Source organism: Mycobacterium sp. C31M, from assembly GCF_053345865.1.
In genome coordinates, this window is the sequence record NZ_JBKFAX010000011.1 from 57,498 (window position 1) to 112,763 (window position 55,266).

The following is a 55,266-nucleotide window of genomic DNA, read 5'->3' on the forward strand; positions in this document are numbered from 1 at the left end:
ACAGTCGCCCCAGACTGAACGCCAGATAGGTGACCAGGAATGCGCTGAGCACCGGCAGCAACTGGCGCAGCGCGGCATTGTTGCGGGCCACCAACTCCAACAGGCCGACGAGCAGGCCGAAACCGGTCGCGGCGATCAGCGACACCACGGTCGGCTGCAGGATCAGCGCGTACGCGGCGCTCTGCAACCCGTAGCCGATGACGGCGACCCAACCCGGATAGCGCCGCGGCAACTGGTGGATCCGGTCCAGCTCGGCCAGCCCCTCGGCAGGATCCATCCACTGGCTTTCGGCACGGCCGATCAGCTCACCCAACGGGAAGGTCTGGTCGTAGCGCAGCGGGTCGCCACGGACAACGGTGGTGTGGTGTCGGTCGCCGGCCTGGATGAAGTTGGGCAGCACCAGTACCGGGCATTCGATGCCCTGTCGGTCGGCGACCTTCTCCAACGCGTGCCGCACCACCGGCACCGCGTAATCCGCGCCCAGCATCGCCGACCCGAGTCGGGCGATGAACTCGACGGCGGTGGACTCATCACGCATGGGTGGCCTTTGCGGTCGGGCGGATCAGGATCAGTGTCAGCACGATCGCGGCCACCGGCACCACGGTCAGCATCGCGCCAAGCGTATGGATCGCCTCCAGCATGCTCGTGTGCACCCCGTCGACGACGGCCCGAGCCTGCTGGGGATCGAGCACATTGCTGCCCGCGGCGGACCCGGCACCACCGTGGGCCACCCGCAGCGCCTCGCGCGCCTGTCCCTCGTCGATTCCGGCCGAATGCAGGAACACCGTGGTACCCACGAGTGCGAACACCGCCGGCCCCATCGAGTAGGCCGCCTGTCCGACAGCACTTTTCACCGCAGCGACGGCACCGCTGAGCTGCACGGGCGCGGTCTGCAGCATCACGGTGGCCTCGATGGTCTCGACGACGGCGGACCCGACGGCGTTGAACGCGACCGCCGCGAACAGCACCCACAGTGAGCTGTGCTCGCCGAGCTTGGTGAGGACCAGTAGGCCGGCGATCAACAGCAGCAGGCCGCCGATCAGCACGGCCCGCTGTCCCAGCCGTATCGCGGCCCGGCCCGCGATCCCAGCCGCCAGCGCAGACAGCAGGGCCGCCGGCGCCATCAGAAGACCCAGCGCCGTAGGTGATTCCCCGCGGATGGTGACCAGGTAGAAGGCCAACAGCACGGTTACCCCGCCGCTGAGGAAGTTGAACGTGATGCCGGCGAAGACGGCCGCGTCGAAGGCACCGGACCGGAAGATCCGTAGATCCAGGGCGGGGCTCGGGGTGCGCAGTTCGAACATCACGAAGGCCACCGCGGCGATCACGCCGAGCACCAGCGAACCGATCACGACGGCACTCATACCGCTCTGCAGCCGGGACAGCCCGAATACGGTGCCCAGCAACGCGACCGCCACCAACAGCAGACCGATCGTGTCGAGCCGACGGTCGCCGCGCGGTGTCTCCGGTACGTAGCGGCGCACCAGAACCAGACAGACCGCGGCCAGGACCGGTGCGACCAGAAAGCAGGTGCGCCAACCGATGTGTTCGACGAGCAGGGTGCCGAGCGCGGGCATCGGGACCGCGACGGCGAAGCTGGCGCCCAGATGCAGCGAGATCGCGGCGGCGCGGCGCTCCGGCGGGAAGACCACGTTGACGATGGCCAGCGACAAGCCCAGTTGCAGCGCAAAGGCCAGCCCCACCCCGGCGCGCGCCACCAACAGCACGCCCGCGTTGGGCGCCAGCGCGGCCAGCAGCCCGAAGCAGATAGTGCCCAGCAGGCCGACGGTGTACGTGCGTTTCATCCCGTACTTGTCCCCGAGCGCGCCCGCACCGAGCACTCCGGCGGCCAGCGCCAGGGTCGCCATCCCGGCGACGAAGCTCGCGGTGCCCGAGGACATCTGCAGGCCGGCGCGGACGGCGGAGATGTTCGCCGACAGGATGACCGGGTCCGATGCGGTGATGCTGGCGCCCAGACCGGTGGCGACGATCGTCATGGTCGCGGCGGTGCCGGACACCGACTGCGGTGGGGTCACGCCAGCAAACTACTACTTGAGAAGGCGGGACATCCGTCGGTCGGCGAGGACTTTTCCGCCCGTCTGACAGGTCGGGCAGTACTGGAAGGATTTGTCGGCGAAGGACACCTCGGCCACGGTGTCCCCGCACACCGGGCAGGGCAGGCCCGTGCGCGCGTGTACGCGCAGCCCGGATCGTTTCTCGCCTTTGAGCGTCGCGGCCTGTTGGCCCACCGACCGGGTCACCGCATCGGTGAGAACCGAGGTCATGGCGTCGTGCAAGTCTGCCAACTGTGATTCGGTGAGCTTGGCCGCCGTCGCGAACGGCGACAGCTTGGCCACATGCAGGATCTCGTCGCTGTAGGCGTTGCCGATGCCCGAGATCACCTTCTGGTCGGTGATGACGGTCTTGATGCGGCCGCCCTGGCCGGCCAGCACCTGTTTGAGATCGGCGGGCCCCAGAGCCAGTGCGTCGGGACCGAGGGCGGCGATCTGCGGGACGTCCATCGGGTCACGAACCACCCAGACCGCCAACCGTTTCTGGGTGCCCGCCTCGGTGAGGTCGAAGCCGACTCCCCCGTCGAGGTGCACACGCAGCGCGATCGGGCCCTTGCCCGGTTTCAGCGGGGTCGGAGCCAGTTTGTCCGACCAGCGCAGCCAACCGGCCCGCGACAGGTGGGTGATCAGCCACAGGTCGCCGATGCCGAGCCCCAGGTACTTCCCCCACCGGGCGGCCCCGGTGACCTCGATGCCGTGCAGTGCGGTCACCGGCGGGTCGAACGTCTTGAGCACCGACAGCGCAGAGATATCGACGCGGGTGACGACCCGTCCGACGGCATGCCGGCGCAGATGATCGGCGAGCGCCTCGACTTCGGGCAGTTCGGGCATGCCCCCAGTGTTACTCGAGGACACGGATATCGTCTCGGAGTGTGCTGACCGCGATCCGTCGATCCTTCGTGATCAACCCGGCCCCGGGCCGGTGGAAGTTCGCGCTCCGTGCGGGTATCTGCATGGCGGTGCCCGTGCTGGTGGGCTGGTCACTCGGCGACACCGCCGCCGGACTGATCGCGATCATCGGTGGCTTCACCTCGCTGTACGGCAGCGGTCGCCCGTACCGGAATCGGGCCGGTTATCTGGCGGTGATCGCGCTGTCGTTCGGCGCCGCTGTGGCCCTTGGCGATTGGGCGGCCGCGCTACCGTGGCTGGGACTGGTGACCATCACCGTCATCGCGATGGTGGCCGTGCTGGTGTGCCATGCGCTCCATGTCGGCCCACCCGGTGCGTTCATGTTCGTGCTCGGCTGCGCTGCGGGCACCGCCGTCGGCGCCACGCAGCTACCGCCCTGGCATATCGGGCTGCTGGTGCTGGCCGGCGGGGCGTTCTCCTGGTTGGTACACATGGTCGGCGCGCTGTGGGAACCTCGCGGACCGGAAACACGAGCGGTGGCAGCTGCCCGGGTCGCAGTGGCCCGGTATCTGGATTCCCGGGACACCGCCGACCGCCACCTGGCCGCCCGCGCACTGCATCAGGCCTGGAACACGTTGGTCAACTTCCAGCCGGCGCGGGTCGACCCGGATCCCGAGCTCGACGGGTTGCGGGCCGAGAACCTGCACCTGCACCGGGTATTCGGTGCGGCGGTCGCCGGCGGGTCGGATGTCGATATCGTGCGCCGCACCGAGTTGGGGCCCGGCTTCCGGCTGCCGCTGGGCCGGCCGAACAACGCGACGTTGTTGCGGCGGGCGCTGACACCGGGTTCGGAGTCGATGCGTTTGGCGGGGCGGGTGGGCGTCGCGGTGTGTCTGTCCGGGCTGGCCGCGCTCGCGGTGTCCGATGACCATTCGTACTGGGCGATGGCCGTTGCGGTGCTGGTGTTGTATCAGGGCTTCGACTGGTCGCGCACGGTGCAGCGGGGCGCCGAGCGGCTGGTGGGGACGTTGCTCGGGTTGGGTCTGGCCACCGCGATCCTGAGCTGGCAACCGCAGGGTTGGTGGCTGGTGATCGTCATCGCCGCATTGCAGTTCGCCATCGAGATGTTCGTGGTGCGGAATTACACGATCGCCGTGGTCTTCATCACCCCGTTGGCGCTGACGATCGCCTCCGGTGGGCACCAAGTGGCCGATCTGCGACATTTCCTGCTGACCCGCGGACTCGACACCGTGATCGGTTGCACAGTAGCACTTTTGGTCTACTGGGCGGCAATGCGGCGGCGCGGACCGGCACCCTTGCCCGAGGCGGTGCGCGCGACGCGGGCGGCCATCGACATCACCGATGTGCACCTGCGCGCGGGCGCGGTGTCCAGTGCGCCCGCCCGCGCGGCACGCCGGGATCTACAACTCAGTGCGATGACGCTGCTGGAGGCGTATCAGGGCGCCATCGGCGGTTCGGCCGAGCACCGGGCCGAGGCCGAACGGTTATGGCCGACGATCGCCGACACCGAACACCTGGCCTATCAGACGTTGGCCGCTTGCTGGGAGGTCGAACACCGCTAAACCGTTAGGATGTGCTCTTTTTCACGTCTCCGGTTACCAGCGACAGCAGCCAGCTGACGATCGACAGGACGATGGCCGCCCAGATGGCGGTCCACCAGAAGTCGTCGATCTGCAGGCCCCAGTGTGTGGCGGTCTCGGTGATCCACGAGGTGATCCACAGCATCCACGCGTTGATCACGATGTGGATGAGGCCGAGGGTGAGAATGTAGAGCGGTATCGAAATGAACTGCACGATGGGCTTGATCACCGCGTTGACGAGTCCGAACACCACCGCGACGACGAAGATGATGCCGACCCGCTGCAAGGTGGAATCGCCACCGACGATGGTGATACCGGGCACCAGCAGCGTCACCACCCACAGTGCGACTCCGGTCAATGCGGCGCGCAGCAGAAAGTTCATGACGCTCAGTCTGCCGCCCGCAGCAGGTAGATGTCCATGATCCAACCGTGTCGTTCCCTTGCCGCGGCGCGTGTTTCGAAGATCTGTTCGCTCACCTCGCCGAGGGCTCCGGTGATCAGCAGCTCGTCCGGTGTGCCGAGATAGGCACCCCACCAGATCCGGGTGTCGGGTGCGAGTCCGCGAAATGAACACTCCCCGTCGAGCATCACGACGGCAGCCCCGGCCAGCCCGTCGGCCCGCAACCGCCGACCGGTGGTGATGAGCACCGGATCGCCAATATCGTTGAGCGGGATGCGATGCCGCGCGGTCAGCGCCTGGATCGCGGTGATCCCGGGGATGACGTCGAAGTCGAAGGCGACATGTTCGGCGACCCGGTCCAGGATGCGCAGCGTGCTGTCGTAGAGCGATGGATCGCCCCAGGCGAGAAAGGCTCCGACACCGTCGGGTCCGAGTTCGGCCTCGATGGCACGGGCCCACAGTCGCGCGCGGGCGGCATGCCAGTCGTCGACGGCCTGTTCGTAGGGGACGTCGGTGGCGCGTTTCGGGTCGGGCAGTGCGACGAACCGGTAGTCGTGTGTCTCGATGAACCGGTCACAGATGTGGCGGCGCAATGCGACCAGATCGTCCTTGATGTCGCCCTTGTCCATGGCGAAGAAGACGTCGGTGTCGTTGAGCGCGGAAACCGCCTGCGCCGTCACATAGTCGGGGTCTCCTGCACCGATGCCGATCACGTGGATTGTGCGCACCGAGAAAGATTAGTCGATCCGATTTACCTAGTACCGCGGGTATTGACTACCGCTGGTATCGGGCTTACCGTCGGAAGATGACAGCCTCGGTGCGGCCTCAGACCACGCGTGCGGAGTTCGCCGAGCGCCTCCTCAAGGGGTCGGTGCGCAAGTCCTACGCGCCGATCGTGGACATCGACTGGGATGCCCCGCTGGACCCGGACAAGTTCTTCCTGCCGCCGAAAGTCGTGTCGCTGTATGGCACTCCGATATGGGAGGCGATGAGCCGCGCCGAGCAGATCGAGCTGTCCCGACATGAGTTGGTCAACACCCTGTCGGCGGGCATCTGGTTCGAGAACATCCTCAACCAGGCCTTGCTGCGCAAGATGATGCACCAGGATCCGACCGCCGCGACCACCCACTACGAGCTGACCGAACTCGGGGACGAGACCCGACACATGGTGATGTTCGGCAAGGCGATCGCGAAGGTCGGCACCGAGCCCGTGCGGCCGCGGCTGTATCAGCGCATTGTCATCAACGCGCTGCCATTCGCCTTTCGCGGGTCGGTGTTGTGGGTGGCCGCCCTGATCGGTGAGGAGATCTTCGATTCGCTACAACGCCAGATGATGGACGATGACGAACTGCAGCCGATGGTGCAGCGGTTGATGCGCATCCACGTCACCGAGGAGGCCCGCCACATCCAATTCGCCCGCGACGGGCTACGCAAACGGACACCGTCGATGTCGCGGTGGAAGCGGTTCTGGGTGGGCAACCTCAACGGGGTCGGCGGACCGTTCTTCCGGTTCCTCTTCACCAACAAGGTGCAGTACCGTCGGGCCGGCCTGGACGCCCCGACCGCGCGTCGGATGGCGCGACGTTCCCCGCACCGCCACCGGGTGCAGATCGCCGGGTTCGCCCCGCTGGCATCGTTCCTCGAAGAGATCGGGTTGATGGGCCCGATCGCGCGCCGGATGTGGCGACGCAGTGGGTTCCTGCCGACCGGGGCGCTGGTGCCGACGGGCCGGGTGGAGATCGCCGGCGAGGAGGATATATACGTCGGCGCTGCGACCGTCGACGGACGGGAGGTGCGGGTGCGACTGGCCGGGCACCTCCACCCGATCGACGGGCAGTACCACTGGCAGGGCACGGTGTTGGACGACCGCACGCCATCACGGACCCTGACGGTGACGATCGGTGAGCGCACGGCTGAGGCCAAGTTCACCGAACGCAGCCAGCAAGGTGGCTATGCGATCGCCGGTGTCGGGGTGCCGCCGTTCCCCCGGTAGTTCATTCCGCAACGGCAAATTAGAACGTGTTCTAGTATCGGTTCCATGCGGTTCACTTATGCGGAAGCCATGACCGATCCCAAGTACTACATCCCGCTGGCGAAAGCCGCTGACGAGGCCGGATACCACGGGATGACGATCGCGGACAGCGTCGCCTACCCCGAGGTGTCGGACTCGAAATACCCCTACACCGAGGACGGCAACCGGGAGTTTCTCGACGGTAAGTCGTTCATCGAGACGTTCGGCCTCATCGGTGCACTGTCGGCCGTCACGAGCCGCCTGCAGTTCAACGTCTTCGTCCTGAAACTGCCGATCCGCCCGCCCGCCCTGGTGGCCAAGCAGGCCGGTTCGCTGGCCGCGATGTTCGACAACCGCCTCAACCTCGGCGTCGGCACCAGCCCGTGGCCCGAGGACTACGAGATCATGGGCGTCCCGTTCGCGAGGCGCGGTAAGCGGATGGACGAGTGCATCGACATCGTCCGGGGCCTGACCTCCGGGGATTACTTCGAGTACCACGGCGAGTTCTACGACTTCCCGCGCTTCAAGATGACGCCGGCCCCGACCAAGCCCATCCCCATCCTGATCGGCGGGCATGCGGATGCCGCCCTGCGCCGCGCCGCCCGCAACGACGGCTGGATGCACGGCGGCGGCAACCCGGCCGAACTCGACCCGCTGCTGGCCAAGCTCGCCAAGTTCCGCGAGGAGGAGGAACGCATCGGCAAGGCCGAGGAGTTCCAGATCCACGTCATCTCGATCGACGGGTTCACCCTCGACGGTGTCAAGCGCCTGGAGGACAAGGGCGTCACCGATGTCATCGTCGGCTTCCGGATTCCCTACATCATGGGCCAGGACACCGAGCCGCTCGAGGACAAGATCCGCAACCTGGAATGGTTCGCCGAGAACGTGATCGCCAAGGCCTGATTGCCCTTCGCCTCAGCGGCCTCGTCCCTCAGCCGCATCGTTGTCGGGCGCAGCAAACGGCTAGCCCAGCACACCGTCCACCGCGGCGGCGCTGAGGACCTCTTCGAGCACGATCGTGGCACTGCCGACGGTGGCCGATCGGTCACCGTGGGCGGCCGCAACGACCTCGAGATCCTTGGTGGCCACCGCGGTCGCGTTGCCGTACAAGGCTTCTCGCAGCCCGGCGACATAGATGTCGTAGGCACCCGCCATATCGCCCGCGACCACCAGCACGGCCGGATTGATCAGGTTGACCGCCGGCGCGAGGCCCTCGCCGACATGACGGCCGCTGTCCCGGATCATCCGGCGGGCCTCCGGGTCACCGTCGTTGGCCAGTTCGGCGACATCGCGCAGGTGGCGCACCGGGCGGCCCTGCCGTTGCAGTTCCCGCACGATCGCCCAGCCGCCGGCGATCGCCTCCAGGCAGCCGGTATCCCCGCATCGACACGGATGCCCCAGTGCGGCAGCGATTTTGTTGTGCCCGAACTCCCCCGCCGCCTGCCCGGCACCGCGCAGCAGCACGCCACCCGCGACGATCCCGGCCCCGAGGCCGCTGGAGGCCTTCAGCACCAGCACATCGTCACGGTCACCGCGTTCGGCGAGCGCGATGGCGTTGGCGTCGTTGTCGAGTACCACCGGGACGGTCCCGAGGCTGCTGAAATACGGCCGCAACTCCACACCGTCCCAGCCGCGCAGGATCGGTGATCCGCAACTGCAGCCGCGGACCCGGTCCACGGTGCCCGGCAGGCTCAGGCCGACGCCGTACACCGCGGCATCGGGGAAATCCGCCAGCAGCACATCGAGGCCCTTGACCACATCGGGCATCAGATCGTCGGGGCCGAGCGCGACCTCCTGGTCGATATCGGAGAGCGCCAGCACGTCGCCGGCCAGATTGCAGATCGCGAGCCGGGTGCGACTGATCCCGATGGCCGCCGACAGCACCACCCCGGCGTCGGCGTTGAAGCTGAGCTGGGTCGCCGGCCGGCCTCCGGTCGAAGCGGCCGGCTGGCATTCCACGACGAGTTCGGAGTCGAGCAGCAGGGCAAGCCGGGCGCCGACGGCGGTGCGGGACAGACCGGTCAGCGTCGCGATTTCCGTGCGGGTGATCTCGCCATGCCGTCTGATCAGGGCGAACATCTCACCGACGGTGGTCACGCTTCCGATTTCACCACAGAATGCGTAAGCTTCGCCACTTTGACCTGGAAAATACAAAACTAAGTTGAGTTGCAGACGTAAGCGGTCTTACGCTTGACCGGTGACACCCAGCATCGATCGCCCCAGCCGCCCGCAGTCTGTCGTCGCCGCCGACCCCACGGTCCGCGCGCTGGCAGTGTTTGCGCTGGCCCTGGGCGGTTTCGGCATCGGCACCACCGAGTTCGTCGCGATGGGTCTGCTGCCCGATATCGCCGCGAGCTTCGGTATCACCGAGCCCACCGCGGGCCACGTCATCTCCGCCTACGCGCTCGGTGTGGTGGTCGGTGCGCCGACCATCGCCGCGCTGACCGCCCGAGTTCCGCGTCGGGCCCTGCTGCTGGGGCTGATGGCCGTCTTCACCCTGGGCAACCTGGCCAGCATGTTCGCACCGACCTACCCGACGCTGGTGGCCGCCCGGTTCATCGCCGGATTGCCGCACGGCGCCTTCTTCGGGATCGCCGCCCTGGCCGCCGCTCATCTGATGGGACCGCGCAACCGGGCCAAGGCCGTGGCCTATGTGCTGTCCGGGTTGACGGTGGCCACCGTGCTCGGCGTCCCCGCCGCGTCCTGGCTGGGCCAGGCACTGGGCTGGCGCAGCGCTTTCGGTCTGGTCGTGGTGATCGGGATGATCACGCTGGCCGCGCTGTGGTTCTGGCTGCCCGGGCAACTGCGCACGATGCATGTGACCAGCCCGCTGACCGAGTTGGGTGCACTGCGCCGGCCGCAGGTGTGGCTGGCCGTGCTGGTCGGCATGATCGGCTTCGGCGGCATGTTCGCCGTGTACACCTACATCAGCACCACCATGACCGACGTCGCCGGTCTGCCCCGGACGCTGGTTCCGTTGGCACTCATGGTGTTCGGTCTCGGCATGGTGGTCGGCAACCTGCTCGGCGGCAAGCTGGCCGACACGTCGGTGGTGCGCGCGCTGTACCTGTCGATGGGCGCGCTGAGCGTCGTACTGCTGGTGTTCGTGGCGGCCGCACACAACCCGTGGACGGCGCTGCTGGTGCTGTTCGGAATCGGCACGGCGGGTTCGGCCGTCGGGCCGGCCCTGCAGACCCGGCTGATGGATGTCGCCCAGGACGCGCAGACACTGGCCGCGGCACTGAACCACTCCGCACTCAACATCGGCAATGCGGCCGGCGCCTGGGTGGGCGGGCTGGTGATCGCCGCCGGTTACGGCTACACGGCGCCGGCTGCTGCCGGGTCCGCGCTGGCGATCTGCGGCCTGCTGGTACTCACGGTGTCGGTGCTGCTGGGGCGCACTACTCGTCGATGATGTGGACGGCGGCCTCTTCGGCCGAGGCCGCCCCGCCGTCGATACCGACATCGCTACCCAGCAGGTCCGATTCGGTGTCCGCGCCGGAACCCGCGTCGGGTGCGACCAGCCGGCCCGAGCGGCGGGCCCCGACCTCGTCCTCGCCCCACTGTTCGTCCAGGTTGTCGGCACCGTCGGAGATCTCGGGCTGCTCATCGGCCAGGCGCTCGTCGAGGCTCTCGTGCTCGCGCGCCTCCTGCCAGCGCTCAGGCGGTGAATAACCCTCGTCCAGCAGGTCGTCCACACCGCGATCGAGCAGGGTGTCCTCCGCTGTCAGCTGGTCGTCGTTGTCAACGCTGTAGTCACCTTGTGGACCGCTCATGACACCAGCTTGCCTCATCTGAGCTGATCCTCACAGGACGAACTGAGCCCGGAGAAGTGCACCGCGGGTGCGCCGTCGACAAGGACAAAATCGGTTCCCGGGGTACCACTCGGTGCCGGGCTGGATCCACGGCGGCACAGTGTGCGGATAGGCGATCGTCACATCCGCATAGAACCGGGCGTTGGCCGGACAGCTCGGGCTGCTCGAAGGCTGCGGATTCCAGGCATGGACCACAACGGGATTGGTGAGCCGCGCGCCCTCGGCGCAGTTGGGTTGACATTCCACGGAGATGTCGGTGCCGAATCCGCTGGCGCCCTGGTCATCCCAGGTCGACCAGACCATATCGTGCAGTACGCCGGTGTCATCGCAGTTGTAGTCGAACACCGCGGGTCGCTGCGGCAGCGGGTTCGCCGGGTCGAAGCACATGCCGATGGCGTAGACGGCGTCGGTGGGCTCCGGCTCCGCGTGGGCGACGGCGGACGTCGACAACAATACGGCCGCAGCGACCGGGACAGCGGCGGGCGCAGCGAGCAGGCGGATCACCCCGGGAGACTAACAACGATGGCGGGTTGCGGCATGTCCGCCGGCGGAATATTTGGACCCCGTCCCTGGTTGAAGCCGATATCGCTTATGGAACGTTGTTCTATAAGATGGTCACACGAGATGGGAACAGTTATGACCGACATCGTCTTCATCCACGGACTATGGGTCGCGGCCGGCGCATGGCAGCCGTGGATCGAGCACTTCGAAGCCCACGGCCATCGGGCCTTCGCCCCCACCTGGCCCGGCGAACACCCCACCCCGGCGGAAACTCGACACGCCGCCGCCGATCAGGCCGGCCACGGTATCGACGCACTGACCGACCACTTCGCCGGCTACCTCGAACAGTTCGACACCCCACCGGTGGTCATCGGGCACTCGTTCGGTGGGCTCATCGCGCAGAAACTGTTGGGCCAGAACAAGGTCGCTGCGGCCATCGCGATCGACCCCGCCCCCATCAAGGGAGTCAAGCCCCTGCCGCCGGCGCAGCTGCGGTCGGCGTTTCCGGTCTTGGGCAATCCGCTCAACCGGGGGCGCGCCAAGGGGTTGACCGAGGCGCAGTGGCGTTACGGGTTCGGTAATGCGTTGTCCCAAGAGGAATCCGACGCGCTCTGGCAACAATGGGCCATCCCGTCGCCGGGCAAGCCGCTGTTCGAGGCTGCCGTCGCGAACTTCGCGCCCAACTCACCGGCGAAGGTCGACACCGCCAATTCGAGTCGGGGTCCACTGCTGATCACCGGCGGCGCTGCCGACCACACCGTGCCGCTGGTGAGCGCCAAGGCCGCTCATCGGCTGTACGAGAAGTCGGGTGCCATCACCGATTTCTACGAATTCGAGGGACGCGGCCACTCGCTGACCATCGATCAGGGGTGGCGTGACGTCGCCGATGTGTCGCTGCAGTGGCTGGCTGACCGCAACGTCACGAAGGCCGCATGACGGTCCGCCGTCGCACTGCCAGCGCTGCGGTCTCGGTCGCGTTGCTCAACGCGGCCGAGACCGTGCTGGACCGCGACGGCACCGACGGGGTCACCGTTCGTGCCGTCGCCCACGAGGCCGGCGTCTCGCCCATGAGCGTCTACAACCGATTCGAGAACAAAGACGGGCTCGTCATCGCCCTGGCCACCCGTGCACTCGACGAACTTGCCGTGGCCATCGATACGCCTGACCCGATGGATCCGATCGAACGACTCCGTACGGCATGCCGCAGCTACCGCGGCTTCGCGCGGCAGCACCCGGCGCGCTACTCCTTGATCTTCGGTGCCGGCAGCCCCCTGGAGGATCAGAGCTCCGGTGTCGCCGCGACCGGTCGAGCCGTGTTCGACATCCTGATCGAGTTGATCGACGGTGTGCGGCCCGGCAACAGCCGAGCAGACGCTGCCGAGTCGGCTCAGATCGTCTGGGGTGCCATCCACGGCGCCGTGACCATCGAACATGCGGGTATCGGCCAGACTCCCGACGCAGATACCACTTTCGAGAATCTGCTCGACCTGCTCGTGAAGGCTCTGGCGTCACCGCACCGGATGTGATATCCGTCGCCCGGCCCCCTCACCGCTTTGCGACCGGCTGCCACCGGTGTCAATCTGAGAAGCGATGTTTGCGCACAAGCATGAAAGCAGCCAGCCCAAGCCTGTAACCGGCGTCACGCTGTTTGCTGCCCGACTGCGTTGGTACCTACGGGCACTCGGCGGTCGACACCCCTTGGTCCGCACCGTGGACAGGCTGGAAGCCTGCACCGTCCTCGGTGTCGTCGTCGCTGCCCTCATCGCGATCCCGATGGCGATGTCGGCGGGATCGCTCATCCACGAGTCCGCGCTGCAGACCGCCCGCGATCAGGCCGCCAGCCGCCACTCGGTGCAGGCGGTCGTGGTGGCCGGCATCGGCGTACCCACCGACCTCGACACGCCTGCCTACGTCCGCGCGCAGTGGCGCGAGGGCGCTGCGGAACGCACCGAATCGGTGGTCAGTTATGCGACCACCAAGCCCGGCGACCACATGACGGTGTGGCTGGACAACACCGGGAAGGTCGTCAACGCACCGCTGCAGGCCGGCGACGCCGAACTGCAATCCGTCGTCGCCGCGGGCGCAGTGTGGACGACCGTGGTGATGATCGCCGTACTGGGCGCCTTCCTGATCCGGCGTGGGCTCGACCGCGCGCGGGACCGGGCGTGGGAACGCGAGATCGCCCTGCTGTCCCACAATGACGACGGCTGGGCCAACCGGCACACCTAAGCCGCGTGGTGATGCCGATTGCCGCCGGCCCGTTTGGCCGCATACATCGCCTCATCCGCGGCCACCACCAACCGGTCGACGCTGGAGCGCAGATGCGCCGGGGTACGGCGCAGATTCCCGATCGGCGTGCAGGCCGTCCCGACGCTCGCGGTGATCGCCATCGGCAGCTCGGCAATGCCGGCGCAGACCCGATGCGCCAGCGGGCTCGGGTCACCGGTCGCATACGCGGCCGCGACGACGAATTCCTCACCGCCACTGCGTGCGACGACGGCGACGGTATCGGCGACAGCCTGCCCGAGCGCCCGTCCCACCGCCACCAAGGCGTCATCGCCGGCCTGATGGCCGCGGGTGTCGTTGAGCCGCTTGAAATTGTCCAGGTCGACCATCACCACGACCAGATGCGCATCCGGATCGATATCGACCTCGTCGAGCATCTTCGCCGTGTAACGCTGGAATGACCTCCGATCCAGCAGCCCGGTCAACGGGTCCCGCCCGGCACGCTCCAGATCCGCGCCGAGTGAGCGGATCAGCAGGTGGATGGCCACCGGCGTCACGATGTTGATCTGGGTGACCAGGAACAGGTCGACGGCGGCGAGGGCGACGTGCCCGGACTGCGCGACCCGCACGGCCACGATCACGGCGACGGCCGCAGCCACCACGAAGTTGTAGACCACCAGCGCGGTGGAGTGGAAGAACGCGAAGTAGGCGGCGGTGGTCGCGAAGGCGATACAGCCGAACAGCGCACCCTGCGGATTCGGATAGGACAGGCAGGCCAGCGCGACCGACGCGTTCGAGACCATCGCGAACGCCAGCGACTGCCGCTTGGAGGGCCATCGCCACGCCCACAGCAACGCACCCCCGACACCGCCACCGAAGGCGGTCCACATCATCGCCGCCGGCAGGCCCGCGGCCGGGGCGTCGACACTGAGCAGCAACACCAACAGACAACCGGCCAGCGAGGCGGCGATCGAGGCCATCAGAATGCGCACCGCGTCGGTAACCCCGCGCGCGGCCAGGTAGTCGGTGATCCACTCGTAGTGGTTGGTCCGCACCGACCACCGTTTCGATAGAGCGGCCGCCACCGTCATCGCCCCATTCTCGTCGCCAGCAAAGCTAGTAGAGGCTACCGCGTAGGCCTCATTTAGGTAACCCTACTGCGGAACGCTCATCTCGCGTCGACTGTGCGCGCCATCCAGCAAACCGGGACTCGGATCGGCACCCCGCCGCACCAGCGCCAAGATGACCGGGGATGATTTCTGGCGTGACCCTCACCGTCGCCGAACTCCTGGTTGCCGATGCCCCGCAGTCGTGGACGCAGGCCGGGTTCACCGTGGATACCGACGACACCTGTCGGGTGGGCGGCGTGCGCATCCGACTGCTGGGCCGCGACGGCGGCACCGGGATCGTCGGATGGTCGTTACGCGGTCTGCCACCAGGCATCGATCAGCTCGACAGGATCGCGACGTCGACGTCGACGCTGCCTGTTGGCGCGCCTGCCGCGCACGCCAACGGGGTCACCGCGATCGATCACCTGGTCCTGATGTCCCCCAATCTGGCGCGCACGGTCGCGGCACTGGCCGGCACCGGCCTGCAGCCGCGACGCGAACGCGATACCGACCTCGGTGGGCACCCGATCCGGCAGATCTTCTATCGACTGGGCGAGGTGATCCTGGAGGTCGTCGGCGCACCCGATGGCGCGGGTGACGGGCCTGCCGAGCTGTGGGGCATCACCCATGTGGTCGCCGATATCGGCGCCACCGCGGCCTACTTCGGTGACCGGACCGCACGGGTCAAGGACGCGGTGCAGCCGGGACGCCGGATCACCACGCTGCGGCACAAGGAGTTCGACATGTCGGTGCGGACCGCCATGATCTCGCCGAGATAGTCTCGGCGCCATGAGTGACGATCCCGTGGTCATCCACACCGACGGCGGGTGTCGCCCGAACCCGGGGCCGGGCGGCTGGGGCGCGGTGCTGCGGCAGCGCCACCATGTACGCGAGATGTGCGGTGGCGAGTCCGGCCAGACGAGCAACAACCGGATGGAGCTGACGGCACCGATCATGGCGCTGGAGGCGTTGAAGCGCCCGGTCACCGTGCACCTCTATACCGACAGCACCTACGTCCGCAACGGGATCACCAAATGGGTCCAGGGTTGGGAGCGCAACGGCTGGAAGACGGCAGCCAAGGAACCGGTGAAGAACGTCGACCTCTGGCAACGACTGCAGGCCGCGTGCGAGCGCCACCACGTCGAATGGTTCTGGGTGAAGGGACATTCCGGGGTCGCCGACAACGAGCTGGCCGACGAATTGGCGACCCGCGGGCTGCAGCAGGCCATTGCCGCGGGCGGTTAATTCTCCAGACGCTGCGCGCAGGCCAACAACCATTGCGACAGTTGGGCTTCCGCGCCGCCGGGCAGTCCGTCGACCATTACGGAATCGACCGCGAGCACCGCGTCGTGACCGGCCGCCAGTTTGCGCCGCCCCAGCGGTGTCAAGCTGAGCGCGACGGCGCGGCCGGCCGACTGCTGGGCGGCGTCGCGCACCAGCCCGGCCGCACGCAGACCGGACAGCACATCCTGCAGCGACTGGCGGGTGACGAAGCACAACCGGGCAAGTTGGGCCGCCGAGGCCGACGGATGGTCGGCCAGCGCCCGCAGGGCGGTGTACTGGGCCATCGACAATCCGGTGGGACGCAGGGCGGCATCGCAGTTTCGGCGTAATGCCTGTTGAACCCGTTTGATCAAATAGCCGACGGTCAGTTCCGTCTCGACGCCCATGACAGGAACCTTACACAGTGCTACCGTGAATTGTAAGGAACCTGACATGCCGAGGAGGAGTGCCATGACCACCATCACCGCAGGAACCGGCTACGCGACGTTGATCAACGTGTTCACCGTCGCACCGGAGAAGGCCGAGGAACTGTCCGCCACCCTGAGTGCGGCCACCGAGCAGGTGATGCGCCACCAGCCCGGGTTCGTGTCCGCCAACATCCACATCAGCACCGATCACACCCGCGTCGTCAACTACGCACAGTGGGAGTCCGCCGAGGCGTATGCCGCGATCTTTCAAGACCCGACGGTCACCGAACATATGGGCGCCGCGGCGGCGATGGCGGAAAGCTTCGATCCGAAGCTGTACACGGTGGAAACGGTGCACAGCACGACCTGATCCACGCCGACGTGCCGCGTTGTGTTGCGAGGGTGGCTCCCGCAGCGATATTGTTGCGCACAACGCATCGGTTGCTTGATGCGCAACAATATCGCAGGAGCAGCCATGGCCTTCCACGCGGCCCAACCGAAGATCATCATCATCGGAGCGGGCATCGTCGGCACCTCGCTGGCCGACGAACTCACCGCCCGTGGCGCCACCGACGTCACCGTGCTCGACCGCGGACCGCTGTTCGCCACCGGCGGGTCCACCTCGCACGCCCCCGGCCTGGTGTTCCAGACCAACCCGTCCAAGACGATGAGCGAGTTCGCCCGCTACACCGTCGAGAAATTCGTCGGACTCGGGGCGTTCAACCAGGTCGGCGGTCTCGAGGTGGCGACCACCGAGGCACGCTGGACCGACCTGCACCGCAGGCTCGGCTGGGCGCAGGCGTGGGGCATTCCCGGGGAACTTCTCGATCCCGCGGAATGCGCCGCCCGCTACCCGTTGCTCGACCGGGACCAAATCCTCGGCGGCTACCACACACCCACCGACGGCCTGGCCCTCGCGCTGGTCGCCGCCACCGCACAGGCCAACCTGGCGACAACCCGCGGCGCCCGTTTCGTGGGGCACCAGGAAGTGGTCGACGTGTTGGAGCGCGGCGGTCGGGTGGCCGGCGTCCGGACCGCGGACGGCACCGAGTTCGCCGCCGACATCGTCGTCTCGGCGGCAGGCTTCTGGGGTGCTCAGCTCGGCCGCCGCGTCGGCTTGACGGTGCCGCTGGTACCCATGGCCCATCAGTTCGCCAAGAGCGGACAACTGGCCGAACTGCGCCGCACGGCACCGGAACCTACCGACGCGCGGCTGCCGATCCTGCGCCACCAGGACCAGGATCTGTATTACCGCGAGTACGGCGACCGGCTGGGCATCGGCTACTACGGGCACCGCCCGATGCCGGTCGACATGACCACGCTGTTGACCGACACCGCCGGCGAAGCGATGCCCTCGATGCTCCCCTTCACCGATGACGATTTCGCTCCCGCCTGGTCGGCCAGTGCGGAACTCCTTCCTGCGCTGGGTGATTCAAAGGTCGAGGAGGGCTTCAACGGTATCTTCTCGTTCACCCCGGACGGGTTCTCGATCGTGGGTGAACATCGCGACCTCGGCGGGTTCTGGGTGGCCGAGGCGGTGTGGGTGACGCACTCCGCCGGTATCGCCAAGGCCACTGCCGAGTGGATCCTCGATGGAGCCCCGGCTACCGACATCCACGAATGCGACCTGTACCGCTTCGAGGAGCCGGCCAAGAGCCCCGAATTCATCCTCAAGACCAGTTCGCAAGGCTTCGTCGAGGTCTACGACATCATCCACCCCCACGAGCACCGCAAGGATCCGCGCGATGTCCGGGTCAGTCCGTTCCACCGGCGTCAGCAGGAACTCGGCGCGCATTTCTTCGAGGGCGCGTGCTGGGAAAGGCCGGCATGGTTCGAGGCGAACGCCGAGCTGGTCACCGAACTGGCCGCCGACGGGGTGGCCTTCCCCGCGCGCGACAACTGGTCGGCCAAGTTCTATTCGCCGATCTCGATCGCCGAGGCCCGCTGGACCCGTGAGCATGTCGCGCTCTTCGACATGACACCGCTGACCCGCTACGAGGTCAGCGGCCCCGGTTCGTGCGCGTTCCTGCAGCGGCTGACCACCAACAACGTCGACAAGCCCGCAGGCGCAGTGACCTACACACTGCTGCTGGACGAAACCGGCGGCGTCCGAAGCGACCTCACCGTCGCGCGACTCGACGACCGGACCTTCCAGGTGGGCGCCAACGGCCCATTGGACATCGACTGGCTGACCAGACACCTGCCCGCCACCGGTGTCACGATTCGCGATGTCACCGGCGGCACCTGCTGTGTCGGCGTATGGGGCCCGCGGGCCCGCGATCTGGTCGCCCCGCTGTGCGCCGCGGACATCTCGCACGCAGCGTTCGGCTACTTCAGGGCCATCCGCACCTACATCGGCCCCGTGCCCGTCACGATGATGCGGGTGTCCTACGTCGGCGAACTGGGCTGGGAAATATACACATCCGCCGAACACGGACTCAAGCTGTGGGACCTGCTGTACTCCGCGGGCCACCGGCACCGGGCCATCGCAGCAGGCCGGATAGCGTTCAACAGCCTCCGGATGGAGAAGGGCTACCGGTCGTGGGGAAATGACCTGACCGCCGAGCACCACCCTGTTGCCGCGGGCCTCGGGTTCGCGGTATCGGCCAACAAGGGCGACTTCCTGGGCAAGGCCGCGCTCGGCTCCGCACCGCCACCGCTGAAAACGTTGCGCAGTATCGTTTTCGACGATCCCACCGCGGTGGTGCTCGGCAAGGAGCCAGTCAGCGTCGGCGACTCCGTCGTCGGGTACGTGACGAGCGCCGGCTACTCGGCAACCATCGAGCGGACCATCGCCTATGCCTGGTTACCCGCCGGCACCGCGGTCGGCGACTCCGTCACCGTCGCATACCTCGACCGTACCTACGCCGCGACCGTCCACGCGGAGCCGGTGCTCGACCCCGAGATGAAGTTGATACGGCGATGAGCGACAACATCTATGACGTCATCGTCGTCGGGCTGGGCGGTATGGGCAGTGCCGCCGCCTACCATCTGGCTCGCCGTGGTGTGCGTGTCCTGGGCCTGGAACGGTTCACCCCGGCCCACGACCGTGGCTCCAGCCATGGCGGATCCCGGATAATCCGGCAGTCCTACTTCGAGGACCCCGCCTACGTCCCGCTGCTGCTGCGGGCCTACGAACTCTGGCAGGAGCTCGCCGACGACACCGCGCTCGAGGTGTACCGCCTTACCGGCGGACTGTTCCTCGGCCCACCGGACTGCCTGACCGTCGCGGGCAGCCTGCGCGCCGCCCGCGAATGGTCACTGCCGCACGAGATGCTCGATGCCGCCGAGATCCGGCACCGGTACCCGACTTTCACGCCGGCTGCCGGGGATGTGGCGCTCTTCGAGGCGAACGCCGGCTTTGCCCGCCCCGAGATGACCGTGCAGGCACACCTCGATCTCGCCGCCCGCGCCGGCGCCACGCTGCAGTTCGGCGAGACGGTCGAACACTGGATCGACGGTCCCACCGGAGTCTCGGTGACCACCGGTTCGGGCACCTACACCGCCGGCCAGCTGGTCATCTGCCCGGGTGCCTGGGCGCCGGTTCTGCTGAGCCAACTCGGCATCCCGATCACCATCGAGCGGCAGGTGCTCTACTGGCTGAACCCGGCCGGCGGCACCGAGCCGTTCGAGGACCACCCGATCTACATCAGCGAGAATGCCGACGGCGAGCAGATTTACGGTTTCCCCGCGATCGACGGCGCGCAGGGCGGGGTCAAAACCGCGTTCTTCCGCAAGGGCCAGATGTGCACGCCGGAAACCATCGATCGCACCGTGCAGCCCCATGAGGTCGACGAGATGCGGGCCCGCGTCACCCAGCTGCTGCCCGCCCTCACCGGTCCGGCCGTGCACACCGCCACGTGCATGTACTCCAACACACCCGACGAACACTTCGTCATCGCCCGTCCCGCGGAACTCACGAATGTCACCGTGGCCTGCGGCTTCTCCGGGCACGGGTTCAAGTTCGTCCCAGTGGTCGGCGAGGTCCTCGCCGATCTGGCCGTCAACGGTGACACCAGCCATCCCATCGCACTGTTCGACCCGACAAGGCTGGCCTCGGTATGACGACACTCGATGACTCCGGCCCGAACACCGCAAGCGCCCCCAGTGGCGCGCTGCTACCCACGCTGAGTGGCCGGTACTACTGTGATCCGGCGGTTTTCGCGGCCGAACAGCAGAACATCCTGGAGAACATGTGGTTCTGCGCCGCCCGCAGTGCCGATCTCGCGACACCGGGCGCCTTCCGCAAGGTTCAGGTCGGCCGCGAGAGCGTCCTGGTGGTGCGCAGCAGAGACGGCGGTTTGAATGCCTTCCTCAACGTCTGCCGACATCGTGGTGCCATGATCTGCACCGAGGACACCGGGACCGTCAACCGCCACCTGCGCTGTCCATACCACGCCTGGACCTACGGTCTGGACGGAAGGTTGGTCGGGGCACCGAATTTCGGAGCGCTCGTCGACTCGACCGGCGCACGCATCGACCGTTCCGAGTACGGACTCATCCGAGTCGAGCTGCGGGAATGGCTCGGCTACGCGTGGGTGTGCCTGGCGGCTGACCCGCCGTCCTTCGAAAGCGACGTCGTCGGCACGGTGACCGCGCGCCTGGGGAATGCCGATGCGGTGGAAAGCTATGGCGTTTCCGGCCTGTCGGTGGGCCGCCGAATCGTCTACGACGTCGTGGCCAACTGGAAGCTCATCATCGAGAACTTCATGGAGTGCTACCACTGCGCGACCATCCACCCCGAACTCACCGAGGTGGTACCCGAATTCGCCGACGGGCTGGCCGCCCAGTACTTCGTGGGACACGGCGCGCTGTTCGGGGAGCAGGTCCAGGGGTTCACCATCGACGGTAGCGCCGGGGTGGATCGCATTCCCGGGGTCACCGCGGAGCAGGACCGCAGATACTACGCAATCACGCTGCGCCCCAACGTGTTCATCAGCCTGGTACCCGACCACGTCATCTTTCACCGGATGTACCCGATGGCGGCGGACCGCACCGTCGTCGAATGCGACTGGCTGTATCTGCCCGACGTGGTCGAACAGGGTCTGGATCTGCGACGTTCGGTCGAACTGTTCCATCGGGTGAACCTGCAGGATTTCGACGCGTGCGAGCGCACACAGCCGGCAATGGCGTCGCGGGCCTACCGTCGCGGCGGCGTGCTGGTGCCCTCGGAGCACCACATCGGCGAATTCCACAGCTGGCTCCTGGAGCGGTTGGCCGACAGCTAGGGCCTACACTGGACAGGCCATGGCCGACGACAGAGACGCACCGCGAGAGAAATCCGGGGCCGCAGTGCAGTCAGTCGATCGCGCACTTCTGGTCCTGGAAATCCTCGGCAAGCTCGGTGCGGCCGGAGTCACCGAGATCGCCGCTGAACTCGGCGTGCACAAGTCCACCGTGTCTCGTCTCGTGGCGGTGCTGGAGTCCCGCGGCTTCGTCGAACAGCTCTCCGACCGCGGCAAGTACCGGCTCGGCTTCACGATCGTGCGGTTGGCGGGATCGACCAGCGCCCAACTGGATCTGGCGAAGGAAAGCCAGCCTATCTGCGACCGACTGGCCGCACAGACGGGCGAGACCACCAATGTCGCCGTCCTCGACGCGGACCGGATCATCAACGTCGTCGAGACCCTGGGCCCGGGCGAGATCACGCTGCGGACTTGGGTGGGCCAGAGCTGCCCCGCACATGCCACCTCCAGCGGTAAGACCCTGCTGGCCGGGCTGAATCCGGACGAGCTGACCACGCTGCTGGACGGCGAGTTGGAGGCGTTCACACCCAACACGATCGGCGACACCGGGCGCCTGCGCCAAGACCTCGACGAGGTGCGGGCCACGGGATGGGCCAGCGTCACCGAGGAACTCGAAGTCGGCCTCAATGCCGTCGCCGCGCCGGTCCGGGACAGCAGCGGCCGTGTCGTGGCAGCACTGAGCGTCTCCGGACCGGCCTACCGTCTGGATCCAAGCCGTTTCGGCGATGTCGCCCGGCTGACGGTCACCGCGGCCGACGAGATCAGCCGACGCCTCGGCCATTTGGGCTGACTCTGCCGACTGACGTATGCCAGTCGGTGGATTCGCGCTACCGTCCGGCCTGCATTACACCCATTTTTGTTGTTTAATACGCAACACATGCGTTATTCGCAACAAGTTGGCTGAGGAGACCTCATGTCCCTGGACACCAACCCGACCCCGGAGCCGACCGCCGATTCTGACGGACCTCGCGACCGGCACCCACTGGAACCGATGACCACCCCGGTGGAGCCGGCCGATAGGCATCCCGGGCGAGACTGGGTGGTCTTCGGCGTCACCGGTGCGATCTCGATCGCCTTTGTGCTGTGGGGTCTGCTGAACACACCGAGCCTGTCCACGGTGTCGGCCGGCGCCAAGGACGGGCTGATCAAGGGCCTCGGCTGGTTTTTCGTGCTAGCCGCCAGCTTCTTCGTCATCTACGTGTTGTGGCTCGCCGCAAGCAAATACGGTCGCATTCCGCTCGGCTGCGACGATGAGCAGCCGGAGTTCAACACAATTTCGTGGATCGCGATGATGTTCAGTGCAGGCATGGGCATCGGTCTGATGTTCTGGGGCGTGGCCGAACCACTCAACCATTTCGTCACGCCGCCACCGGGCACGACCGAGGCGCAATCTGACGATGCATTCCAAACCGCCATGGCCACAACGATGTTCCACTGGGGACTGCACCCGTGGGCGATCTACGCCGTGGTCGGGTTGGCGATCGGGTACGGCATGTATCGCAAGGGCCGTCCCGGGTTGCTGTCGGCGGCGTTCACCTCGCTGTTCGGGAACCGCGCCAACGGACCGGCGGGCAAGGTGATCGACATCCTGGCGATCTTCGCCACCCTCTTCGGGTCGGCCGCCTCCCTCGGGCTGGGTGCACTGCAGATCGGTGACGGACTGGAATTCAACGGCTGGGTCGGCACCGTGGGCACGCCCATCCTGGTCACCATCATCGCGGTGCTGACCGTCGCGTTCATCGCATCGGCGGTGTCCGGAATCGCCAGGGGCATCCAGTGGCTGTCCAATATCAACATGGTGCTGGCACTGCTTCTGGCGGTGTTCGTCTTCATCGCGGGGCCGACGCTGTTGATTCTCAACCTGATTCCCAGCGCCCTCGGTGACTACATCCGCGATTTCGTGACCATGAGCGCCCGCACGGATGCCAACGGCGATGCCGAACTGGCCGCTTGGCTGTCCGGATGGACCATCTTCTACTGGGCTTGGTGGGTGTCGTGGACGCCCTTTGTCGGCATGTTCATCGCCCGCATCAGCCGCGGCCGAACCATCCGTCAGTTCGTCACCGGGGTGCTTCTGGTCCCGACCCTGGTCAGTCTGGTGTGGTTCTCGATTTTCGGTGGCTCGGCGATCGAGCGGCAGCGGACTGTCGGGGACATGGTCGGACCCGACGGGTCCGTCGCCAGCACCGGCGCGCTGTTCCAGTTGCTCGACACGATGCCGCTCGCCGGCTTCACGACAGTGCTGGTGATGGTGCTGGTGGCCATCTTCTTCGTCTCCGGTGCCGATGCCGCGTCCATCGTGATGGGCTCACTGTCCGAGCGGGGTTCACACGAGCCCACCCGGGCGACGGTGGTGTTCTGGGGCGCGCTGACGGGCGCTGTCGCCGCGATCATGCTGATCATCGGCGGCGGTGGGGCGGACGCGTTGACCGGTCTGCAGAATCTGACCATCGTGGCGGCCGTGCCGTTCGTGATCGTCATGGTGTTGCTGTGCGTCGCGCTCTACAAGGATCTGCGCGCCGACCGCGTCGTGATCGTTGATCGCCGCGGATCAGAACTGGTCGAGCGTGCCGTGGTCACCGGTTCCGGGCACTACGGAGACAACTTCGATCTGGTGACCCGGTATCACAAGCTGGATAACCCGCCCAGCGAACCGTGACGGGTACCGGGGAGCGGTGTTCAGATCGTCGCGTCACCTACTCCCAGACCACCTCGTCCGGCGTCTTGTCCGGGCGCAACCCGCGCCAACTCGGCTGCCGCAGCCGGTGGTCGGCGGTCCGTTCGCTGTAGCGCACCTCTCCCACCAGCTCGGGCCGCACGAACGTCACCCCCTTGGCATCCGGACCGGAAAGTCGTGTGACAAAGGGCGACTCGGAGGTCTCCAATGGTTTCAGCATGTCACGCAAGGACGCCAGCATCTTTTCGGTGAACCCGGTACCCACCCGGCCGGCGAAATCCAGTCCACCCGAGCCCGGGACCCCGACCACCAACGCCCCGATACCGCTGGTGCGCCCGCCCTCACCGGCCCGCCAGCCGCCGATCACCACCTCCTGGGTGCGCCACAGCTTGTCCTTGACCCAGGACTGTGACCGCCTGCCGGGCTGATAGGTGGCATCCCACTTCTTGGCGATCACCCCCTCGTAGCCGTGTTCGCGCACATACTCCAGCGCCTCGGCGCCGTCACCGACAAGTAGGTCCGGCACGATCGGCACACCGTCACGACCCAACAGCTCCAGTAATTTGCGGCGGTCCCGGTATTTGGCCCGCAACAACGAACGACCATCCAGCGCAAGCAGATCGAACGCCCAGAACTCGATGTTGCTGCCCGACGCCCGATTCTGCATGGCCCCAAAACTCGGCACCCCATCGGCGTCCAGCGCGACCACCTCACCGTCGAGCACCACATGGTGATCAACCAGATCAGCTGCCAGCGAACGCAATTGCGGGAACTCCCCGGTCACGTCCCGCCCGGACCGCGACCGCAGGGTCAGCTCACCGTGGTTCGCGTCGACCAGTAACCGGTGGCCGTCCCACTTTCCCTCAAACGCCCACACCGTCGAGGTCAGCCGCGCAACGGAACCGTGGGTCGCGAGCATCGGCGCCAGATCCTTCTCGCTGAAGGTCTGCTGGTCCTTCATCCGGTGCGCCAGCCAGTTCTTGCCGTCGGTCTGGATCAGCGCATAACGACCCTCGATCTTCGAGCCGTGCAAGGTGACGATCACTTCACCTTTGCGCCCCTCGATCGGCTTCTCGCCCGCCACCCCCGGATCGCGGAACTTCTCGGTCTCATACGTCCCGGCGTCCCAGACGGTCACCTGCCCACCGCCGTACTCCCCGTGCGGAATCGAGCCCTCGAACGTGGCGTACTCCAGTGGATGATCCTCGGTGTGCACCGCCAGATGGTTCACCGCGGTGGTCTCGGGCAGGTTCTTCGGAATCGCCCAGGACACCAGCACACCGTCGCGTTCCAGCCGAAAGTCGTAATGCAGGCGACGCGCGTGATGCTCCTGGATGACGAAGGTGTTGTCCTGACCCGCCGCGGGCGAGGCGGCAGGGACCGGTTCCGGGGTCTTGCCGGCATCACGCATGCTGCGGTAGGTCGTGAGCTTGTCGGCCTCGGGTAGCGGCTCGTCCAACCCGGCAAGCAGATCGCCATCACGCTCCACGCGCTCCAGCACTTCCTCGAAACTCAAGTGCCGCAGATCGGGATCCTCGATCTCCGCCCAACTGCGCGGTGCAGCCACGGTGGGTTCGGCGCGGCCACGCATCGAGTACGGCGCGATCGTGGTCTTGGCCGCGCTGTTCTGGCTCCAGTCCAGGAACACCTTGCCCGCCCGCACACTGCGCGTCATGGTCGCGGTGACCTGCTTGGGCATGCTCTTCTCCAGCGCCAGCGCGATCCGTTTGGCCAGCACCGATGCGCCCTGCGAACTGATCGGCTCGGCCAGCGGCACGTAGAGGTGCACCCCCTTGCTGCCACTGGTCAGCGGGTAGGCCGTCAGACCGATGTCCTCGACGTATCCCCTCACCTCGTGCGCCACCTCGCACAGTTGACGGAAGCTCACATCCTCGCCGGGGTCGAGATCGAAGACGATGCGGGTGGCCGGTCCGGGATCACCGTCGGCACCGAAGCGCCATTGCGGGACATGTACCTCCAGTGCGGCCTGCTGGGCGATCCAGGCCAGTCCCTCGGCGGTATCGATGACCGGATAGGTGGTGGTCCCCGATCGGTGGGTGACCGACGCGCGCCCCAACCAGTCCGGCGCCGAGGAGGCGAGTTGTTTCTCGAAGAATTCGCCCTGTTCGACGCCGTTGGGCCACCGTTTTCGGGTGACGGGTCGACCGGCGATATGCGGCAACATGGCGTCGGCGATGGCGAGGTAGTAGTCGAAGACCTCGGCCTTGGTGGTGCCGGTGGACGGATAGAGCACCTTGTCGGGGTTGGTCAGTTTGACCCGGCCGAAGCGCTCCACCCTCGTCAGAGTAGGCGGCGCTGTTACCGTTGGTCATGCGGTCGATCTGGAAGGGCTCGGTCTCCTTCGGTCTGGTCAACGTACCGGTCAAGGTCTACAGCGCCACCGAGGACCATGACATCAAGTTCCACCAGGTGCACGAGAAGGACAACGGGCGTATCCGCTACAAGCGGGTGTGCGAGGTGTGCGGTGAGGTGGTCGAGTACCGCGATATCGCCCGCGCCTACGACTCCGATGACGGCCAGACCGTGGTGATCACCGACGAGGACATCGCCACCCTGCCCGAGGAACGCAGCCGCGAGATCGAGGTGCTGGAGTTCATCCCGGCCGACCAACTCGATCCGATGATGTACGACAAGAGTTACTTCCTGGAGCCCGATTCCAAGTCGACCAAATCGTATGTGCTGCTGGCCCAGACCCTGGCCGAGACCGACCGGGTGGCCATCGTCAATTTCGCGCTGCGCAACAAGACCCGACTGGCGGCACTGCGCGTCAAGGACTTCAGTAAGCGCGATGTGATGGTGATCCACACCCTGCTGTGGCCCGACGAGATCCGTGATCCCGACTTCCCGTCCCTGGACAAGGAAGTGGAGATCAAACCCGCCGAGCTCAAGATGGCCGGGCAGGTCGTCGAGTCGATGACCGACGATTTCAAACCCGACCAGTTCCGCGACACCTATCAGGAGCAGCTGCACGAACTGGTGCAGGCCAAACTCGATGGCGGCGAGGCGTTTACCGTCGAGGAGCAGGCCACCGACCTGGATGAGACCGAGGACGTCTCGGACCTGCTGGCGAAACTGGAAGCCAGCGTCAAGGCCCGCGAGTCCGGCTCGGCGAAGAAGGAGCCCGCCAAGAAGGCCCCGGCGAAGAAGGCGGCCGCCAAGAAGGCCCCGGCCAAAAAGGCGCCCGCGAAGAAGGCCGCCGCAAAGAAGTAGCGCTGCCGAGATTCACACCCGGGATCGAATCCCACCGGAGACTATCCCTGGTGTGAATCTCGCGCCTCACGGCACCGGCGCGTGCTCCCGCCACATCCGGCGCTGCGCCGACGCCGACGGGGCCGGCACCCGCGGCTGCCACAGCAGCGTCATACCGGCCTCGGCCGGGGTGGCGTCGGCCTTGAGCTGGTTGCACGTCAAGCAGGCCGCGATCAGGTTGGCCCACGAGTTCGGTCCACCCCGCGACCGCGGCAGCACGTGGTCGACGGTGGTGGCGAAATCCCCGCAGTAGCCGCAGGTGTTCCGGTCCCGGCGCAGCACGGCGGTCATCGATGCCACCGCGTGCTCGTCGAGGTCGCGGTGCGGCACCAGCACATAGTGATTCAGCACGATCACCGTCGGCAGCGGTACCGACAGATGCGCCGAATGGATGACGGTGCCGGACTCGTGCGCCTGGTGGATGCGTGCCTTGGCCTTGACCACCAGCACCACGGCGTTCTGCCACGACACCAGATCGAGGGCCTCATACGATGCGTTCAGCACCAGAGTCGCCGGGAACTCCCGCATGTCACAGCCCTCCTCTCTGTTGTGTGGCCGTCCCGCACCGCCGGAGGGATTCGAACCCCCAACCCCCTGAGCCGAAATCAGGCGCTCTCATCCGTTGAGCTACAGCGGCATCGATGAATCAGCAAACAATCCAACGTGATTCGATCCAAGTAAATCCAGCGCGAGCGTCGTTGTCAACCGTAATGAATCCCAGTTCAGCTGTGGAACACCATGATTCGCGGCATGGCGAAAACTGGACGTGTCAGCCGACGCGCCCAGCAGCGGTGATGAGATCCGCAGATATTCGGCGATCCTTTTCGCGCACGACGAGGACCGAGCCGACATATCCCGGCTCGGTCCTGGCGCGGCGCATCAAGAACATGGCCACAAGGGTAGCGACGGACGCCAGCGATTTTCGGAGATCTGACAGCCACCGCCAGAATTAGAACGTGTTACAGAAACCGGCCACGGTGCGAACCCGGCCTTGTTACGGTGGCGCTGACGAAGGGATGACGCGCGCATGATTCTGGACAGATTCCGGCTCGACGATCAGGTGGCCGTGGTGACCGGCGCGGGCCGTGGACTCGGCGCCGCGATCGCCGTCGCCTTCGCCGAAGCCGGTGCTGACGTGCTGATCGCGGCGCGCACCGAGGCCCAGCTCGAAGAGGTGGCCGCCCAGGTGCAGGCCACCGGACGCCGGGCTCACATCGTGGTCGCCGACCTGGCGCACCCCGAGTCGACGGCCTCGCTGGCCGGCCAGGCGGTCGAGGCATTCGGGAAACTAGATATCGTCGTCAACAATGTCGGCGGGACCATGCCCGGACCGCTGCTGAACACCTCTACCAAGGACATGAAGGATGCGTTCACCTTCAATGTCGGCACCGCCCACGCGCTGACCACCGCCGCCGCGCCGCTGATGCTCGAGCATTCCGGTGGCGGATCGATCATCAACATCACCTCGACGATGGGCCGGCTCGCCGGCCGCGCATTCGCCGCCTACGGCACGGCCAAGGGCGCCCTGGCGCACTACACCCGGCTGTCCGCCCTGGATCTCTGCCCGCGAATCCGCGTCAACGCCATCGCCCCCGGGTCGATCCTCACCTCGGCGCTGGACGTTGTGGCCTCAAACGATGCCCTGCGCGAGCCGATGGAGCAGGCCACCCCGATGCGCCGCCTCGGCGACCCGACCGATATCGCCGCCGCCGCAGTGTATTTGGCCTCACCTGCCGGTAGCTATCTGACCGGCAAGACACTCGAGGTCGACGGCGGCCTCACCTTCCCCAACCTCGACCTGCCCATCCCCGACCTGTAGAGGAATACCTGTATGGCCATCACAGTCGCCGCAGTCGGCACCGGAAATGTCGGACGCCACGCCCTGGCCCAGCTGATCAACGATCCCGCCTATGAACTCACCGGGGTGTGGGTGTCCTCGGCAGCCAAGGCCGGTAAGGATGCCGGCGAGCTTGCCGGACTGGATGTTTCGACCGGCGTCACGGCCACCGACAACCTGGACGACATCCTGGCGGCCAAACCGGACTGTGCCGTCTACACCGCGATGGCCGACAACCGGCTGCCCGACGCCCTGGAGGACTACCGCCGCCTGCTGGCCGCCGGCATCAACGCCGTCGGCAGCGCCGCGGTGTTCCTGCAATACCCCTGGCAGGTGCTACCCGCCGAGCTGGTCACCCCCATCGAGGAGGCTGCCAAGGCCGGCAACGCCAGCCTGTTCGTCAACGGCATCGACCCCGGATTCGCCAACGATCTGCTGCCGCTCGCGTTGGCCGGCACCTGCCAGAGCGTCGAGCAGATCCGCTGTATGGAGATCGTCGACTACGCCACCTACGACAGCGCCACTGTGATGTTCGACGTGATGGGCTTCGGCAAGAGCATGGACGACCTGCCGATGCTGCTGCAGCCGGGCGTGCTGAGCCTGGCCTGGGGCTCGGTGGTCCGACAGCTCGCCGCCGGTCTCGGCATCGAACTCGACGAGGTCACCGAGACCCACGTCCGGGTGCCCGCACCCGAGGACTTCGATATCGCGGCCGGCCCGATTCCCAAGGGCAGCACCGCGGCCATGCGCTTCGAGGTGCGCGGCATGGTCGACGGCCACCCCGCCGTGGTCCTCGAACACGTCACCCGGCTGCGTGACGATCTGTGCCCGGATTGGCCGCAGCCGGCCCAGAAGGGCGGCTCCTACCGCGTCGAGGTCACCGGCGAACCGTCATATGCACTCGACCTGTGCCTGAGCAGCCGCAAGGGTGACCACAACCATGCCGGTCTGGTCGCCACCGCGGCCCGTGTCGTGAACGCGATCCCCGCCGTCGTCGCCGCCGGACCGGGTATCACGACCACCCTGGACCTGCCGCTCATCACCGGCAAGGGGTTGTACTCTGGTCTGTGAGCCCGGATTCCCAAGAGGGGGCTTGCCTATGGAGCCAGCACAGCCCGGCATCTCCGACTGATCGACAGTCGGCACCATTTTCACCCGCCGCTGACGGCGGCCATCTGACTCCTTTCTGTACCTCTCCTCCATCCCGGAGGCCATCATGCGATCACTCATCGCACTCGCCCTCTTCACCGGTGCGGTCGCACTCGCACCGGCCGCCTCGGCAGTTCCCGACTGCGTCCAGGTCAGCCTGTTGACCACGCAGTGCTCGACACCCGGACACACCTCCATCAGCACGTTCCCACCGCCGATGAACTACGGCCCCTGGCAGTGGTGGCAGTGGGGCGGCGGCGGCTTCTACTTCGGCTGGTGATCGGGCGGCACTAGGGTGGCGGTAGCAATGCCGAGCACCCGGGGTCGAACTTGTACCTGCCGCACACCTACTTCGCCTATGGCTCCAACCTGTGCGCGGATCAGATGGCGCAGCGGTGTCCCGATGCGGCCGACCCTCGGCCGGCGACCCTGGCCGACCACGACTGGCTGATCAACGAGCGCGGTGTGGCGACCGTCGAACCGCTCGAGGGTGCCGAGGTGCACGGCGTGCTGTGGCGGCTCAGCGACGCCGACCTTGCCGTGCTCGACCGTGCCGAGGGCGTTCCGGTGCGCTACCGGCGCGACCTGATGACCGTGGACAGCGAGCACGGCCCGCACGACGCCTGGATCTACATCGATCACCGCAACGAACCGGGAGCGCCGCGCCCCGGATACCTTGAGCGGGTCATCGCCGGCGCCGCGCACCACCAGTTGCCACCGCGTTGGCTGGAGTTCCTGCGCCGCTGGGACCCGGTGAACTGGCCGCGCGCGCTGGCCCCGACCGATACCCCGGGCCCGCAGACCCTCACCGAGCTGTTGGCCGACCCACAAGTGTCCGAATACTCGATGCTGCACAGCACTTTCGGCTTCCTGGCCATCCACGGCGGCGGTCTGGAACGGATGACCGACGTCATCGCCGAACGGGCCGCCGAACGGGCCGGGGCCTCGCTGTACGTCGTGCGCCATCCCGCCGACTACCCGTATCACCTGTCGTCGGCCGCCTACCACCCCGCCGAGTCGGAGCGGTTGGCCGAGTTCCTCGACCACGTCGAGCACGTCGTGTCGCTGCACGGCTACGGCCGGGTCGGGCGGCACACCCAGGTGCTGGCCGGCGGGTCGAACCGGCAGTTGGCCGAGCATGTCGCCGGGCACCTGTCGATTCCGAGGCACGAGGTCGTCACCGACCTCGACAAGATCCCCCGAGAACTGCGCGGCCTGCACCCGAAGAACCCGGTGAACCGAACCCGGGGCGGCGGAGTGCAACTCGAGCTGGCCCCCCGGGTGCGCGGCATCAGCCCCCGCAGCGGCCCGGCCGGCGCGGACGGACTCACCCGACCGACCTCGGCTCTGGTCGCCGGGCTGGTCTCGGCGACCCGCGGCTGGTCTCGAAAGTGAGCGCTATTCCTTCATGTCCAGCACGGGCGTCGGCCGCCGGAAGCCGTGGGTCACCACCGCCAGCCACACCACACCCGCTGCCAGCCAGATCAATCCGATCATCAGCGCGGTACTCGACAGGCTGGTCCACAGCCACACCGTCAACGCGAAGCCGATCCCCGGCAGCACCAGGTTGTTCAGCACGTTCTTCTCACCGGCATCGACGAAGTAGTGCTTGATGACCGTGAGGTTGACTGCCGAGAACGCCACCAGCGCACCGAAGCTCACCACCGAGGCCAGCGTTGCCAGGTCGATCACCACGGCCAGCAGCGAGATCACCGACACCGCCAGGATCGCCCAGGTCGGCGTGCTGAACTTCACCGAGACGTGTCCGAACACCTTGCGCGGCAACACACCATCGCGACCCATGGCGAACAGGATGCGGGCCACCGAGGCCTGCGAGGTCAACGCAGAACCCGTCGCGCCCGCCACGTAGGCCGCGGTGAAGAAGGCGGACAGGAAGGTGCCGCCGGCGGCCAACATCACATCCAGCGACCCGGAGTCGACATCGGCGAACACGTTCGACGGGAACACCAACTGCGAGACGTAGGACAGCACGATGAACAGCACACCGCAGATCAGTGTGGCCAGCATGATGGCCCGCGGCACATCCCGCTTGGCGTCCTTTGCCTCCTCGGAAAGGGTTGACACGGCATCGAACCCGAGGAAGGACAGGCACAGGATCGCCGCACCGGCCAAAACCGGCGCCATCCCGCCGGCGCTGCCGTCACCGCTGAACGGCGCCATCACGTCGACGGTTCCGGAGCCCGAGATCGCCGCGACCGCCATCACCAGGAACATCACGATGAACACGGCCTGCACCGCGATGATCACCGCATTGGCCCGGGCCACCGAGACGATGCCGATGATGTTGAGCACCGTGACGATCATGATGGTGACGACAACGATGACCCATTCCGGGATCGACGGCACCGCCGCGTTCAGGTACAACCCGATCACCAGGTAGTTGAGCATCGGCAGGAACAGGTAGTCCAGCAGCAGTGACCAGCCGGCCAGGAAACCGATCGGCGCACCGAAGGTCTTCTGTGTGTAGGCATATGCCGACCCCGCAACCGGGTAGGCCGTCGCCATCCGCGCATACGAGCGGGCCGTGAAGATCATCGCGGCCAGCGTCACCACGTACGCCAGCGGCACCCGGCCGCCGGATTCGACGGTGACGATGCCGTAGGTGGTGAACACCGTGAGCGGCACCATGTACACGAGCCCGAACAGTGTCAGCGACGGCACGCCGAGCGCCCGTTTGAGTGTTCCCTCGTGCGCGGATATCCCCACCAGTGGCTCCGATGACATGGTGTTCCCTTCTAGGAGACGTATCCGGGTGCACCCCGGAGGTAGGTGGCCCGGATACCGATCCCGGGCAGGTCCAATGGCGCGGTCTCCCGCGGATCGCGGTCCAACCAGACCAGGTCGGCACTGGCGCCCGGCACCAGCCGGCCCCAAACCCCTTCGGCGAAAGCCTGATCGGCGACGCCGGCGGTATAAGCCCCCAGCGCCCGCTCGATCGCCAGGATCTCCTGCGGTGTCCAGCCGCCGGCCGGCTCACCGTCGACCGTCTGTCGCGACACCCCGACCGCGATCCCGTCCAGCGGCGCGCCGGAGGACACCGGCCAGTCCGACCCCAGCGACAGCGGCGCCCCGGATTCGTCCAGCGAGCGCATCCGGTACTGCTTGTCCGCGCGTTCCCGGCCCAGCCGCGGCACGGTCAGCACGTTCATCAATGCATCCTCCTGCGCCCACAGCGGTTGCATACACGGAATGACGCCGAGCGCGGCGAACCGGTCCAGATCGTCATCGTCGACCAGCTGCACATGGGCGATGACGGGCCGGCGGTCACGCGGACCGTTCTGCGCGACCGTGTATTCGATGGCGTCCAGCGCCTGCCGCACGGCGGCATCGCCGATCGCATGGATGTGGATCTGCAGGCCGAGTGCGTCGACGCGCTGGGCCGCCTCGGCCAACGACGAGCCCTCCCAGACCGTCATGCCGTGATCATGCAAACCACTGCAGTACGGCTGCAGCAGTGCGCCGGTCTCGTTCTCGACCACCCCGTCGGCGAAGAACTTGACGGTCTGCGCCGTCAGCATCGGTGAATCCAGCTCCTCGACGCGGCGCTTGGCTTCGGCGAAACCGGCCAGCTGCCCGTCAAAATGCCGTGGGTCCGCGTACAGCGCCAGGTTGAACCGCACCCGCAGGGCGCCGCGGCGGGCGGCCTCCAGATAGGTCTCGACGTCGGCCGGTTCCACCCAGGCGTCCTGCACCCAGGTGACACCGTGGGCCAGGTAGTAGTCGGCGGCCGTGCCCAGCGCGGCGATCCGGACGTCCTCGTCACGGGCGGGCATGACGGCGGTGACCAGGTCGACCGCACCCCATTCCCGCAGCGTGCCCAGCACCGACCCGTCGGCGCGGTGCGGGATCTCGCCGAGCACCGGGTCGGGGGTGTCGGCGGTGATCCCGGCCCGCTCCAGCGCGGCGGTGTTGCACCACACGGTGTGGTAATCCCAGGCGCGCAGCACCACGGGCCGATCGGAGACCGCTTCGTCGAGCCAGCGCGCGTCGAACAGTCCGCCCTCGGCCAGACTGCCGTCATAGGAAGCGCCGACGATCCATTCCTCGTCCGGGTGGTCCTCGGCGTAGCGCCGGACGGCCTCGACGATCTGCTCGATCGAGCTGCACCCACGCACCGCCGGGCCGACGAACTCCAGCCCGCCGAGCAGTGGATGGGCGTGCCCGTCGCCGAACGACGGCATCAGGAACCCGCCGGCCAGGTCGATGATCTCGGCGTCGGCCGGAGTCTGGGCCGACGCATCGGCGCCGAGCGCGGTGACGACACCGTCGACGACCAGTAGGGCGTCGGTCGATGGCCCACCAGGGGCACCCACCCACACGGATCCGTTGCGAAACAGTCTCGAAACCACGGATTGGCACACTACGCGCCGTTCAGAGATTGGCAATCCGAATGTCACCCATCCATTTTGCGCACGGCCCCGAATTACCATCGTGGAATCACCAGAGGGAAGGTCCATCGCCGTCATCGGAAGCGGAGTCGCCGGGCTGACCGCCGCATACCTACTGTCCGACCGCAACCATGTCGCACTGTTCGAGGCCGATGACCGCCTCGGCGGACACGCGCATACCCATCAGGTGGACGACGGCAGCGGCGGCACCGTGGCCGTCGACTCGGCGTTCCTGGTGCACAACGACCGCACCTACCCGACGCTGTGCCGGCTGTTCGCCGACCTGGGCATCTCGACCCATGACACCGATATGTCGATGTCGGTACGCGATGACGGCATCGGCCTGCAGTACGCAGGCGCGCGCGGCTTCTTCGGCCTGTTCCCGTCCTGGTCCAATCTCGCCCGGCCGCGGTATCTGCGAATGCTCGCCGAGGTGAAGCGGTTCCACGCGGCGGCGACCGCCCTGCTGGACACCGGCGACGAGCAAGACACCGGCACACTGGGCGCCTTCCTGGACATCCACAAGTTCTCGTCCTATTTCATCGAACACTTCATGACACCCCTGGTGGCGGCCGTCTGGTCCTGCGCCCCCGGTGAGGCCATGGACTATCCGGCGCGCTACCTGTTCGCGTTCCTGCAGCACCACGGGATGCTGTCGGTGTTCGGCTCGCCGACCTGGAAGACCGTGGTCGGCGGGTCGGTCACCTACGTCGACGCCATCGCTGCCCGGGTGCCCGAGGTGCGCACCGGCACCCCGGCTGGATCGGTGCGCCGCACCGCCCACGGAGTCGAGGTCACCGCCGGGCACGGCCCGGCCCGCGAGTTCGACGCCGTCGTCATCGCCGCCCACCCCGATGCGGCCCTGCTCGCCCTGGCCGAACCGACCGACGCCGAACGGGAGGTCCTGGAGGCGATCAGCTACTCGGCCAACCATGCCCAGCTGCATACCGACACCTCGCTGCTGCCGACCAGGCCCCGAGCCCGCGCCTCGTGGAACTACCTGGCCACCGGCCAGGACGGGCCGGTCCTGGTGACCTACGACATCACCCGGCTGATGGGCCTGGCCGGGCCGAAGCGGTTCCTGGTCACCCTCGGCGGCCGTGACCGGGTGGACCCGCGCAGCGTCATCGCCGAGATGATCTACGACCATCCGCTCTACACCCCGGAATCGGTTGCCGCACAACGGCGACTGCCAGAGCTGAACGACGACCGGGTGGTGTTCGCCGGGGCATATCACGGCTGGGGCTTCCATGAGGACGGCGCCGCCGCCGGCGTGCGCGCCGCAATGCACCTCGGCGCGCGGTGGCCCGCAACGGAATCGGAGAAGGTGCCGTGCTGACGCCCTACCTCTATCGCACCACCATCAAGCACGTCCGACGGGTGCCCGTGCACAATGCGTTCGACCACCGTGGCTACACCTGGTACGTCGACATCGACGAACTGCCGTGGTTGCCCATCTGGTTGCGGCCCTTCGCCGTCTTCCGCGCCACGGATCACCTCGACGCACCGGAATCCGGACCCGACACGCTGCGGACCCGGGTCGAGGCATTCCTGGCCGCCCATGACATCGATCTGGGCGGTGGCCGGGTGACCGCGATGTTGCACGCCCGGGTGCTCGGCTACGTGTTCAATCCGATCAGCGTGTTCTGGTGCAATGACGCCGAGGGCCAGCTTCGGCACGTCATCGTCGAGGTACACAACACCTACGGCGGCCGGCACGCCTATCTGGTGCCGCCCACCCAGGACGGGCCGGTCGCGGTGTCCAAACAGTTCTATGTCTCCCCGTTCAACGAGGTGGACGGTTATTACCTGGTGCATACGCCCGAACCGGGTGCGACGGCACAGCTAGCGGTGTCCTGGCATCGCGACAACGAGCAGGTCTTCGTCGCGACGTTGCACGGTGAGCGACTGCCCGCCACCCCCCGCCAGATCGCCGCGATGCAGTTGCGCGCCCCGCTGGCGCCGCTGATCGGCGCAATCCAGATTCGACTGCATGGAATCTCGTTGTGGCGCCGCGGGTTAGCCGTGGTCCCCCGCGAAAAGGTCAGCACCGACGGAAAGGCGTCGCACCCATGACGATCGAGACCGGCAACCAGCTGGCAGCACGCTGGCCGCAGATCGCCCGGGTACCGTGCGGGCCGGTCAGCGCGGTGCAGGGCCGCATCGCGGGCAGCCTGCTGGTGCGGGCGGTGCGACGGCTGCCGCTGCGACTGGAATACCCAGACGGTTCCGTGCTGGGCGCCGGTGATCCCACCCTGCCGACCATGACACTGCACCGCCCCGACGCGCTGTTCCGCCGGGTCGGCCGGTCCGGGCTCATCGGGTTCGGCGAGTCCTATATGGCCGGCGACTGGACCTCGAACGACCTGCCCGCCATGCTCACCGAGTTCGCCTCCTCGGTGGACGTGTTGATACCGCCTGCACTGCAACGCCTTCGGCCGCTGGCAGTGGTGCGACACCCACGCTCCATGCACAACAGTCCCGCCCAGTCCCGGCGTAACATCGCCGAGCACTACGACCTGTCCAATGACATGTTCGCCGAGTTCCTCGACGAGACCATGACCTATTCCAGCGCGCTGTTCGGCCGAGGCCGGCCGGACTGGACCGACCTGGCCGACGGGCAACGCGCCAAGATCGACCGGCTGCTCGACGCCGCCCAAGTCCGCACCGGCAGCCGGGTCCTCGAAATCGGTACCGGCTGGGGCGAATTGGCCATTCGCGCGGCCATGCGTGGCGCACACGTGCACAGCATCACGCTGTCGGCCGAACAATTGGAGCTCGCCCGGCGGCGTGCCGCCGAGGCCGGGGTGGCCGATCGACTGCACATCGAACTGCGTGATTATCGTGATGTCGACGGCCGCTACGACGCGGTGCTCTCGGTCGAGATGATCGAGGCCGTCGGGTACCGGTTCTGGCCCACCTACTTCCAGGCACTGGACCGACTGGTGCTGCCTGGTGGCCGGGTGGCGCTACAGGCGATCACCATGCCGCACGACCGCATGCTGGCCTCGCGCAACACCTACACCTGGATCCAGAAGTACATCTTCCCCGGCGGGTTGCTGCCGTCGGTCGAGGCGATCGTCGGGATCACCGAACGGTCTACCCGGTTACGCACAGTGGACATGTATTCGCTGCAGAACGACTATGCCGAGACCCTGCGACTGTGGCGTGAGCGCTTCCTGTCGCGGTCAGAGTCGTTGTCCGCGATGGGATTCGACGACACCTTCCGGCGGATGTGGGAGCTGTACCTGGGCTATTCCGAGGCCGGGTTCCGGTCGGGTTATCTGGACGTGTACCAGTGGACGTTCGCTCCGACGAGAGGCCGGAGATGAATCGCGGCGTTCCGTGACGCTGCTGGCCGCGACCGCTAGGCTACGGTGCGTGACGGCGGACCTCGACGCATTGTTGCGCCGGGTGGCGCAGCGCGATGTCGATGCCTTCGCCGCTTTCTACGACCAGACCCGCACCAGGGTGTTCGGGCTGGTCACCCGGGTACTGCGGGACCCGGGGTACAGCGAGGAAACCACCCAGGAGATCTACCTGCAGGTGTGGCGCAACGCCGCGGACTACAACCCGTCGGCCGGTTCGCCACTGTCCTGGTTGATGACGGTCGCGCACCGCCGTGCCGTGGACCGGGTGCGCTCCGAGCAGGCGGGCGCCGACCGCGAATCCCGCTACGGTGCGGCGACCGTCGAACCACCGGTGGACCACGTGGCCGACCGGGTGATAGACAACGATGAGTACCGCCAGGTCACCGACTGCCTGGGCGCGTTGACCGACAAACAGCGCGAGTGCATCGAGCTCGCCTATTACGACGGCCTGACCTATGTGCAGGTGTCCGACCGGTTGTCGGCAAACCTGGCCACCATCAAATCCCGGATGCGTGACGCCATCCGCGGGCTGCGCAACTGCCTGGGGGCAGCGTGACGAGCCCGGAGAACGACCTGCTGGCGCTGGCCACCGCGTACGCCCTCGACGCGGTCGACGAGGCCGAACGCAGCGATATCGAGCGCCGGGTCCGGTCGGCATCCGATGAGGTGGCCGCGGCGTTCGCACACGAGGTCCGCCAGGTCCGCGAGACATTGGCCCTGCTGTCGGCAGGCACCGCCGCCGAACCGTCGGCACACCTGCGCGAGCGCGTGCTGACCGCGGTCGCCGCCGATCCGGTGCGCCGTCTACCCGAGCGACCGCGGCGCCGCTGGACCACCGCGGTGGCGGCCGCCGCAGCCGCGATCGTCGTCGGCGCGGGCACCTTCGGTATCGGCTGGTGGCTGCGTACCCCGCCGCCGGCCACCACCGCCGAGCAGATCTTCGCCGCACCCGACGTCCGGACCGTCTCCGGTGAGATCCCGACCGGGGGCACCGCCACCGTGGTGTTCTCCCGGGATCGCAACGCCGGCGTGCTGGTGATGAACAACGTGACCCCGCCCGAGGCGGGCACCGTCTATCAGATGTGGCTCATCGACGAGGCCGGGCCGCATTCGGCCGGCGTGATGGACGCGGCGGCCGTCGCGCCGTCGACCACCGCGGTGCTGCCCGATCTCGGCGACTCGATCACGCTGGCCTTCACCGTCGAACCCGGTGCCGGTTCGGCGACGCCGACCGGCACACCGTTCGCGTCCCTGCCGTTGACCTGACCGGGCCTACCATCGGGCCATGTTCCGTTTCGGTATCGGCCTGCGTGACACCTCCAGTGCGGCCAAGGTGCGCGACGCCGCCCGCCTTGCCGAGGACCTCGGCTACGACGTGCTGCTGGTGCCCGACCACCTCGGGGCACCGGCCCCGTTTCCGGTGCTATCGACCGTCGCGGCCGTCACCGACACACTGCGGCTCGGGACGTTCGTGCTCAACGCGTGCTTCTACAAGCCGGCGCTGCTGGCCCGCGATGTCGCGGCGTTGCACGAGCTCTCGGGCGGCCGGTTCGAGGTCGGGCTGGGCGCCGGCTATGTGCGCGAGGAGTTCGAGGCTGCCGAGCTACCGTTCCCGCCGGCCCGGCAGCGTATCGAGTATCTGGAACATGTCGTGGAGTACCTGGCCGAGCACGTGCCGGACGCGCCGATCATGATCGCCGGTGGCGGCGACCGGCTGCTCACCGTGGCGGGAAAGTGGGCGTCGATCGTCGGTGTCACCGGCGGCAGCGGTGAAGACCCACTGGCCGAACGGATTTCGTTCCTGCGCGGGGTGGCCGGCGACCGGTTCGACGATATTGAGCTCAACGTCGCGATCACCGCTGTGCCCACCGACGGGTCCGAGATGCCGAATCTGTCGATGACCCGGCACTATCTGCCCGACCTGACCGACGAGCAGCTGCTCGCGACGCCCGGGGTGCTGTCCGGGTCGGTGCGCGATATGGCCGATAAGGTGCGCCGGCTGCGTGACGGCTACGGCGCGGGTTATCTGGTGGTGCAGGCCGCCCATGCCGAGGCATTCGGAAAAGTCATCGCCGAACTGCGCTAACGGACGGTGTTCCCGCCGGCCCGTTTGGCCCGGTACATCGCGGTGTCGGCGGCGGCGATCAGTTGTGGCAGCGGTTCCTCGGCCGCGGTCTGCGCGATGCCTACACTCGCGGTCACCCGCTCGGGCAGCGCGGCGATCGCGGTGCACAGCACGCGGGCGGTCTCCTGTGCCGGTGCCCGACCGGGTAGCGCGATCAGGAACTCCTCGCCGCCGGCCCGGCAGATCAGGGCGTCGGCGGGAGCGTAGCGGCGCAACGCCGCGGCCACGGCGAGGATCACGTGGTCGCCGGCGGCATGGCCGAAGGTGTCGTTGATGCGCTTGAAATCGTCGATGTCGACCATCAGCACCGCGATCCCGGCGGTGGCCTGTTCCCGCCGGATGCGGCGCACCACCTCCTCGAAGGCGCGCCGGTTCAGCAGGCCGGTCAGCCCGTCCTCGTCGGCCCGCGTCGCGTAGATACCCATGGCGCGCGACATGCCGCGCACCGCGACCGGCAACGAGGTGTTCATGAACCAGACGACCCAGAACGCCGAAACCGCGGTGGCCACATCGGTCTGCTCGGCCAGCCGATGGGCCGCCACGATCGCGGTGAGCAGCGCCAGCGCGAGATTGATGGCCAGGCTGCGCGGGGTGTGGAAGAACGCCAGGTAGGCGCCGGTGACGGCCATCGCGGTGCAGGCCAGCGCGGCGATCCCCGGGGTGGGCTGCAGCAGGCTCCAGGACGCGATGAACGCGGCACCGGTGAGTGCCACGGCCTGGGACAGCAGCCGGCCCGGCCAGCGCTTGAGCCAGTAGGCCGTCATACCCAGGGTGAACAGGGCCGAGGCGGCGCTCACCGTGAGCGCCGCGGGTGTCAGATGGCGGTGAATGGCCAGGTGGGACAGCGGTACCAGAGCCGAGGACGAGGCCACCAGCGCCATGATGAGCTGTGCCGAGCGCAGCAGTCGGCGTTCACGCAGGAACGCGGTCATCGATTCGAATTGATCCGGCGTATTCCACCAGATCGCAAGCGATTTCAACCCCCTGATCGAACGTCCCCATATCGCTTCGAAGAATCCACCACCCGGTTCCGCGACTATAGCGTGACGCGGGCCACTACGAGTTTCGGGTTTTCGATCGGCGGTACCCGGGAACTCCTGGTGTGGAGACGAGGTGCCGTTGAGGAGACAGCGCACCAATTCAGGCGAAATCGAGGAGCTGACATGGCTGAGAACAGTGGCGCCGCTGAGGGCGTTTCGGGTGTCGTCGAGGGCGTGAAGGGCAAGCTGAAGGAAGCCGCCGGCGCCGTCACCGGTAACGACGATCTGCGTCGCGAAGGCGAAGCGCAGTCGGACAAGGCCGACGCGCAGCGCGAAGTGGCCAAGAAGGAAGCCGAAGCGGAGGCCGCACGCGGTGCCGCCGAGGCCAACGAGGCCCGCCAGAAGGCGAACCAGGACTAGGTATCGACACAAGGGAGGGGCGGTCCGCACGGACCGTCCCTCCCTTGTTCTGTGTCTATGTAGGTTGAGGGCGTGTGGGATCGTGCGGCTCAACCGGCGCTGGCCGTGCTGCTGGCCGCGGTCCTGCTACCGCCCGGCATCCAGGCGATCCGGCACGACGGCACCGCCCTATTTTGGCGGTGCGCCCTCGCGATCGCGCTGGTGGCCCTGCACATCGGCGTCGGCACCGCACGCCGATGGCCGGTCGGATCCTTCGTGGCCGGGGCACTGGGCTGCCTGATCCTGCTGGCCGCACCGGATATCGCGGCCGCCACCGCGGTGGTCGACACCAGCGACTACGGACCCATTCTGCTACCGAGCAGCCTGTGCATCTTCGTGCTGCTCTACATGGTCAGCGCCCATGCCCGCCGCCCCTGGCCGGCGATCTGCCTAAGCGCCGGCCTGATCGGCTGCGCACTGGTGGTGGCCAGGTTGTGGGGCTTCGCGGGGACCCCGATCAACGCGTGGGCCTGGTGGTTGTTGTTGAGTACCACCGCCGTCGGCGGCACCCTGGCAGCCTGGTCGCTCGGCCGGTACCGTGCCACCCGGGTCGCCTGGGCGCATCAGCTGGCCGACCGGGCGGCGGCCGACGAACGGCGCCGCATCGCCCGCGAAATGCATGATGTCGTCGCGCATTCGGTGGCCGTGATGGTCAGTCAGGCCGAGGCCGGTCGGCTGGTGGTGCCGACTGCACCGGAGCGGGCGCCCGAGATCCTCACCACCATCGCCGATGTCGGTCGCGCGGCACTGGTCGAGATGCGCGGACTGCTCGGGGTGCTGCGCGACGATGATGCGCCCAACGAACCGCAGCCGGGTTTGGCAGATCTGGAGACGTTGGTGGACCGGGTCCGCGACACGGGGATCGAGGTCGACCTGTCGGTCGCCGAGGTACGGGTCGGACCGGCTGTCGGACTGACGGTCTACCGCGTCGTGCAGGAGTCGCTGACCAACGTCACCCGCCATGCCGGCCCGCGGCCCCGGGTCCGGATCGAGATCGGTTCGACAGCAGGGGAACTCGTGGTCACCGTGACGAATACCGGAGTGCACGTAGCGGTGCAGCCGGGTCGCGGTGTGACCGGGATGCGGGAACGCGTCGAGGCGGTGGGCGGCACGTTGGAGGCCGGGCCGGTCGACGGCGGCTGGCGGGTCCGGGCGAGGATGACACCGTGATCAGGGTGGCCGTCGTCGACGATCAGGAGTTGATGCGCTCGGCGCTGCGAATGATGGTCGAGAGCCAACCCGATCTCGAACTGGCCGGCGAGGCCGGAGACGGCCACGCAGCACTGGAGCTGGTGCGGTCCCGCCGGGTGGACGTCGTGCTGATGGACCTGCGGATGCCGCGGATGGACGGCATCGCGGCCACCACGGCGATCACCGCCGAACAGCCCGGATGCCGGGTGATCGCGCTGACGACCTTCGATCTCGACGAGTACGCCTTCCCGGCGATCCAGGCCGGCGCCAGCGGGTTTCTGCTCAAGGACGCCCGCAGCGAGCAGATCATCGATGCCATCCGCACCGTGCACGCCGGCCACGGGGTCATCGCGCCGACGACCACCCGCCGGTTGATCGAGTTCGTCGCCGCCGCACCGTCGGCACGGGGAGCCGAGGCGGTGCGTGCCGCGTTGACAGCGCGCGAGTTGGATATCCTGCTCGAAATCGCCACCGGCGCAAGCAATCGTGAGATAGCCGACCGGCTGCACCTCTCCGAGGCGACCATCAAGACCCATGTCGGTCATGTGCTGGCCAAACTCGACCTGCGCGACCGGGTGCAGGCGGTGGTGTTGGCCTACGAGACGGGCTTGGCTCATCCTGCAGGATGAGAGGTCCGCAACCTGAGGTGGACGCGTTTCGCCCACGCCGCGTCGACAGTGGAGACATGGTTTCTCACAGATGGTTTCGGGTCGGGGCGTGGTGTTGGGTCGCGACCGGGGCCGGTCACCTGATCGGCGATATCGGCATGCGCCTGCTGGGTTCCGGTTCCGAGGAGGTCGACGCCGTGATGCGCGCCCACACCCTGGATGTGTTCGGTGTACGGCGCTCGTACTACGAGTTGATGATGAGCTTCAGCCTCGTGATGGGCGTCGCGCTGGTGTTCGTCGGTGTGCTGCTGCTGTATCTGTCCCGGGTCGCCCGGGACATCCGTCCGGTCACCCTGCTCGCGTTGGCCATGTCGGTGATCTCGCTGGCCATGAGCGTATGGCTGGATCCCCCGCCGCCGATCGTGCTCTTCGCCGCTGCCTGCCTCGCGTTTGCCATGGCGTTGCGGAGCAACAGGATCGCGGTGCCCGCATGAGGCTCCCGATCGCAGCGCACACCCAGCGTCCGTGGCGCATCCACCGCGAGGCACCGCAGTTCGCCGTCCTCGATGTCTGGTCGTGTCGGGCGCCCGGGGCCGGGCCCGACGACTTCGCCACCTATCTGGACGTGATTCGCCGCGCGCGACTGCCGCTGCCGGCGCGGGCCCTGTTCGCGGTGCGCTGGAAGCTGGGTGACCTGTTCGGATGGGACGGCGACGGTGTGGGGTTCACCGAGATGTACCGCCAACACGACGAGGCCGCGCTGGAGATCGTCAACCGCACGGTGCACGGCATCATGCACCTGGGCTGGGTCCGCGCCCGGGACGGACAGTACGAACTGCGGATGGCGGTGCTGGTGAATCCCAACGGCGCGGCCGGTCGGGCCTACCTGGCCGCGATCGCCCCGTTCCGGTACTCGATCGTCTACCCGTTGATGCTGCGCAGCTGGGAGCGGGCCTGGCGGGAGCGGACCGCGGCGCGCGTCAACTAGACTTCTGCACGCCTGTTTCGACGGGTGCCGCCCCCGTAGCTCAGGGGATAGAGCACGGCTCTCCTAAAGCCGGTGTCGCAGGTTCGAATCCTGCCGGGGGCACTCGGTGGCAGCCCGTCCCATCAGCCAATCCGCGACAACCAAGATCACTCGATGCCCGTCGATGGTTGACATGTGGGTAGGGTTCTAACCGTTGTCACTTATGCAGAATTACAGCGCGACCGGGGCTATCGCCCCAGGTGGGGGACCTGACTTTTCCATGTCCGCGCCGCACAGACCGGCGGCCTCCCCCGGGCCGAACATTGCCGTCTCCATGGGTGGGCGCAGCTTGTCGCTGCTCCTGGTCGAGGATGACCGCGGTGATGCGTTGCTGGTCGAGGAACTGATCGCCGACGCCGGAACCGGCTTCGGATTTCACTGGGTGCAGTCGATCAACGACGCCGCCCTCTTCCTTGCCGAGAAGCGCCCGGACTGCATGCTGCTGGACCTGAACCTGCCCGATGCCAGCGGGATCGACGCCGTGAACCGGCTCGCGGCGCTGCACCCCACCGTGCCGATCATCGTGCTGACCGGCCTGGCCGACGAACACTTCGGCGTCACCGCGATGTCGTCCGGCGCCCAGGACTACCTGGTCAAGGGCCGCGTCGACCCGGAGATGCTGCGCCGCGCCGTGCTCTACGCCATCGAGCGCAAACGCGCGGAGATGGCGACCGTCGACCTGCACTCCAGCCAGATGCGTGCCATGGAGAACGCCCGATTGGAACGCGGCCTGCTGCCCTCGCCAGTGATGCTGGACTCTCCCGGCGTCGACATCGTCACCCGATCTCGGCCCAGCCGGCAGGACGCCCTGCTCGGCGGCGATTTCTTCGATGTCGTGCAGACCCCGAACCGCACCGTGCACATCATGATCGGCGATGTCGCCGGCCACGGCCCCGACGAGGCGGCCATCGGCGTCGCACTGCGCATCGGCTGGCGTGCGCTGACCTTCGCGGGGCTGCGCGGTAACGAGCGGATGCGCGAGCTCGACCGCATCCTGATCACCGAGCGCCCGCACCGGGGCATCTTCGCCACCCTGCTGAGCGTGGCACTGGAACCCGACACCGGGCAGTTCACCGCGGTGCGTGCCGGCCACCCCGGCCTGCTGCTGCAGGGTGCCCGCGGCGTGCAGTGGATCGAACCGCGGGCCGGATCGGCGCTGGGCCTCGGCGCCCGGGAATGGCCGGTCGACCATTTCGAGCTGCCCGCCGGGGACGGCCTGCTGCTACTGACCGACGGACTGTTCGAAGGCCACTCCGGTCGCGGCGAAGAACGCCTCGGCGAGTCGGGGCTGCTGAACCTGGCCCAGCCGCTGGCCCCGCTGCCCGGCGCGCAGTTCGTCGAGGCCCTCATCGAGCATGCTGAGGCCCGAGCCCTGCAGCACGGTGGTCTCACCGATGACATCGCCGTGATCCGGGTGGAGCGTCGGTCGGCATGAAGCTGACGGTGCAGGGTTGGCAGAACCTGGTGCTCGCGGTCATCGGTACCGCCGTGCTGGCCTGCGCGGTGGCCGGGACGATCCTGGTCGCGCAGGCCGACAAGGTGTCCAACCAATTACGCGACGGCGTGCAGCCCGCCCGGATTGCCGCGTACCAACTGCAGGCAGCACTGCGGGACCAGGAGACCGCGGTGCGTGGTTACCTGCTGACCGCCAACACCGAGTTCCTGGACCCCTACGATGTGGGCCGGGCCGCCGAAGTCGCTGCAGCCGAAGAGATCCGGCGCGCGTTGGCCGGCAATCAGGAGCTGCTGGCCGATCTGGACGCCATCGAGACGGCCGCCGCCGACTGGCGCACCAACTACGCTGACCCGCTGATCGCCACCGTCAGCCCCACCGAAGCGACCATCGTCGACGACGCGAGCGTGGAGGAGGGAAAGACGCTCTTCGACGGTCTGCGTGCCCTTTTCGCGGTGCAGAACGACCACCTGAGCGAGGCACGCGAGGCGGGGCTGGCGCATCTGGAACAGATCCGCAGCTGGCGGGACGCCGCCCTGGTGGCCGTCATCCTGACCTTCGTCGCCACCGCGGTGCTGCTCGCGATCGTGATGCGCAATGCCGTCAACCGCCCGCTGACCGCGCTGGCCGCCGCCTGCCGCCGGATCACCCAGGGCAGTTTCGACGAGCGCATCATTCCCAGCGGCCCCAAGGACATTCGCGCCATGGCCGCCGATGTCGAGGACATGCGGCAGCGCATCGTCGACGAGCTCGATACCTCCCGCACCGCCCGGGCCGCGCTCGACGAGCAGGCCGACGAGCTTCGGCGGTCCAATGCCGAACTGGAACAGTTCGCCTACGTCGCCTCACACGATCTGCAGGAACCGCTGCGTAAGGTCGCATCGTTCTGTCAGCTGCTGGAGAAGAGGTACGGCGATCAATTGGACGAGCGCGGAACCGAATACATCGCCTTCGCCGTCGACGGTGCCAAACGGATGCAGATCCTGATCAACGATCTGCTCACCTTCTCCCGCGTCGGACGCCTCAACTCCACCACCACGGAGGTGTCCCTCGACGACACCGTCGACGCCGCGCTGAACAACCTCAGCAGCGCATTGGAGGAGTCAGGTGCCGAGATCGTCCGACCGGCCGAACTACCCCGGGTCGACGGTGACCCCACCCTGCTGATCATGGTGTGGCAGAACCTCATCGGCAATGCGGTCAAGTTCCGCCAGGCCGAGATCACCCCACGGGTGGTGATCGACTGCCGGGCCGGAACCGGTGAGGAAGCCGAGCGATGGGTGTTCACGGTGACCGACAACGGAATCGGGATCGGTGCCGAGTTCGCCGAGAAGGTGTTCGTCATCTTCCAGCGCTTGCACGGCCGCGATGCCTACACCGGCACCGGAATCGGGCTGGCACTGGTCAAGAAGATCATCGAGTACCACGGTGGCACCATCCACATCGACACCGACAACACCGACGGGACCCGGTTCGTCTTCACCCTGCCCAAGACCCCCACCACCGAGCCCGAACCGGCGCTCGAACCCCAGCTGGAAGGAACCCACCGATGAAGCTGCCCGAAGAAGGCCGAGCCATCGACATCCTGCTCGTCGAGGACGACCCCGGGGACGAGCTGATCACCCGGGAAGCGTTCGAGCACAACAAGATCAAGAACAACCTGCACGTCGCCCACGACGGCGAAGAGGGCCTGGACTTCCTGTACCGCCGCGGCCCCTACGCCGGCGCCCCGCGGCCGGATCTGATCCTGCTGGACCTGAACCTGCCCAAGTACGACGGTCGCCAGCTGCTGGAGAAGATCAAGGGCGACAGCGACCTGTGCCATATCCCGATCGTGGTGCTCACCACGTCCTCGGCCGAAGAGGACATCCTGCGCAGCTACAAGCTGCACGCCAACGCATATGTCACCAAGCCCGTCGACCTCGATCAGTTCATGAGCGCGGTGCGTCAGATCGACGAGTTCTTCGTGCAGGTGGTCCGGCTACCGCAGTTCTGAGCTGCAGTTCTGGGAGATGTGATTCCACTGCAGCCGCACACTGGTGCCGGCGGCCGTGGAGTCGATATCGGCGCGGTCACTGAGCGCGTGGATCAGCGGAAGGCCGCGGCCGCGCGCGGGATTGGCCACGCTGCCGTCCTTGGGCCGCCAATGCCCCTCGTCGGTGACGGTGACGGTGAGGCTCCCGAGATGGGCGTCATAGTCGGCATGCATGTGCATCAGCCCGGGCTCGGCGGCGCCGACATACGCGAACTCGGCCGCGTTGGCCAACGCTTCATACACCGCCAGCAGGACATCACTGGACTTCTCGGGATCCAACAGGAAATGAGTTCGCAGCCACGCGGCGAAGTCCTCGCGCACGAGGGCGGCGAGTTCTGGGTCGGCGGTGACGCCGACCTTGGCGAAGCTTGCGGAGGCGCCTTGCTCTGTCATGTCGACCTGCTGGCTACCCGTTCGCCGAAGTTTCTAACTCTGTAATGCCGCCAACGCTTCGTCCAGCGTGGCGTAGAGGTCGATGATGTCGGCGATGCCGACCAGTTTCAGCGGCCGGCTGGTTGCCGGCCCGTCGGCGACGACGGTGAGTTTGACCGCCGGGGCCAGGTCACCGTGGGCGGCCACCAGCACGCCCATGCCCGCCGATGCCAGGAATTCGACCGCAGTGAAGTCGATGACGACGGCGGTCGGCGAGCCCTGCGCGGCCGTGTTGATCGCCGCCTCCAGCTTCGGCGCGGTCAGCATGTCGACCGTGCCGGTCACGGCAACCACACTGATGTCACCGATGCGGCGTTCCTCGACCTCCCCGACAGCCGCGGCACGGCTGGGAGTGGGGTCTGGCTGGCTACTCATCGATACCTCCGAGGCGTTCTCACCCACCCGTGGGTGGCAATCGCCAAAGTCTATCTGCACACGTGGACCAATCTGCCAACGTGGGGACCACCGGCGCCGAGGTGCCCCCGTGTGTAGCCACGAAGCGAAGCGGGTACAGACCGTCGCATGCGTGTAGTGGCGGCCATCCTTGCTGCCGTTGCGCTTCTCGCCGCACCGTCGTGCGCACCGGCACAACGGGTCGATCTGGGCCAGGGTTCGGGGAATCTGATCGCCGCGATCGCCGGCGAACCCGACCAGCTCGACCCGCACAAGACCAGCGCCTACTTCTCCTTCGAGGTGCTGGAGAACGTCTACGACACGTTGGTCGAACCGTCCGCCGACCTCACCATGGCGCCCGCGCTGGCGCAGTCCTGGGAGACCTCCCCCGACCAGCTGACCTGGACCTTTCACCTGCGTCCCGGAGTACGGTTCCACGACGGCAGTCCGCTGACCGCCGAGGACGTCGTCTACTCCTACCGGCGAATCATCGACGAGAAGCTGTCCACCGTCGACAAGTTCAGTGCCGTCACCGAGGTGCGCGCCGCCGATCCGCTGACGGTCGTCATCACCCTGGCCCGCCCGACCCCGAACCTGCTGACCAACCTCGGCGGCTTCAAGGGCATGGCCATCGTGTCGCGGGCCAATGTCGAGGACGGCAGCATCGCCACCCACCCGATCGGGACCGGGCCGTTCTCCTTCGTCGGCCGCCAGAGTGGTGACTCGATCACCCTGGCCGCCAACCCGGACTACTGGGACGGGCCGCCCCATATTCCCGGGGTGACGTTCCGGTTCATCAGCGAAACCTCCACCGCTCTGGCGGCCCTGCAGGCCGGCGAGATCGACTGGACCGACGCCGTGCCCCCGCAGCGTGTCGCGCAGCTGCAAGGTGACGACTCGTTGGAGTTGGCGCTCACCCCGAGCAACGACTACTGGTACCTGGCGCTCAACGCCGCCCGCCCGCCCTGGAATGACGTGCGGGTCCGCCAGGCCATCGCCTATGCCGTGGACCGGCCATCCATTGTGCAGGCCACCAGTTACGGCACCGCCGATGCCAACCAGCTGGCCATCCCCGAGGGCAACCCGTGGTTCACCCCGTATGACCGGTACTCCTACGACATCGAGGCGGCCCGTCGACTGCTCGATGAGGCCGGTGCCGCCCCGGCGTCGATGGACATGCTGGTCACCAGCGAGTACCCGGCGACCGTGACCGCCGCACAGGTGATCGCCGACAACCTGGAACCGCTCGGCATCACCGTCGACATCCGCACCGTCGACTTCGCCACCTGGCTGGACGAACAGAACAACGGCAATTTCGACATGCTGATGATGGGCTGGTTGGGCAATATCGACCCCGACGACTTCTACTACGCGCAGCACCACACCGACGGCGCCAACAATGCCCAGAAGTTCTCCGACCCGCGCGTCGATGCGGCCCTGGACGCCGGCCGCACCGAGACGGATCCGGCTGCGCGCAAGCAGGATTACGCGGAGGCGGCGACCCTGGTCGCCGATGGGGTCAGCTACATCTTCCTGTACAACCCGGCCGTCATCGCGGCCTGGACACCGGGCCTGACCGGTTATGAAGCGCGCCGTGACAAGGCGATCCGGTTCCGCGACGCCACCCTGTCCGGGGACGCGTCATGACGATCGCCCGCTTCCTGGCCCGCCGACTGCTGTACTCGCTCGCCGTTCTGGTGGGTGTGCTGATCGTGGTGTTCGCGCTGGTGCACCTGGTGCCCGGTGACCCGGTGCGCATCGCGCTGGGCACCCGCTACACACCGGAGGCCTACGAGGCGCTGCGCACCGCCAGCGGACTGGACAAGCCACTGATCGTCCAGTTCTTCGAATACCTCTGGCACGCCCTGACCGGGAACCTCGGGGTCAGCTTCCGCAACGGCGACCCGGTGGTGGCGATCCTGTTCGAACGTGTTCCCGCCACGCTGTCGCTGGCTTTGGTGGGCATCGTGTTGGCCTTACTGATCGCCCTGCCCGCCGGCACCTGGGCCGCGCTGCACGAGGGTCGCAGCAGCGATGCGATCGTCCGGGTGACAAGCCAGTTCGGGGTGTCGGTACCCGATTTCTGGCTGGGTATCCTGCTGATCTCGCTGTTCTCCACCGCACTGGGATGGCTGCCCACCTCGGGGTATCGGCCGTTGTTCGAAGATCCCGGTGGCTGGCTGCGCCACATCATCCTGCCCGGGTTGACGGTGGGCCTGGTGGCCGCGGCGATCATGACGCGCTACATCCGCTCGGCGGTGCTCGAGGTCGCCGCCATGGGCTATGTCCGGACCGCCCGCTCGAAAGGTCTTGCGCCGCGGACGGTCACGATGCGCCACACCGTGCGCAACGCGCTGGTGCCCATCCTGACCATCACCGGTATCCAGTTGGGCACCATCCTGGGTGGGGTCATCGTCGTCGAGGTGGTGTTCGCCTGGCCGGGCCTGGGCCGGTTGGTGTACACCTCGGTGGCTGCCCGGGACTATCCGGTGATCCAGGGGGCGGTGCTGCTGATCGCCGCGTCGTTCCTGTTGATCAATCTGCTGGTGGATCTGCTCTACGCGATCGTCGACCCGAGGATCAGGCTGTCATGACCCGCGTCAAGGCCTGGCGGCTGCTGGCCGGCAACCCGATCACCGTGCTGAGCGCCCTCGTAATTATTGCGGTCATCGTCATTACCGTTGCCGCCCAATGGATCACCCCGTACAGCGTCAACGATGTCGATGTGCCGCAGGCGCTGCAGGGCCCCAGCGGGGCGCACTGGTTCGGCACCGACGAATTGGGCCGGGACGTGCTGTCCCGGGTGCTGGTCGCCGTGCAGGCCTCGATGCAGGTCGCGGTGGTCAGCGTCGCGTTCGCGGCGGTGGTCGGGGTGACGGTCGGGGTCGTCGCGGGATACGTGGCCGGCCGCGAGGGCGGGTGGCTGGACACCGTGCTGATGCGGGTGGTCGACGTGATGTTCGCCTTCCCGGTGCTGCTGCTGGCACTGGCCATCGTCGCGGTGCTGGGCCCCGGGATCGGCACCACCATGCTGGCCATCGGTGTCGTCTACACACCGATCTTCGCCCGGGTGGCGCGGGCCGGGACGTTGTCGGTGCGGGTGGAACCCTATGTGTCCGTGTCGTACACGATGGGTACCGGGTCGCGTTACATCCTGACCCGGCACATCCTGCCGAATATCAGCGGGCCGCTGATCGTGCAGACCTCGCTGTCGCTGGCGTTCGCCATTCTGGCCGAGGCGGCGCTGTCCTTCCTGGGCCTGGGCATCCAACCGCCACAACCCTCGTTGGGCCGGATGATCTTCGACGCGCAGGGTTTTGTGACGCTGGCGTGGTGGATGGCGGTGTTCCCGGGAGCGGCCATCTTCGTGATCGTGCTGGCGCTGAACCTGCTCGGCGACGGGCTGCGTGATGTGCTGGATCCCAAGCAGCGCACCATGATCGAGGCGCGGAGGGCCAGATGACGGTACTGGCCATCGAGGATCTCGCGGTCCGGATCGGACGCCGAGAGATCGTCTCGGGCGTCTCGCTGACGGTCGAGGCCGAGCAGACGCTGGGCATCGTCGGCGAATCCGGCTCCGGTAAGTCGATGACGGTGTTGGCGGCCACCGGGCTGCTCGACGCGCCGGGTGCAGTCGTCACCGGTTCCAGCGTGCTGGCCGACGACCAGCAGATCATCGGCGCACCCGCGCGCACCCTGCGCAGGATCCACGGCGGACGCATCGGATTCGTCTTCCAGGACCCGGGCACATCACTGAATCCGCTGTTGACGATCGAACGGCAGATCACCGAATCCCTGGAGACACACCGGAATCTGACGCGTCGCGCAGCCCGCGACCGGGCGCTGGTGCTCTTGGAGGCTGTCGGGTTGCCCGATCCGGCGACACGGCTGCAGTCCTATCCACATCAGCTCTCCGGCGGGCAGCGGCAGCGGGTCATGGTGGCGATCGCGCTGGCCTGTGATCCCGAACTGCTGATCGCCGACGAGCCGACCACCGCACTGGATGTCACCACCCAGGCGCAGATCATCACGATGGTGCGCGATCTACAGCGCGATTTCGGCACCGCGGTGGTGTGGATCAGCCACGACCTCGGTGTCATCGGCGAAGTGGCCGACACCGTGACCGTGCTGCGCGAGGGTTCCGTCGTCGAGCGGGGTCCGGTCACCCAGATCTTCGATCACCCCGGCGAGGGCTATACGCGCGAATTACTGGACGCCCGACCGCTGCTCGACGGCACCGGGCCGCCGCCCCCGCCCGCCGAGGCCGAGGTGCTGCTGTCCGTCGATGGCCTGGAGGTAGCCTACGCCGGGGTGCCCGCGGTGACGGATCTGTCGTTCCAGATCCGCCGCGGCGCCACACTGGGCCTGGTGGGCGAATCTGGTTCGGGGAAGTCGACGGTCGCCGCCGCGCTGACCGGTCTGGTGCGGCCATCGGCCGGCAGCGTGCTGCTGGACGGGGCCGATGTGCTGGACCGTCGCGCCGACCGCCGGCGCATCGCCATGGTGTTCCAGGATCCGTTCGCCTCGCTGAATCCGCGGATGCCCGTGGCGGTGTCGATCGAGGAGCCGCTGCAGGGGCTCGGCCGGGCGCAGCGGCGGACCCGGGTGACAGAACTTCTGGACATGGTGGGTCTGGATGCCGACTTCACCCACCGCTACCCGCATGAGCTGTCCGGCGGGCAGCGCCAGCGGGTCAGCATCGCCCGGGCGTTGGCGGTGCAACCCGATTTGCTGATCCTCGACGAAGCAACCGCCGCGCTGGATGTGTCGGTGCAGGCCAAGGTGCTCGACCTGTTGGCGCGGTTACAGCGCGAGCTGAACCTGACCTACCTGTTCATCGGGCACGATCTGGCGGTCATCGAACGGATGAGCCATGACGTGCTGGTGCTGCAGGCCGGCCGGACCGTCGAATACCGCAGCGCGGGTGACCTTTTCAGCGCACCCGAGCGGGACTACACCCGAGCTCTGTTGGCAGCAGTTCCCCCGGCACGGCCTGCTCGGTCCTGACCTCGCGCCAGTGGCCCAGCTCGGAGGCCAGCAGTGCCACCAGGATGGCCACCGACGCGGCGGACAACAGCACCGCGAACCCGTGCGGGAGTGCCGCCGCCCCGATCAAGGGTGCGATCGAGATGCCGATGTACATGGCCGTCGAGTACCAGGCCAACGCGACGCCCGCGTAGCGCGAGTCGATGACGGCCAATCGGTACTGGATGGCCACCGAGGCGGCCGGCCCGACGACCCCGGAACAGGCGAAGATGACCGCGGTGGCCACCATCGAGCCGTGCGCCGGGATGAGCGTCAGGAAGGCCGCACACTGCACGACGAGCACGATCTGCAGGGTGCGCCGGCTGCCAACGCGGTCCGACAGCCGGCCGCCCAGGAAGTTCCCGACGATGCCGGCCGTGCCGTACACCAGCAGCAGCAGGGCCAGTCGCGAGCTGTCACCACCGGTGGCGTCATGCGTCAGCACCGCGCTGAAGATGTAGACCATGTTGAACGCCAACATCATCAGCAGCGACGCGGCGAGGGCGAACACGATGTGCCGGTTACCCATGATGGCGGCCCGGTCGCGCAGGCTCACCCCGGCGGCGTCGGGCACCTCGCGCACCACGAACAGCAGCGCCGGGGCCAGCACGGTGGCCAGTCCGGCGAGTGCGGCCAGCGGCAGGCGCCAGTCACCGACGGCGGCCAGTGCGGTGCCGATCGGCGAGCCGATGGCCATCGCCAGGGTGAAGCCCATGCCGACGAGCGCGATGGCACGGCCCCGGACCTCGGCGGGCACCAGCACCGGTGCGGCCGCGATCGCCGTCGGCACCAGGGCGGCGCCGCCGAAGGCCGCGATCACGCGGCCGGCGGTGAAGATGGCGAAGGTGTCGGCCGCCGCGGCCAGGAAGGTGCCGATCGCGATGAGCAGCAGACCCGCGGCCATCACGCGTTGTTGCGGCACCCTGCCGAAGAGCACCGACACCACCGGTGAGGCGACAGCGACCACGGCGGCGTAGACCGAGATGGCGTAGCCGACCGTGCCGGGTCCGACGCCGAGCCCGTGGCCGATCTTCGGGAGCAGGCCCGCGATGACGAAGGCGTTGGTGCCGACGATGAACAGGGCAAGTGCGAGCAGGCTCAAGCGCAGCGTGTTCGCCCTGCCCAGCTTCACCGCAACACCCCTTAGTTTCGGTACCAAAGGGTACCGGGTCCGTGGGGTTCCTCCCTACCGTCGACGGAGTGCTCGGACTGTGATCTCAGCCCCCTTTCCGCACCGGACGCGCCATCGACACACCTCACTGCGCGTCATGCAGCACCAACCCCAGCGTGTGCCGGCGCCCGGT

The 55,266-nt window shown here is 67.4% G+C and carries 57 protein-coding genes, 2 tRNA genes and 1 pseudogene (2 of these 60 running past the window's edge); 39 read left to right on the forward strand and 21 right to left on the reverse strand.

Annotation, left to right across the window (positions count from 1 at the left end):
• The 4 genes and pseudogenes from ACLBYA_RS17655 to ACLBYA_RS17670 all read right to left on the reverse strand — a co-directional run.
• On the reverse strand, positions 1–538 hold the 5' end (the start) of the coding sequence (locus ACLBYA_RS17655; RefSeq protein ID WP_447710725.1) for a threonine/serine ThrE exporter family protein. Its footprint begins 674 nt before the window's first position; 538 of the gene's 1,212 nt are visible here — the first part of the coding sequence; its start codon is at positions 536–538; the stop codon falls past the left edge of the window.
• Positions 531–2,036: an MFS transporter gene (locus tag ACLBYA_RS17660; RefSeq protein WP_447710726.1), complete on the reverse strand. Its 1,506-nt coding sequence runs from the start codon at positions 2,034–2,036 to the stop codon at positions 531–533. The genes ACLBYA_RS17655 and ACLBYA_RS17660 overlap by 8 nt, the downstream gene beginning before the upstream one ends.
• A 12-nt stretch (positions 2,037–2,048) precedes the next feature.
• A complete protein-coding gene (locus ACLBYA_RS17665) occupies positions 2,049–2,522 on the reverse strand; it encodes a zinc finger domain-containing protein (protein ID WP_447710892.1) in 474 nt (157 codons plus the stop codon).
• 84 nt (positions 2,523–2,606) lie between these two features.
• Positions 2,607–2,903, reverse strand: a pseudogene (locus ACLBYA_RS17670) (DNA-formamidopyrimidine glycosylase family protein); the annotation flags it as partial.
• A gap of 41 nt (positions 2,904–2,944) precedes the next feature.
• Here ACLBYA_RS17670 and ACLBYA_RS17675 point away from each other — a divergent pair.
• Positions 2,945–4,504: an FUSC family protein gene (locus ACLBYA_RS17675; protein WP_447710727.1), complete on the forward strand. Its 1,560-nt coding sequence runs from the start codon at positions 2,945–2,947 to the stop codon at positions 4,502–4,504.
• A 4-nt stretch (positions 4,505–4,508) separates the two neighbouring features.
• On the opposite strand, the gene ACLBYA_RS17680 is transcribed toward ACLBYA_RS17675, so the two are convergent.
• Together ACLBYA_RS17680 and cobF are read right to left on the reverse strand one after the other, a co-directional pair.
• A complete protein-coding gene (locus ACLBYA_RS17680) occupies positions 4,509–4,904 on the reverse strand; it encodes a phage holin family protein (protein ID WP_447710728.1) in 396 nt (131 codons plus the stop codon).
• Between the two features lie 5 nt (positions 4,905–4,909).
• Positions 4,910–5,650, reverse strand: a complete 741-nt coding sequence (cobF, locus tag ACLBYA_RS17685; protein ID WP_447710729.1) for a precorrin-6A synthase (deacetylating) — start codon at positions 5,648–5,650, stop codon at positions 4,910–4,912.
• Between the two features lie 77 nt (positions 5,651–5,727).
• On the opposite strand from cobF, the gene ACLBYA_RS17690 reads away from it, so the two are divergent.
• Together ACLBYA_RS17690 and ACLBYA_RS17695 are read left to right on the forward strand one after the other, a co-directional pair.
• Positions 5,728–6,915: a diiron oxygenase gene (locus ACLBYA_RS17690; RefSeq protein ID WP_447710730.1), complete on the forward strand. Its 1,188-nt coding sequence runs from the start codon at positions 5,728–5,730 to the stop codon at positions 6,913–6,915.
• A 45-nt stretch (positions 6,916–6,960) separates the two neighbouring features.
• The gene (locus ACLBYA_RS17695) at positions 6,961–7,836 is read left to right on the forward strand and encodes an LLM class flavin-dependent oxidoreductase (protein ID WP_447710731.1); all 876 of its coding nucleotides are present in this window, start codon (positions 6,961–6,963) and stop codon (positions 7,834–7,836) included.
• 60 nt (positions 7,837–7,896) lie between these two features.
• On the opposite strand, the gene ACLBYA_RS17700 is transcribed toward ACLBYA_RS17695, so the two are convergent.
• Complete coding sequence (locus ACLBYA_RS17700) at positions 7,897–9,012, reverse strand: ROK family protein (protein ID WP_447710893.1); 1,116 nt, start codon at positions 9,010–9,012, stop codon at positions 7,897–7,899.
• Positions 9,013–9,130: 118 nt separating this feature from the next.
• On the opposite strand from ACLBYA_RS17700, the gene ACLBYA_RS17705 reads away from it, so the two are divergent.
• Positions 9,131–10,348, forward strand: coding sequence for an MFS transporter (locus ACLBYA_RS17705; protein WP_447710732.1), 1,218 nt, complete (start codon positions 9,131–9,133; stop codon positions 10,346–10,348).
• On the opposite strand, the gene ACLBYA_RS17710 is transcribed toward ACLBYA_RS17705, so the two are convergent.
• Positions 10,335–10,709, reverse strand: a complete 375-nt coding sequence (locus ACLBYA_RS17710; protein ID WP_447710733.1) for a DUF5709 domain-containing protein — start codon at positions 10,707–10,709, stop codon at positions 10,335–10,337. The two genes, ACLBYA_RS17705 and ACLBYA_RS17710, sit on opposite strands and share 14 nt — an antisense overlap.
• A gap of 30 nt (positions 10,710–10,739) precedes the next feature.
• On the reverse strand, positions 10,740–11,252 hold the full coding sequence (locus ACLBYA_RS17715; protein WP_447710734.1) for a hypothetical protein: 513 nt from the start codon (positions 11,250–11,252) through the stop codon (positions 10,740–10,742).
• 132 nt (positions 11,253–11,384) lie between these two features.
• Between ACLBYA_RS17715 and ACLBYA_RS17720 the strand changes: the two genes are divergently transcribed.
• The 3 genes from ACLBYA_RS17720 (at position 11,385) to ACLBYA_RS17730 (ending at position 13,478) form a co-directional block, all read left to right on the forward strand.
• On the forward strand, positions 11,385–12,185 hold the full coding sequence (locus ACLBYA_RS17720; protein WP_447710735.1) for an alpha/beta hydrolase: 801 nt from the start codon (positions 11,385–11,387) through the stop codon (positions 12,183–12,185).
• Positions 12,182–12,775, forward strand: a complete 594-nt coding sequence (locus ACLBYA_RS17725; RefSeq protein ID WP_447710736.1) for a TetR/AcrR family transcriptional regulator — start codon at positions 12,182–12,184, stop codon at positions 12,773–12,775. Before ACLBYA_RS17720 ends, ACLBYA_RS17725 begins: the two co-directional genes overlap by 4 nt.
• 64 nt (positions 12,776–12,839) lie before the next feature.
• Positions 12,840–13,478 carry an Rv1733c family protein gene (locus ACLBYA_RS17730; protein WP_447710737.1) on the forward strand — a complete coding sequence of 213 codons (639 nt, stop codon included), beginning with the start codon at positions 12,840–12,842 and terminating at the stop codon, positions 13,476–13,478.
• Here the strand turns inward: ACLBYA_RS17730 and ACLBYA_RS17735 are convergent.
• Entirely contained in the window at positions 13,475–14,566 is a 1,092-nt protein-coding gene (locus ACLBYA_RS17735; RefSeq protein ID WP_447710738.1) for a GGDEF domain-containing protein, read from the reverse strand. The genes ACLBYA_RS17730 and ACLBYA_RS17735 overlap by 4 nt on opposite strands.
• A gap of 173 nt (positions 14,567–14,739) precedes the next feature.
• Between ACLBYA_RS17735 and ACLBYA_RS17740 the strand changes: the two genes are divergently transcribed.
• Positions 14,740–15,363: a glyoxalase gene (locus tag ACLBYA_RS17740; protein WP_447710739.1), complete on the forward strand. Its 624-nt coding sequence runs from the start codon at positions 14,740–14,742 to the stop codon at positions 15,361–15,363.
• Positions 15,364–15,373: 10 nt separating this feature from the next.
• A complete protein-coding gene (gene rnhA, locus ACLBYA_RS17745) occupies positions 15,374–15,829 on the forward strand; it encodes a ribonuclease HI (RefSeq protein WP_447710740.1) in 456 nt (151 codons plus the stop codon).
• On the opposite strand, the gene ACLBYA_RS17750 is transcribed toward rnhA, so the two are convergent.
• Complete coding sequence (locus tag ACLBYA_RS17750; protein WP_447710741.1) at positions 15,826–16,254, reverse strand: MarR family winged helix-turn-helix transcriptional regulator; 429 nt, start codon at positions 16,252–16,254, stop codon at positions 15,826–15,828. The two genes, rnhA and ACLBYA_RS17750, sit on opposite strands and share 4 nt — an antisense overlap.
• Positions 16,255–16,318: 64 nt before the next feature.
• On the opposite strand from ACLBYA_RS17750, the gene ACLBYA_RS17755 reads away from it, so the two are divergent.
• The 6 genes from ACLBYA_RS17755 to ACLBYA_RS17780 all read left to right on the forward strand — a co-directional run bounded on the left by ACLBYA_RS17755 (position 16,319) and on the right by ACLBYA_RS17780 (position 24,180).
• Positions 16,319–16,645 (forward strand): antibiotic biosynthesis monooxygenase family protein, encoded by a 327-nt coding sequence (locus ACLBYA_RS17755; protein WP_447710742.1) that lies wholly within the window; start codon positions 16,319–16,321, stop codon positions 16,643–16,645.
• Positions 16,646–16,750: 105 nt separating this feature from the next.
• Positions 16,751–19,201, forward strand: a complete 2,451-nt coding sequence (locus ACLBYA_RS17760) for a GcvT family protein (protein ID WP_447710743.1) — start codon at positions 16,751–16,753, stop codon at positions 19,199–19,201.
• Positions 19,198–20,340 (forward strand): N-methyl-L-tryptophan oxidase, encoded by a 1,143-nt coding sequence (gene solA / locus ACLBYA_RS17765; protein WP_447710744.1) that lies wholly within the window; start codon positions 19,198–19,200, stop codon positions 20,338–20,340. Before ACLBYA_RS17760 ends, solA begins: the two co-directional genes overlap by 4 nt.
• On the forward strand, positions 20,337–21,503 hold the full coding sequence (locus ACLBYA_RS17770) for an aromatic ring-hydroxylating oxygenase subunit alpha (RefSeq protein WP_447710745.1): 1,167 nt from the start codon (positions 20,337–20,339) through the stop codon (positions 21,501–21,503). Before solA ends, ACLBYA_RS17770 begins: the two co-directional genes overlap by 4 nt.
• Before the next feature lie 19 nt (positions 21,504–21,522).
• Entirely contained in the window at positions 21,523–22,311 is a 789-nt protein-coding gene (locus ACLBYA_RS17775; protein WP_447710746.1) for an IclR family transcriptional regulator, read from the forward strand.
• A 201-nt stretch (positions 22,312–22,512) separates the two neighbouring features.
• Entirely contained in the window at positions 22,513–24,180 is a 1,668-nt protein-coding gene (locus ACLBYA_RS17780) for a BCCT family transporter (RefSeq protein ID WP_447710894.1), read from the forward strand.
• Between the two features lie 37 nt (positions 24,181–24,217).
• On the opposite strand, the gene ACLBYA_RS17785 is transcribed toward ACLBYA_RS17780, so the two are convergent.
• Entirely contained in the window at positions 24,218–26,494 is a 2,277-nt protein-coding gene (locus tag ACLBYA_RS17785) for an ATP-dependent DNA ligase (RefSeq protein WP_447710747.1), read from the reverse strand.
• A gap of 35 nt (positions 26,495–26,529) precedes the next feature.
• Between ACLBYA_RS17785 and ku the strand changes: the two genes are divergently transcribed.
• Positions 26,530–27,429, forward strand: a complete 900-nt coding sequence (gene ku / locus ACLBYA_RS17790) for a non-homologous end joining protein Ku (protein WP_447710748.1) — start codon at positions 26,530–26,532, stop codon at positions 27,427–27,429.
• Positions 27,430–27,495: 66 nt separating this feature from the next.
• Here the strand turns inward: ku and ACLBYA_RS17795 are convergent, their stop codons facing one another.
• Together ACLBYA_RS17795 and ACLBYA_RS17800 are read right to left on the reverse strand one after the other, a co-directional pair.
• Positions 27,496–27,996 (reverse strand): HNH endonuclease, encoded by a 501-nt coding sequence (locus tag ACLBYA_RS17795; RefSeq protein ID WP_447710749.1) that lies wholly within the window; start codon positions 27,994–27,996, stop codon positions 27,496–27,498.
• Between the two features lie 35 nt (positions 27,997–28,031).
• A tRNA-Arg gene (locus ACLBYA_RS17800) sits at positions 28,032–28,105 on the reverse strand.
• Between the two features lie 390 nt (positions 28,106–28,495).
• Here ACLBYA_RS17800 and ACLBYA_RS17805 point away from each other — a divergent pair.
• The 4 genes from ACLBYA_RS17805 to ACLBYA_RS17820 all read left to right on the forward strand — a co-directional run bounded on the left by ACLBYA_RS17805 (position 28,496) and on the right by ACLBYA_RS17820 (position 31,849).
• Positions 28,496–29,287: an SDR family oxidoreductase gene (locus tag ACLBYA_RS17805; RefSeq protein WP_447710750.1), complete on the forward strand. Its 792-nt coding sequence runs from the start codon at positions 28,496–28,498 to the stop codon at positions 29,285–29,287.
• Between the two features lie 12 nt (positions 29,288–29,299).
• The gene (locus ACLBYA_RS17810; protein ID WP_447710751.1) at positions 29,300–30,376 is read left to right on the forward strand and encodes an NAD(P)H-dependent amine dehydrogenase family protein; all 1,077 of its coding nucleotides are present in this window, start codon (positions 29,300–29,302) and stop codon (positions 30,374–30,376) included.
• Between the two features lie 145 nt (positions 30,377–30,521).
• The gene (locus ACLBYA_RS17815) at positions 30,522–30,734 is read left to right on the forward strand and encodes a hypothetical protein (protein WP_447710752.1); all 213 of its coding nucleotides are present in this window, start codon (positions 30,522–30,524) and stop codon (positions 30,732–30,734) included.
• 50 nt (positions 30,735–30,784) lie between these two features.
• Positions 30,785–31,849: a poly-gamma-glutamate hydrolase family protein gene (locus ACLBYA_RS17820; protein ID WP_447710753.1), complete on the forward strand. Its 1,065-nt coding sequence runs from the start codon at positions 30,785–30,787 to the stop codon at positions 31,847–31,849.
• A 3-nt stretch (positions 31,850–31,852) separates the two neighbouring features.
• On the opposite strand, the gene ACLBYA_RS17825 is transcribed toward ACLBYA_RS17820, so the two are convergent.
• On the reverse strand, positions 31,853–33,199 hold the full coding sequence (locus ACLBYA_RS17825; RefSeq protein WP_447710754.1) for an APC family permease: 1,347 nt from the start codon (positions 33,197–33,199) through the stop codon (positions 31,853–31,855).
• An 11-nt stretch (positions 33,200–33,210) separates the two neighbouring features.
• Complete coding sequence (locus ACLBYA_RS17830) at positions 33,211–34,824, reverse strand: amidohydrolase (protein ID WP_447710755.1); 1,614 nt, start codon at positions 34,822–34,824, stop codon at positions 33,211–33,213.
• An 82-nt stretch (positions 34,825–34,906) separates the two neighbouring features.
• On the opposite strand from ACLBYA_RS17830, the gene ACLBYA_RS17835 reads away from it, so the two are divergent.
• The 6 genes from ACLBYA_RS17835 to ACLBYA_RS17860 are packed head-to-tail and all read left to right on the forward strand — an operon-like array spanning position 34,907 to position 40,320.
• Positions 34,907–36,202: an NAD(P)/FAD-dependent oxidoreductase gene (locus ACLBYA_RS17835; RefSeq protein ID WP_447710756.1), complete on the forward strand. Its 1,296-nt coding sequence runs from the start codon at positions 34,907–34,909 to the stop codon at positions 36,200–36,202.
• On the forward strand, positions 36,196–36,939 hold the full coding sequence (locus ACLBYA_RS17840; protein ID WP_447710757.1) for a DUF1365 domain-containing protein: 744 nt from the start codon (positions 36,196–36,198) through the stop codon (positions 36,937–36,939). Before ACLBYA_RS17835 ends, ACLBYA_RS17840 begins: the two co-directional genes overlap by 7 nt.
• Entirely contained in the window at positions 36,936–38,195 is a 1,260-nt protein-coding gene (locus ACLBYA_RS17845) for a class I SAM-dependent methyltransferase (protein WP_447710758.1), read from the forward strand. Before ACLBYA_RS17840 ends, ACLBYA_RS17845 begins: the two co-directional genes overlap by 4 nt.
• Before the next feature lie 13 nt (positions 38,196–38,208).
• Complete coding sequence (locus ACLBYA_RS17850) at positions 38,209–38,790, forward strand: sigma-70 family RNA polymerase sigma factor (protein WP_447710759.1); 582 nt, start codon at positions 38,209–38,211, stop codon at positions 38,788–38,790.
• Positions 38,787–39,500 (forward strand): anti-sigma factor, encoded by a 714-nt coding sequence (locus tag ACLBYA_RS17855; protein ID WP_447710760.1) that lies wholly within the window; start codon positions 38,787–38,789, stop codon positions 39,498–39,500. The genes ACLBYA_RS17850 and ACLBYA_RS17855 overlap by 4 nt, the downstream gene beginning before the upstream one ends.
• A gap of 19 nt (positions 39,501–39,519) precedes the next feature.
• Positions 39,520–40,320, forward strand: a complete 801-nt coding sequence (locus ACLBYA_RS17860) for an LLM class F420-dependent oxidoreductase (RefSeq protein WP_447710761.1) — start codon at positions 39,520–39,522, stop codon at positions 40,318–40,320.
• Here the strand turns inward: ACLBYA_RS17860 and ACLBYA_RS17865 are convergent.
• Positions 40,317–41,291, reverse strand: coding sequence for a diguanylate cyclase domain-containing protein (locus ACLBYA_RS17865; RefSeq protein WP_447710762.1), 975 nt, complete (start codon positions 41,289–41,291; stop codon positions 40,317–40,319). The two genes, ACLBYA_RS17860 and ACLBYA_RS17865, sit on opposite strands and share 4 nt — an antisense overlap.
• A 231-nt stretch (positions 41,292–41,522) precedes the next feature.
• Here ACLBYA_RS17865 and mbp1 point away from each other — a divergent pair, with 231 nt between their 5' ends.
• The 9 genes from mbp1 (at position 41,523) to ACLBYA_RS17910 (ending at position 48,073) form a co-directional block, all read left to right on the forward strand.
• A complete protein-coding gene (gene mbp1, locus ACLBYA_RS17870; protein WP_447710763.1) occupies positions 41,523–41,759 on the forward strand; it encodes a microaggregate-binding protein 1 in 237 nt (78 codons plus the stop codon).
• A gap of 72 nt (positions 41,760–41,831) precedes the next feature.
• The gene (locus ACLBYA_RS17875; RefSeq protein WP_447710764.1) at positions 41,832–42,968 is read left to right on the forward strand and encodes a sensor histidine kinase; all 1,137 of its coding nucleotides are present in this window, start codon (positions 41,832–41,834) and stop codon (positions 42,966–42,968) included.
• The gene (locus ACLBYA_RS17880) at positions 42,965–43,618 is read left to right on the forward strand and encodes a response regulator transcription factor (RefSeq protein WP_447710765.1); all 654 of its coding nucleotides are present in this window, start codon (positions 42,965–42,967) and stop codon (positions 43,616–43,618) included. Before ACLBYA_RS17875 ends, ACLBYA_RS17880 begins: the two co-directional genes overlap by 4 nt.
• A gap of 56 nt (positions 43,619–43,674) precedes the next feature.
• The gene (locus ACLBYA_RS17885; protein ID WP_447710766.1) at positions 43,675–44,091 is read left to right on the forward strand and encodes an LIC_13387 family protein; all 417 of its coding nucleotides are present in this window, start codon (positions 43,675–43,677) and stop codon (positions 44,089–44,091) included.
• Positions 44,088–44,585 carry a DUF2867 domain-containing protein gene (locus ACLBYA_RS17890; RefSeq protein WP_447710767.1) on the forward strand — a complete coding sequence of 166 codons (498 nt, stop codon included), beginning with the start codon at positions 44,088–44,090 and terminating at the stop codon, positions 44,583–44,585. Before ACLBYA_RS17885 ends, ACLBYA_RS17890 begins: the two co-directional genes overlap by 4 nt.
• Before the next feature lie 29 nt (positions 44,586–44,614).
• Positions 44,615–44,687, forward strand: a tRNA-Arg gene (locus ACLBYA_RS17895).
• 157 nt (positions 44,688–44,844) lie between these two features.
• Positions 44,845–46,059, forward strand: coding sequence for a PP2C family protein-serine/threonine phosphatase (locus ACLBYA_RS17900; protein ID WP_447710768.1), 1,215 nt, complete (start codon positions 44,845–44,847; stop codon positions 46,057–46,059).
• Positions 46,056–47,630, forward strand: a complete 1,575-nt coding sequence (locus ACLBYA_RS17905) for a sensor histidine kinase (RefSeq protein WP_447710769.1) — start codon at positions 46,056–46,058, stop codon at positions 47,628–47,630. The genes ACLBYA_RS17900 and ACLBYA_RS17905 overlap by 4 nt, the downstream gene beginning before the upstream one ends.
• Entirely contained in the window at positions 47,627–48,073 is a 447-nt protein-coding gene (locus ACLBYA_RS17910) for a response regulator (RefSeq protein ID WP_447710770.1), read from the forward strand. Before ACLBYA_RS17905 ends, ACLBYA_RS17910 begins: the two co-directional genes overlap by 4 nt.
• Here ACLBYA_RS17910 and ACLBYA_RS17915 read toward each other — a convergent pair.
• A complete protein-coding gene (locus ACLBYA_RS17915) occupies positions 48,059–48,505 on the reverse strand; it encodes an ATP-binding protein (RefSeq protein WP_447710771.1) in 447 nt (148 codons plus the stop codon). The two genes, ACLBYA_RS17910 and ACLBYA_RS17915, sit on opposite strands and share 15 nt — an antisense overlap.
• Positions 48,506–48,538: 33 nt before the next feature.
• On the reverse strand, positions 48,539–48,919 hold the full coding sequence (locus ACLBYA_RS17920) for an STAS domain-containing protein (protein ID WP_447710772.1): 381 nt from the start codon (positions 48,917–48,919) through the stop codon (positions 48,539–48,541).
• A 147-nt stretch (positions 48,920–49,066) separates the two neighbouring features.
• Here ACLBYA_RS17920 and ACLBYA_RS17925 point away from each other — a divergent pair, with 147 nt between their 5' ends.
• Genes ACLBYA_RS17925 through ACLBYA_RS17940 form a run of 4 tightly spaced genes read left to right on the forward strand, consistent with a single transcriptional unit; the run spans position 49,067 to position 53,944 of the window.
• Positions 49,067–50,584 (forward strand): ABC transporter substrate-binding protein, encoded by a 1,518-nt coding sequence (locus ACLBYA_RS17925; RefSeq protein WP_447710773.1) that lies wholly within the window; start codon positions 49,067–49,069, stop codon positions 50,582–50,584.
• Positions 50,581–51,531, forward strand: a complete 951-nt coding sequence (locus ACLBYA_RS17930) for an ABC transporter permease (protein ID WP_447710774.1) — start codon at positions 50,581–50,583, stop codon at positions 51,529–51,531. Before ACLBYA_RS17925 ends, ACLBYA_RS17930 begins: the two co-directional genes overlap by 4 nt.
• Positions 51,528–52,400 carry an ABC transporter permease gene (locus ACLBYA_RS17935; protein ID WP_447710775.1) on the forward strand — a complete coding sequence of 291 codons (873 nt, stop codon included), beginning with the start codon at positions 51,528–51,530 and terminating at the stop codon, positions 52,398–52,400. The genes ACLBYA_RS17930 and ACLBYA_RS17935 overlap by 4 nt, the downstream gene beginning before the upstream one ends.
• Positions 52,397–53,944 carry a dipeptide ABC transporter ATP-binding protein gene (locus tag ACLBYA_RS17940; protein ID WP_447710776.1) on the forward strand — a complete coding sequence of 516 codons (1,548 nt, stop codon included), beginning with the start codon at positions 52,397–52,399 and terminating at the stop codon, positions 53,942–53,944. The genes ACLBYA_RS17935 and ACLBYA_RS17940 overlap by 4 nt, the downstream gene beginning before the upstream one ends.
• Here ACLBYA_RS17940 and ACLBYA_RS17945 read toward each other — a convergent pair.
• Together ACLBYA_RS17945 and ACLBYA_RS17950 are read right to left on the reverse strand one after the other, a co-directional pair.
• Positions 53,871–55,094 (reverse strand): MFS transporter, encoded by a 1,224-nt coding sequence (locus tag ACLBYA_RS17945; protein WP_447710777.1) that lies wholly within the window; start codon positions 55,092–55,094, stop codon positions 53,871–53,873. The two genes, ACLBYA_RS17940 and ACLBYA_RS17945, sit on opposite strands and share 74 nt — an antisense overlap.
• A gap of 124 nt (positions 55,095–55,218) precedes the next feature.
• Positions 55,219–55,266, reverse strand: the 3' portion of a protein-coding gene (locus ACLBYA_RS17950; RefSeq protein ID WP_447710778.1) for a 2OG-Fe(II) oxygenase. 627 nt of this gene lie beyond the right edge of the window; only the last 48 of its 675 coding nucleotides appear in the window; its start codon lies off the right edge, out of view; it ends in the stop codon at positions 55,219–55,221.

What these genes read in the sequence shown, in the direction of transcription:
- ACLBYA_RS17665 (WP_447710892.1), bottom strand. Translation starts at nt 2,522, where the DNA reads ATGGACGTCCCGCAGATCGCCGCCCTCGGTCCCGACGCACTGGCTCTG.
- ACLBYA_RS17680 (WP_447710728.1), bottom strand. Translation starts at nt 4,904, where the DNA reads ATGAACTTTCTGCTGCGCGCCGCATTGACCGGAGTCGCACTGTGGGTG.
- ACLBYA_RS17690 (WP_447710730.1), top strand. Translation starts at nt 5,728, where the DNA reads ATGACAGCCTCGGTGCGGCCTCAGACCACGCGTGCGGAGTTCGCCGAG.
- ACLBYA_RS17695 (WP_447710731.1), top strand. Translation starts at nt 6,961, where the DNA reads ATGCGGTTCACTTATGCGGAAGCCATGACCGATCCCAAGTACTACATC.
- ACLBYA_RS17700 (WP_447710893.1), bottom strand. Translation starts at nt 9,012, where the DNA reads ATGTTCGCCCTGATCAGACGGCATGGCGAGATCACCCGCACGGAAATC.
- ACLBYA_RS17710 (WP_447710733.1), bottom strand. Translation starts at nt 10,709, where the DNA reads ATGAGCGGTCCACAAGGTGACTACAGCGTTGACAACGACGACCAGCTG.
- ACLBYA_RS17720 (WP_447710735.1), top strand. Translation starts at nt 11,385, where the DNA reads ATGACCGACATCGTCTTCATCCACGGACTATGGGTCGCGGCCGGCGCA.
- ACLBYA_RS17725 (WP_447710736.1), top strand. Translation starts at nt 12,182, where the DNA reads ATGACGGTCCGCCGTCGCACTGCCAGCGCTGCGGTCTCGGTCGCGTTG.
- ACLBYA_RS17730 (WP_447710737.1), top strand. Translation starts at nt 12,840, where the DNA reads ATGTTTGCGCACAAGCATGAAAGCAGCCAGCCCAAGCCTGTAACCGGC.
- ACLBYA_RS17735 (WP_447710738.1), bottom strand. Translation starts at nt 14,566, where the DNA reads ATGACGGTGGCGGCCGCTCTATCGAAACGGTGGTCGGTGCGGACCAAC.
- rnhA (WP_447710740.1), top strand. Translation starts at nt 15,374, where the DNA reads ATGAGTGACGATCCCGTGGTCATCCACACCGACGGCGGGTGTCGCCCG.
- ACLBYA_RS17750 (WP_447710741.1), bottom strand. Translation starts at nt 16,254, where the DNA reads ATGGGCGTCGAGACGGAACTGACCGTCGGCTATTTGATCAAACGGGTT.
- ACLBYA_RS17755 (WP_447710742.1), top strand. Translation starts at nt 16,319, where the DNA reads ATGACCACCATCACCGCAGGAACCGGCTACGCGACGTTGATCAACGTG.
- ACLBYA_RS17760 (WP_447710743.1), top strand. Translation starts at nt 16,751, where the DNA reads ATGGCCTTCCACGCGGCCCAACCGAAGATCATCATCATCGGAGCGGGC.
- solA (WP_447710744.1), top strand. Translation starts at nt 19,198, where the DNA reads ATGAGCGACAACATCTATGACGTCATCGTCGTCGGGCTGGGCGGTATG.
- ACLBYA_RS17770 (WP_447710745.1), top strand. Translation starts at nt 20,337, where the DNA reads ATGACGACACTCGATGACTCCGGCCCGAACACCGCAAGCGCCCCCAGT.
- ACLBYA_RS17775 (WP_447710746.1), top strand. Translation starts at nt 21,523, where the DNA reads ATGGCCGACGACAGAGACGCACCGCGAGAGAAATCCGGGGCCGCAGTG.
- ACLBYA_RS17780 (WP_447710894.1), top strand. Translation starts at nt 22,513, where the DNA reads ATGACCACCCCGGTGGAGCCGGCCGATAGGCATCCCGGGCGAGACTGG.
- ku (WP_447710748.1), top strand. Translation starts at nt 26,530, where the DNA reads ATGCGGTCGATCTGGAAGGGCTCGGTCTCCTTCGGTCTGGTCAACGTA.
- ACLBYA_RS17795 (WP_447710749.1), bottom strand. Translation starts at nt 27,996, where the DNA reads ATGCGGGAGTTCCCGGCGACTCTGGTGCTGAACGCATCGTATGAGGCC.
- ACLBYA_RS17805 (WP_447710750.1), top strand. Translation starts at nt 28,496, where the DNA reads ATGATTCTGGACAGATTCCGGCTCGACGATCAGGTGGCCGTGGTGACC.
- ACLBYA_RS17810 (WP_447710751.1), top strand. Translation starts at nt 29,300, where the DNA reads ATGGCCATCACAGTCGCCGCAGTCGGCACCGGAAATGTCGGACGCCAC.
- ACLBYA_RS17815 (WP_447710752.1), top strand. Translation starts at nt 30,522, where the DNA reads ATGCGATCACTCATCGCACTCGCCCTCTTCACCGGTGCGGTCGCACTC.
- ACLBYA_RS17825 (WP_447710754.1), bottom strand. Translation starts at nt 33,199, where the DNA reads ATGTCATCGGAGCCACTGGTGGGGATATCCGCGCACGAGGGAACACTC.
- ACLBYA_RS17845 (WP_447710758.1), top strand. Translation starts at nt 36,936, where the DNA reads ATGACGATCGAGACCGGCAACCAGCTGGCAGCACGCTGGCCGCAGATC.
- ACLBYA_RS17860 (WP_447710761.1), top strand. Translation starts at nt 39,520, where the DNA reads ATGTTCCGTTTCGGTATCGGCCTGCGTGACACCTCCAGTGCGGCCAAG.
- ACLBYA_RS17865 (WP_447710762.1), bottom strand. Translation starts at nt 41,291, where the DNA reads ATGACCGCGTTCCTGCGTGAACGCCGACTGCTGCGCTCGGCACAGCTC.
- mbp1 (WP_447710763.1), top strand. Translation starts at nt 41,523, where the DNA reads ATGGCTGAGAACAGTGGCGCCGCTGAGGGCGTTTCGGGTGTCGTCGAG.
- ACLBYA_RS17885 (WP_447710766.1), top strand. Translation starts at nt 43,675, where the DNA reads ATGGTTTCTCACAGATGGTTTCGGGTCGGGGCGTGGTGTTGGGTCGCG.
- ACLBYA_RS17890 (WP_447710767.1), top strand. Translation starts at nt 44,088, where the DNA reads ATGAGGCTCCCGATCGCAGCGCACACCCAGCGTCCGTGGCGCATCCAC.
- ACLBYA_RS17900 (WP_447710768.1), top strand. Translation starts at nt 44,845, where the DNA reads ATGTCCGCGCCGCACAGACCGGCGGCCTCCCCCGGGCCGAACATTGCC.
- ACLBYA_RS17905 (WP_447710769.1), top strand. Translation starts at nt 46,056, where the DNA reads ATGAAGCTGACGGTGCAGGGTTGGCAGAACCTGGTGCTCGCGGTCATC.
- ACLBYA_RS17910 (WP_447710770.1), top strand. Translation starts at nt 47,627, where the DNA reads ATGAAGCTGCCCGAAGAAGGCCGAGCCATCGACATCCTGCTCGTCGAG.
- ACLBYA_RS17915 (WP_447710771.1), bottom strand. Translation starts at nt 48,505, where the DNA reads ATGACAGAGCAAGGCGCCTCCGCAAGCTTCGCCAAGGTCGGCGTCACC.
- ACLBYA_RS17920 (WP_447710772.1), bottom strand. Translation starts at nt 48,919, where the DNA reads ATGAGTAGCCAGCCAGACCCCACTCCCAGCCGTGCCGCGGCTGTCGGG.
- ACLBYA_RS17925 (WP_447710773.1), top strand. Translation starts at nt 49,067, where the DNA reads ATGCGTGTAGTGGCGGCCATCCTTGCTGCCGTTGCGCTTCTCGCCGCA.
- ACLBYA_RS17930 (WP_447710774.1), top strand. Translation starts at nt 50,581, where the DNA reads ATGACGATCGCCCGCTTCCTGGCCCGCCGACTGCTGTACTCGCTCGCC.
- ACLBYA_RS17935 (WP_447710775.1), top strand. Translation starts at nt 51,528, where the DNA reads ATGACCCGCGTCAAGGCCTGGCGGCTGCTGGCCGGCAACCCGATCACC.
- ACLBYA_RS17940 (WP_447710776.1), top strand. Translation starts at nt 52,397, where the DNA reads ATGACGGTACTGGCCATCGAGGATCTCGCGGTCCGGATCGGACGCCGA.